This is a genomic window from Helicobacter rappini (assembly GCF_900198625.1).
GTDB classification, from domain to species: Bacteria; Campylobacterota; Campylobacteria; order Campylobacterales; family Helicobacteraceae; genus Helicobacter_A; species Helicobacter_A rappini.
Genome location: NZ_FZPK01000030.1, coordinates 1 through 45,846, shown reverse-complemented (window position 1 = coordinate 45,846; position 45,846 = coordinate 1). Strand labels below are relative to the sequence as shown.

The following is a 45,846-nucleotide window of genomic DNA, read 5'->3' as shown; positions in this document are numbered from 1 at the left end:
AAGTATCAAAGACGCTCACCAAAGGGCTTTAAATGCGCTTGATTATGCGAATGAAGCTGGTATGGCGGCTTTCCCTAATGTTATTTTTGGGCATTACAATGCAAAGGATCCGGATTTATTTGCCTTACTTGATTATGCAAAGGCTAAGGGTTATACCTCTTATCTCATTATGGCTATGCCTTTTGGCTCTTTAAAGGAGGATAGAATGACCGCAGAAGATTTTAAAATACTTGATGGAATACGCAAGAATTATGATGTGGTGTTTAATACTTGGGATATGTATGATAAGACAAAAACTAAAATTAGTGGTTGCTGGACTGTGAATAGGACATATATCACACCTCTTGGTGAAGTGCTTGTATGTCCGTATATCAATATATCTATTGGCAATGTGAAAGAGCAGAGTTTAAAGGAGATTCTAGATTATGGATTTTCTATTAAATATTTTGGTGAGTTTAGCCCTATTTGCATAAGTGCGCATAATTTTAAATTTAGAGAGAAGTTTCTGCCTGAAGATAGGACTATATTCACGCCATATAAAGCAAAGGAGATTTTTAGTAAAGGGGATTATATAAGTGATTGATTCAAAAAAAAAAAAAGTTGTTTAAGTAATGTTAAAAGATAAGAATATAGTCATAACCGGCTGCAACAAAGGCATAGGCAAAGCGACACTAGAGCTGTGTGCTAAAAATGGTGCAAATATTATTGCTATGAATAGAACACAAGATTCTAACTCTCAAAAAGAATTAGAGAATCTAGCTAGAAAATATAGCGTGAATCTTACTCTGTTTTATGCTGATTTTGCTAATGAAGTAGAAGTTATAAATGCAGCTAATGAGATATTAAAGCTTAAGGTAGCACTTGATGGTATTGTCAATAATGTGGGTATTGTGGGGGAGGCAAGACTTTTTTCTATGACAAAGATAGAAGAGATAAAAGAGGTGTTTCAGGTGAATTTTTTCTCCCCCTTACTTTTAACACAACGACTTTTGAAAAATATGATACGACACAAAAATGGCTCTATTGTGAATCTTAGCTCTGTTGCCGCTCTTGATGGAATCCCGGGTTCTCTTGAATATGTCTCAAGCAAAGCTAGTCTCATTGGTGCAACTAAAAAATTAGCAAGTGAATTAGCCCCATTTCATATAAGGGTAAATGCCCTAGCACCAAGCATTACAGATACAAATATGCCTATGCTAATGAGTGATTCACTCAAAGAAAAAACAATCCAAAATATCGCTCTAAAAAGAATGGCTACACCAAATGAAATAGCAGAAGTGATTGTATTTTTACTCTCAAGCAAAAGTAGTTTTGTCAATGGGGAAGTAATACGAGTAGATGGAGGTAAGGCGTGATGAAAGAAGATTTAAAAAGTAGAATCTTAAACAGCAAAAAACGCATTTTGCAAATTGCTTATGATTGTCAAAAGAGTGTGCATTTAGGCGGGGCGATGTCTATTATTGATGTTCTTAGTGTGCTTTATTTGAAACATTTGAAATATGATTTTAAAAATCCAACTTGGGAATTAAGAGATAGATTCATATTAAGCAAGGGGCATTGTGCGGTAGCGCTCTATGCTGTGCTTGTGGAATGTGGCATAGTAAAGCAGAGTGAAATGGATAGCTTTATGAGTAATGATAGTGCTTTTTGCGTGCATCCTGTAATGAATATGAATTTTGGCATAGAGGCTTCAACGGGGAGTTTGGGGCAGGGTGTGGGTTTAGCTGTTGGCATAGCAAAAGCAGCAAAGATAAAGCAGCAAGACTTTCATATCTATACACTTATTGGCGATGGCGAGAGTAATGAGGGGAGTGTGTGGGAAGTAGCGATGTTTGCAGCACATAATAAGCTAGATAATTTAACCATTATTTTAGATAAGAATAGTTGTCAAAGTGATGGTTTCTCGCATTCTGTGCTAGATATGGGGGATATAGCTAAAAAATGGGAGAGTTTTGGCTTTTATGTGGAGCAGATAAACGGACATAACATAGAGCAAATTGATAAGGCTTTAGCAAAGAAGAATCCACAAAATATGCCACGCATTATTATTTCAGAATCTATCAAAGGCAATGGCATTTCATTTATGGAGAATAAGCCAGAATGGCATCATAATAGACTTACAAAACAATTTTTTGAACTCGCCTTGCAAGAATTGGAGGTGCAAAAATGAGTGCATTTACAAGCAAAGAAGCAAAAATGCTAAGTAAAATCGGCACAAGGGCAGCCTATGGAATGCTTTTAATGGAGCTTATTGCTAAGAATGATAATGTGTTTGCTTTATCAGCGGATTTAGGAGGCTCATCAGGCTTGGGTAGAATGCGTGAGAGTATGCCACATCGCTTTATTAATACAGGTATAGCTGAACAAAGTCTTATTTCTGTATCTGCAGGATTAGCAAAAGAGGGATTAATCCCTTTTGCCTCTTCATTTGCACCATTTATAACAGGAAGATGTTTTGACTTTATCCGTATGAATCTAGGCTATATGAATCTTAATGTAAAGCTTGTTGGGCTTGGTTGTGGTGTGGGTATGGGTGAGCTTGGACACTCTCACTATGGGTGGGAAGATATAGCGTTGCTTAGAAGCATTCCAAATATGACTATTATCTGCCCTAGTGATTGTGGTATGATAAAAAAATGTCTTTATGCAGCAGCTTTAAGACAATCGCCTACATATATACGACTTACAAATACCCTTAATGTGCCAATTGTGTATGAAGAAGACTTTGATTTTGAGATAGGTAAGGCAATTACGCTAAAAAGTGGAGATGATGTTGCTCTTATTGCCACAGGTAGTATGGTGCATACTTCTCTTAAGGCAGCAGAAATATTAGAGCAAAATAGCATAAGCTGCTCTGTCATTGATTTACATACGATTAAACCACTAGATGAAGAGGCTGTGCTTAATGCGTGCAAGTCGCATAAACTTATAGCAACAATAGAAGAGCATAGCATAATAGGTGGGCTAGGAGGTGCAATAGCAGAATTTAAAGCAAGAATAGGCTGTGATACTAGGCAAATAATCATTGGTTTGCCAGATTCTTATGGGCATACCGCTGATTATTCTTATCAGCTAGAAAAATACGGACTTTGTGCTACACAAATAGCACAAACAATACAATCTCATTTTAATTAATTAAGGAGGCTTAAATGCAAACATACAAATCGTGCTTTATGGAAAGTTTAAATATAGGTGAAGATGAAGTAGAAGGGCTATCATATCAAGCTATTCCAGCGTGGGATAGCGTAGGACATATGGCTCTTATGGCGGCACTTGAAGAGGCTTTTAATATTGAGCTAGAAACTGATGATATTATTGATTTTAGCTCATTTGAAAAAGGCATAGAGATTCTTAAAAAATATGGTATCAATCTTAAGTAAGTCCTAAAATGTTTTTTGACTTTGCAAGATTTGGCGATAGGGTCGCTGTGCTTGATGATGTGGGCAATGCTGTTACTTATAATGAGTTAGCAGAGTTTGCTTTGAGCTTAAGCAATGTGCTAGATAGGATAGAATCTAGCAAAGCATTATGCGTGAATCTGTGTGAAAACTCTATGGGAGCTTTAGTCGGCTATGCTTGTATGATTGAATCTCATATTGTGCCTTTAATGGTAGATTGCAATTTAGATTCTAATACGCTAGATAAGCTTTTGCTTGATTATAGCCCAGAGTTTTTGTGGCTACCTGATAGGCTAAAGGATAGGTTTATACGCAGTGGTTTTAAAGAAGTGTTAGGACAATATTCCTACACACTTTTGCAATCCCCTACACTTTTACAATCTTTAGGGCAGATTCCACAAAATGTAGGCTTATATAGTGAATTAGCCCTACTACTTAGCACATCGGGTTCTACAGGTAGCTCTAAAATGGTGCGACAAAGCTATGAAAACTTACAAAGCAATACAGAATCTATTATTCAATATTTGCATATAGACAAAACACAAAGGGCGATTTTAATCCTGCCTTTGCATTATACATTTGGCTTATCAGTGATTAATACGCATTTGTATAGCGGGGCGATGGTTCTATTAAGCGATAAATCACTTATGCAAAAGCAGCTTTGGGAATTTATCGCAACACAAAGGGCTAGCTCAATCTCTGGTGTGCCATACACTTACGAAATGCTAAAAAAGCTAAAGTTTTTTAATATGTCTTTACCTTATCTAAAAACTATGACACAAGCAGGTGGGAAGCTCTCAATTGAGTTGCATAAAGAATTTGCTGCATTTGCTAAATCTAGCAATAAAGCATTTATTGTAATGTATGGACAAACAGAAGCTACTGCTAGAATGAGCTATCTTCCAAGTGAAAAGTCAATAGAAAAATGTGGTAGCATAGGTGTAGCTATCCCTAATGGCGAGTTTTATTTGCTAGATTCTAAAGGCAATCGTATAGAGCAAGACTATACGCAAGGAGAGCTTATCTATAAGGGGAAAAATGTAGCTTTAGGTTATAGTGAAAATCGTTTCAGTTTAGCTAAAAAAGATGAGTTTGGTGGTGTGCTACACACAGGCGATATAGCACAAAGAGATAGTGAAGGCTACTACTACATAGTGGGGAGAAAGAATCGCTTTATAAAAATGTTTGGCAGAAGGATAAACCTTGATGATATAGATTCTATTATAGAGAGTGAGTTTCAAGGGCTAGAGGCAAAATCTAGCGGAGTAGATGATATGCTGTATATTTTTATCACGCAAGACAAGCACAAAGAAGTTAAAAAGCTACTTTGTGATAGGCTAAAAATAGCCCCCACAGCACTAAAGGTTAAATACATAGAATCTTTGCCAAGAAGTAGTTCTGGCAAGATACTCTACTCTGTGCTAGATGACATTGTGAAAAAAGAGTGTGGCGATGGAAAATAGTGTTATTGATTATGAAAGCATTTTTAAGCTAGATCCTTATAGCCTTTGCAAAGAAGAGAAAGAGAGTTTATTAACACAAAATATAAGAGAGCTTTGCAAGTTTCACTACAAACATTGCAATGAGTATAAAAGAATATTAGACGCACTTGGTGTTGGGGGTATAAGTCTAGATTCTAATCCAAATAGGTGGGTGCGGGGCGTAGGGGTGCAAAATGATAAGGTGCTAGAATCTACAAACTCCAAAGCGCAAGAAGCAAACTCCCTTGAAAGTGCCAAAAAGACAACGCAGAATCTAGATTCTTATTATAATGCACCGTTTTTGCCCGTGCGACTATTCAAGTATTACACATTAAAAAGTATAGAGAAAAGTGAAATCATAAAAACAATGACTTCTTCTGGCACAAGTGGGCAGAGCGTATCACAAATATTTTTAGACAAGCAAACTTCACTTAATCAAACAAAAGCGCTATCAAAGATTATGCAAAGCTTTATAGGCAATAACCGAATGCCTATGATTATTATTGATAGCTCTCACTTGTTGCAAAATAGAGCTATGTTTTCTGCTAGGGGTGCTGGGGTGCTTGGATTTTCTATGTTTGCTAGGGAAAAAATCTATGCACTTGATAAGGATATGAATCTTAATGTTGCTTTGATAAGGGATTTTATAGAGAAACATAAGGGCAAAAAGATTCTATTATTTGGCTTTACATTTATTGTGTGGCAGCATTTTTATAATGAGCTAAAAAGGTTAAATCTCTTTTTAGATTTAAAAGATTCTATTCTTATTCACGGCGGTGGTTGGAAAAAGCTTATTTCTCAAGCAGTGTCAAAAGAGCGTTTTAAAAGTGAGCTAGAAAGTGTGTGCGGTGTGAGAAAGATACACAACTATTATGGTATGGTAGAGCAAACCGGCTCTATTTATATGGAATGTGAGTGCGGAGTTTTACACACGCCTATTTTTGCAGATATTATTGTAAGAAGAGCTAGAGATTTTAGCATAGCAGATATGGGCGAAGAGGGGATTTTAGAGCTTGTATCTCTTTTGCCGCATTCATATCCGGGGCATATTATTTTAAGCGAAGATGTGGGAGTAATACTTGGTGAAGATGACTGCCCTTGCGGCAGAAAGGGTAAATATTTTTCAATCAATGGGAGAATACAAAATGCTGAAATTAGAGGATGTAGCGACACCTATGAGCAAAAATAGCCTAGATTCTAACACTTCTTTGCAATGCTTGTTTCCCATCTTAGATGAGGCGGAATTTTATAAGCAATTAGATGAGCTAAAAAAGCTTCCTGTATTAACAATTTTTGATAAGAGAGTGTGCGAATTTTTACACAAACTCTCACTTCTTATAATGAGTGATAGTGAAGCAAAAAATTATGCTGATATCATCTCGTTTGGCTTTTTTATCCGCAAGGCAAATATAGAAAAACTTAAAAAAGATTATAAAGATTCTTTGCGTAATAGAGTGGGTAGGGGATTAAGCTTTCATATAGCACCATCAAATGTGCCTATAAACTTTGCATATTCTTTAGTAGCTGGGCTACTCTCTGGTAATGCAAGTGTGATACGGGTATCTAGCAAATTTTTCAAACAAACAGAGATTTTATGCAGACTTTTAGAGAATCTAAGAAGTCAATATGAGATGACACAATATATAAAAATCATACAATATTCACATTCAAAAGAAATAACAGATAAACTATCATCTTTAGCCGATGTAAGAGTGATTTGGGGCGGGGATACAACGATAAACAACATACGGCAAAGCCCCATAGCACCTCGTTGCGTAGAGTTATGTTTTGCAGATAGATATTCTATAAGTGTGATAGATTCTAAAGCATTGCTTAAGCTTAATGAGAGTGAGTTACAAACACTTACAGGGCATTTTTATAATGATACATATTTGTATGACCAAAATGCTTGCTCTTCCCCTAGACTTATCTTTTGGCTTAATAAGGATTATGCTAATGAAGCAAGGAATAGATTCTGGCATTATGTGTGGCTTAATATAAAAGATAGATATAAACTTGAGAGTATTTCAGCGGTGGATAAACTTATAACACAATGTGATGTCGCCCTAAATATAGATAATGTAAAAATAGAGCCTACACACGACAATCTTATCAGTAGAATCTATGTGCCATTGCTAGATGAAAGAGTGGAAAACTATACTTGTGCGTGCGGGAGTTTTATAGAATCTAGCGGAGATTACATAAAAGAAGTTTTGCGTATTGTTTCTAAGCGATTTCAAACTTTGACTTATTTTGGTGTAGATTCTCAAATGATACTTGAAGAGATTGCTACGCTTGGGATTTTGGGGATTGATAGAATTGTGCCTATTGGCAAAAGTAGTGATTTTTCACTGATATGGGACGGATATGATATTATCAACACGATGAGTAGGGTTATTGATGTGAGATAATGAGATCTTGGGTATTTGAAATTATTTGCAAGAAAAATATATTTTATAATGATACAAGATCGAAGCTATTATGTATCCCCCTCCGCATAGACAAGTTGACTAGTGACAATGTGTTTAATAGAACTAACGATGTGATAGCAATTTAAAAAAAAACAATAATACCAACTCATAACAATTTAATACAGGTTGGCAATGAGGTTTACTAGATGTTAGCAACAAATTAAACTTTTCAAATTTAGATTATGATTTTTGCGGTATAGTAGGAAACAATAAATGATGAGAGATAGACGATAGTGTATTATACACTAATATTAAATATTAAGAATAAAAACATCAAACACCAATAATCTAACACCAAACAATAATAAAGCCTAAGACTGGACAAGGTATTAAGTAGCAATGCAATCATTATGAAAAACACTAACTTTTAAAGTGAGCACCCATTTGTTAATTATTTTTTTGCATTTTAAGCGTATTTTCGAATATTTTTATGTGTTTGTTGATTATGTTTATAGATAGTTTTAATATTTAATTATATGTTTTTTATATTTTAGGTTTTTAGTATTTATAAAGTGAAAATGTAATATACAAACACCATACAAAAATCACACAAAAAGCTTATGTTTTAAGTTGTTACTTGAATATAATTGAAAGGGTGAAAATATTGGCAATATGTGTGCAACTTGGGAATAGGTTTAGGCATTCATTCATAAAGTTTCTTTTGCAGCTCTAGCAAATCTTCACTCTCATTTGCAAGGGCTTTTATGATAATCATATCGTTATGTAAGCTTAGGGCAGTGTAAGTTTTAGAATCTTCTATAATGCTTTGTAGTTTCTCTATATTTGCATTCTTATCATAGATTACAAAATGCAAGTAATGCGTAAAAGTATGAAAAGCACAAATACTTCTAAGATTTATAGAATCTGGTTTTAGGTTCATATTATCATAAAATATCAATGCGTTATTTTGATAGATAAAAAGCCTTTGATGAAAGTGCTTGAAAGCAAATATTTCATCTCTTGCTATGCGTCCCGCACAAAAAATCTCGCCATAATATAGCTTGGAATCTTCTTGTAAATGTATTGTCGTCGTGTTTTTAAAACTTGAGTTTGCAAAGGGAATGCAAGGAAGTGGCGTATATACGAGCAAAGCATCATTGGCAAGATTTAGCGTCGTATTACGCATAGCAAGGCTATCTTGCGTGTTGTGGATTTTCTCATAGCTTTGTGAGGTGATTTTCACTCTTGCTTGTGTGTCAATGTCAAAATTTATAGTTTGCATGTCTCCTGCCATAAGCCCTGCGGATACATTTAAAAGCATGATATTTGCTATATCATTTTCATAGAATGGGGCGATAATCTTTAAGGGCGGTGTGAAAAACATAGATTCTATAATTGTTTTTCCACTTGCCCCCTTTTTTACATGGCAGTAAAGTTTGCTTGTCTGTGCGTAGCTACTCACGCTAAATCCTCTAAAAGTGCGTATTTTTTAATCCACTTTATCACCTCATCTAATCCAACTTTAGCTTTAATATTTGTAAAGATAAAGGGCTTATCCCCTCGCATTTTTTTAGAATCTCTATCCATTACACTAAGATCTGCCCCAACATATTCTGCTAAATCAATCTTATTTATAATGAGTAAATCAGACCTTGTAATGCCCGGACCACCCTTTCTTGGTATTTTATCCCCACCTGATACATCAATCACAAAGATAGTAAAATCAGCAAGTTCTGGGCTAAAAGTAGCCGATAGATTATCCCCGCCACTCTCAATAAATAGAATCTCTAAATCCTTAAATCTAGATTCCATCTCATCTACTGCACAAAGATTCATAGACGCATCTTCTCTAATTGCAGTATGGGGACAACCGCCTGTCTCTACGCCGATTATTCTTTCTTCTGGCAGGACAGAGTTTTTACACATGAAGTTTGCGTCTTCTTTTGTGTAAATATCATTTGTTATAACCGCAAGTGAATAATCCTTACTCATAAGCCTTGTAAGACTCTCGATTAACGCGGTTTTACCACTGCCTACCGGACCACAGATTCCAATCTTTACCATATTTATCCTTTTTATAAATTACGACATATAAAGTCTTGAGTGCAAACTCTCATGCAGCATGCCCTGCATATCATTATGCACGAAAGCATTGCAAAACTCATCTTCACTTAATTCTAGAATCTTTTCATAAATAGTGTTAAAATCTGTGTGTAATCTTGCAAGTATCGCCTGTCCATCATATTGAGATAAGGGGATAAGCTTCACGCAATTTGTAAGGGTATTTGAGATTTGTGCGTAGGCGTAATGCTGTATTGACTTTTTGCAACTAATAGCCATTGCTTTACAAAATACCGCATAGGCACTTTGATGTGTAGGATATATGGAACCTTTTATATATGCTTTAAAAAACGGGGGTAAATCTAGCTTCATAGATTCTAAAGTTTTAATGAAAATTAAGCCAATTTTTTGCATACCTTCCCTTGTCTCTCTTGCTGGGATTGAGGCATTCATTAAAGATTCTATATTAAGAATAGATTCTAAAGTTTTGCTTTCATAGATTAGTCTTATAGCGAGTAAATCTGTATAAAGCATTTGTGTGTAAAGCAGAGTGTGTAAATAATTATAGGCTTCATCTTTATTGGTGATTAAGCCTTTTTGCACATAGGTTTCTAGCCCAAAAGACTGCGTATAACTACCGATAGGAAATGCCGAGTCATTAATCTGTAAAAGTAAAAAATCCATGTTTTAATATCCTTCTACCTTATTAGATTCTGTTTAGAATCTTTTATAAAATCTTATGCTTAATTTTGCTTAAAAGATTCTAAACAATAGCCTATTTACTATTCACTATCACTTTAAAATCATTTGCAATTTTAAGACTTGGCTCTGGGATTATAAGACTTGCTTGTAGTCTATCTTTAGAATCTAATATACCCTCTTCTTCCTTGTAGAATATGTTATATCTATCAAGCACTCTTTGCAATGGTAACTCAAAAGGTGTGCGAAAATGAAACGCATTCTCTCCAAGGAATAAAGGCAAATGATAGTTACCTATCTCATAGCAAAGCCTTGCTATATCTAGCTCTGTTTTTGCGTATATATTTAGGATATGCGTTGGCAGAATGGATATTGCGATTATGCTTCTTTCATCTCTAAATACAATATCGCCATGATTTAGCCCGATAGTTAGGGGCTTCTCAAACTTTAAGGCAATATCAATTCCACTTTGTGAAGTATATCTTGCGATTCTTTTTCTTGTGTTAAACCACTCAATATTTATAGAATCTATGTGTATATCAGTCTCTTTAATATCTCTTAGATTCCCTAAAATCTCTGTAATAATCACTACATACTCCAAATACCCATGAAAAATAGCCAAGCAGGTATCCACGCTGTAACAATGCCCTCAAAAATAGCAAGATAAGGCACAAACTTTAACTCAATCTTTAAAACACACTCAATAAAGCCAGTGAGCCATAAGACTCCCCATGCAAGCCAAATGGCAGTAAATGAGATATGCACGACATCATCTTTATAACTCAAATATGCCGCTGGAATGGAGTTTATCGCAACAAATAGGCTATACCAGCCAAACGCTCTTGTATCAAGATTAAAAAGATTATTAGCAGCGACAAATAAATAAGTAAAGCCAAATAATAAGCCGGTCGCTGCTGCATAAAAATCACTTTTATCATTATTAAAATCACCATGTATAATGGCTATAACATTAATAATAACAGAGAGTAAGCCTACAAAGATATTCATAATAGAAGCACTCTTGCTATCGATATTGCTAAGCCTACAGATTCCATTATTAATAAGCACAATGGCTACATAAAGCAATACAATTTCTAGCATTTACACACCTTTTACTAAAAGAGAGTGTAAAGCTGCCCTAAGGACACTTTACTAACGGGTTTTGAAGTGATTTTTACTCCATTTACCTTTACTTCATAGGTTTCAGAATCTACTTCTATTTTTTCTACCACATCATTATATTTCATATCTTTTTTTGTGATATTTCTACAATTTTTTACAGGCAAAATATTTCTTTCTATCCCATATTTTTCTTTGATATTAGAATCAAAAGCTACTTTTGATACAAAAGTAAAACCACAATCATACTTTGCACTTCCCACACTGCCAAACATATCAGCATAGACTATTGGTTGTGGTGTTGGGATTGAAGCGTTGCTATCACCTATTTTTGCTGCGACAATCATGCCATTTTTAAGAATCATTTCAGGTTTCACACCAAACATACTTGGTTTCCAAATCACTAAATCAGCGATTTTACCTATCTCGACAGAGCCAACATAATCTGCTATGCCATGAGCTATGGCTGGATTTATGGTATATTTTGCGATATAGCGTTTGATTCTAAAGTTATCATTATCGCCTTTTTCTTCTTTTAATGCACCAAACTCTCTTTTACACTTATCAGCTGTTTGCCAAGTCCTAATGATGACTTCGCCAACTCTACCCATAGCTTGTGAGTCAGAGCTTGTGATAGAAAAGATTCCCATGTCATGTAGGGTATCTTCCGCAGCGATTGTCTCAGGGCGGATTCTAGAATCTGCGAAAGCCACATCTTCTTTAATATTTTTATCTAAATGATGGCAAACCATAAGCATGTCTAAATGCTCATCAGCAGTATTTGTCGTAAAGGGAATCGTAGGATTTGTTGAAGCGGGTAATACATGGAGTTCCCCTGCTGCTTTGATAATATCAGGGGCATGTCCGCCACCAGCACCTTCTGTATGAAAAGTGTGTATCGTCCTACCATTAATTGCTTGCAAAGTGTCTTCCATGCAACCAGCCTCATTGAGTGTATCAGTATGGATAGCGATTTGGACATCATATTTATCTGCAATATTTAAAGCATGATTAATTGCTGCGGGTGTTGAACCCCAATCTTCATGCACCTTTAAGCCCAAAGCCCCAGATTCTATCTGCTTACTCAAAGCATTTTCATTCGAGCTATTACCCTTACCAAAAAAGCCAAAATTCATAGCATAATGCTGTGTCGCCCTAATCATCTCACGCATGTGCCAACTCCCCGGTGTGCAAGTCGTCGCACTAGTCCCAGCCGCAGGACCAGTCCCCCCACCAATCATAGTGGTAACGCCGCTATATAAAGCCGTTGGAATCTGTGTAGGCGAAATGTAGTGGATATGCGTATCAATGCCACCAGCAGTAACGATTAGTCCCTCACCAGCGATAACTTCTGTATTTGTGCCAACAATAAGTTTATCACATACACCATCTTGTGTGTCTTTATTCCCCGCTTTTCCAATGCCAAAAATCTTTCCATTTTTTATGCCTATATCTGCTTTATAGATTCCAGTGTAATCTATAATAACTGCATTTGTGATTACAGAATCTAGCTCATTTTCACTATCGCTTACGGATTGCGCCATACCATCTCTTATAGTCTTGCCACCGCCAAACTTAATCTCTTCTCCATATATCGCATAATCTTTTTCAATCTCTGCGAATAATTCTGTATCGCCTAGTCTTATCTTATCACCCGTTGTTGGTCCATACATAGAGACATATTCTTGTCTATTTATTTTTATCATGTTTTTCCTTTCTTATAATTTATTATTCAAAGCCCTTAAGCTTAAATTTTACTGAATCTTTTGGCTTTGTTTGTCATATTAACACGCTTGTGTCAAAACTCTTTTGTAAAATACAGATATTTTGTGTTTCACACTCAACATAAATGTTGTATTGGTTTGTCATGTTGAAGCACTTTAGTGCTGAAACATCTCTTTCTATAAGAAGAGTTTTTATCCTTAATGCAAAACAACAAAATACATATTCAATAACAAAATAAAGTCTTGCTACTTCACTTAATACAACAAAACCCTATTCTTATTTAAAAGAATAATCACCCTAACTCAATCTACAAAACCCTTATTTCTCGCATTATCTAAGGCTTGTTGCTTATTGGCTTCGCTTATTTGCCCATTGACTAAGTCATTAAATCCATATAGCCTCTCATTCCCACCAAAGCTAATGAGATTCACACTCTTAGTCTCACCGGGCTCAAATCTCACAGAAGTCCCAGACGCAATATCAAGCCTTTTGCCATAAGCCATCTCTCTATCAAATACCAAAAGCTTATTTGTCTCAAAAAAGTGAAAATGTGAGCCTACTTGTATCGGTCTATCGCCCTTATTTGTAACCTTAATGCTGATAGAATCTTTATTTGCATTCAACACAATCTCTTCATCTTTTAGGATAAATTCACCCGGTTTTAGTTTGCCGCTATCTTCAATAGGATTATGAATTGTAACAAGTTTTGTGCCATCAGGGAAACTCACCTCAACTTGCACATCATGTATCATATTTGCTACACCTTCCATCACATCATCTGCTTTTAAAAGCGTCCTGCCTAACTGCATGAGTTCAGCGACACTTTTTTTGCCCTCTCTTGCGTGCTCCATAATCTCCATAGAAATATAGGCAATAGATTCTACATAATTTAGCTTTATGCCTTTATCTTTGCGACTCTTTGCCAAAGTCCCAGCATAATGCAACATCATCTTATCTAACTCTCTTGGGGTTAATCTCATGAATATTCCTTTATGAAATGTAAAAATAAGTATTTACACTATAAGTATAAACAAAATAGTAACATACCTTATAGTTTGTTATTTTTGCGGTGAAATATCTCACTTGTAGATTTTTAACCACTATTTGTTTCACAATATTCTTATGAAAATAACAAAGCTTATCAAAAATTCATATTTTAACATTACTAAAAGTAAAAATTAATCTTATTATGCTATTATTGCAAATCATATAAAATTGAATATGGAGTTTATTTTGCAAGGTATTATGGAGTTTTTGAAAATCTATCTTGATCCGCTTGTATTTAGTATTTTGGGTTTTATGGCATTGCTTGTTGTATATTTTAGTATCGAAAGATTTATGTTTTTTACTCGTTTGCAGTTTGAGAAATACACCGATGTAAAAGAGTTAGAAGAAGATGTGAGTAAGAATCTCACACTTTTATATATCGTGTATTCTAATGCGCCTTATGTTGGGCTTTTAGGCACGGTGGTAGGCATTATGATTGTATTCTATGATATGGGTGGTAGTGGTAACATTGATGTAAAAAGCATAACACTTGGGCTATCTATGGCATTGAAAGCAACAGCACTTGGGCTTGTAGTCGCCATTCCTACTTTAATGATTTATAATGCGTTTTTGCGTGTGGCAGACACAAAGGTAAATCGCTTCAAGATTCTAAATAAGAAACACATAGACTAGGGGCATTACATGAAGATTAAACGCGGAGATGGATTAAATATTGTTCCTTTTATCGACATTATGCTTGTCCTACTCGCACTTGTATTATCAATCTCTACCTTTGTCTCACAGGGGAAAATAAAGGTAGAAGTTCCCAATGCAAGCAGCACAGAACAAGAGAAAAAAGATGATGAAAAACCCATTATAATTGTAGTTAATGCGGACAATAATATATATGTAGATGATAAGGAAATAAATATAGATGACTTTGAATCTTTTATAAGCACGATACCAAATGATTCTATGGTGCATTTTAAAGGTGATAAGAATTCTAGTCTTGAGCGATTAGTGTTTGTGATAGACCAGCTCACAAAAAAGGGGCATAATCATGATAAATTTAGAATCGATACGCAGCGTAATTAAGAATCCAAGCTTTTATGGTGTTGCATTCGCATTTATAGGTGCGGTGGGAATCTTTAGTTATAGCATATATAGCAATGTGAATGTATTTAAAGAAAAAGAAGATGGCGACCAGTTTATAACCATTCAGCTTTCAGCCTTTGCCCCTCCAAGCAAAGACCCCATAGCAGAGAGAGTAGAGCAGCCAAAAAAGGTGCATAAGCCACAAATACACAAACCAAAAAAAGAGATGATACAAGCCCCGCCAAAGCCAGAACCTACGCCATTACAAGCTATGGAAGAGCCACAAAAAGAGGTTGCAGAAAAGATTCCAGAATCTCCAAAAGAAGTAGCACAAGAGACAGAGGCGACAAAAGCCACTACGACAGCAAAGCCCAATAATGAAGCATTCGCACAAGAAAATATCAAGATTATGCGTTTCTCTGATGGCAATGAAAATGAGTTTCTACAAGCCATACATCGTGCGGTAGAGAAGCGACACATCTATCCGCCGCTTGCATTGCAAAGAGGGTATGAAGGAGAGGTGCTTGTAAAATTCTATATCGATATAAATGGAAAGGTTTCTCACTTTGAGATTGTAAGGCGTTCACCACATGCTTTGCTTGATAAAGCCGCGATTAAGACCTTAAAAAGAGCGTGTAAGCATTTCCCAAAACCAGATGAAAATGTATATGTTGAGATTCCAATTGTTTATAATTTACAGAGAGGATAGCGGAATATGTGATATTGTGTTGCATAAGTTTCCGGATATTTCGCCTTTATGTAAATAAACTAAAAAAGCCCTATAAATAAAATATAAATTTTTATATTTTTTACTCTTTATTGCATAACTTTGGGTTACAATATGCGTTTATGCTTAGTTTGAAAGGAGATATTATGCAATCCGTTGATAATAAAGAGATAATTGAGGCAAGTTTGTCCTTAGCAAAGACATTGCAGCACAAAATCAATAGTGATTTAAGTTGTAAAGAAAAAAGATTCCGTAAAAAGATGATGAAAATGCTTGAAAATCCAAGCAGTAAGGTCATGCTTATTGAGTTGCTTGATAGAAGTTTTCGCTCAAAAGATAATGAAATGGCACACGAACTCATCTCGCATACTTTGCAGAAATATGGGATTGCTGATTTTTTCTCTTCGTTTGAAAAGGTATTGTTGCAGCTATTTTTGGGTGTGGGTAAGAGTATGCCATGTGTGAGTGTGCCTTTTTTCATAAAGAATCTAAAAAAAGACACAAAAGCTATGGTGCTAGATGCCTCGCCCATTGCCCTGAAAAAACATGCAGATAAAAGGGCTAGTGAAAACATTGGCTTAAATGTGAATCTAATCGGTGAAGAGGTGCTTGGGAATCTAGAGTCAAACTATCGTTTGCAAAAGTATGAAGATGCACTAAACTCAAACTACATTAATTATATCTCTATCAAAATTACAACTATTTTTTCTCAAATCAATATCCTAGATTTTGAATACTCAAAGCGTGAGATAGTAGCAAGGCTTGATAAACTCTATGGCATTGCAGAAGAAAAGCAAAAGGCAGGGATTTCAAAGTTTATTAATCTTGATATGGAAGAGTTTAAGGACTTGGAACTCATGGTGGCAGCCTTTATGGAATCTCTTGCGAAGTTTGATATTAAAGCTGGGATTGTATTACAAGCGTATTTGCCAGATTCTTATGAATATCTAAAAACTTTAGTAGCCTTTTCTAAAGCGAGGGTAGAGAGTGGTAAGCCCCCGATTAAGATTCGCATTGTAAAAGGTGCGAATATGGAGGCTGAAGAGACTATTGCAAGTGTGAAAGGTTGGGAACTACCGACATTTAGACAAAAGGTTGATACAGATTCTAACTATAATAAAATGCTTGATTATATCCTGCAAGATTTCAATTTTAAATACATTGATATAGGTATCGCATCGCATAATATCTTTCAAATCGCTTATGCGATGACAAGGATAAATAGGGCAGGGGCGCAAGATAGCTTTACTTTTGAAATGCTTGAGGGTATGAACTTAAAAGCAAGTTTTGAAGTAGCTTCAAGAAATAAGCTTATTTTATACGCCCCGGTATGCGATGACGCACATTTTAATAATGCTATTGCATATCTTGTAAGGCGACTTGATGAAAATACAGGTAAAGATAACTTTATGCGTTATGCCTTTGATTTAGAGATTGATTCTATTGCATGGAAACAGCAGGAACAAATCTTTTTACAATCAATCGAGGGTATAAAAAGCGTGCAAGAGACAAGCTATAGGCAGCAAAATAGACTTAAAGCCCCATTTACACAAAAAGCAAATCTTGCTTCTTTCTTTAACGAGCCTGATACTGACTTTATATTGAAACCAAATAGAGAATGGGCGGAGGCGATTAAGACAAAGTGGCTAAATACAGAATCTATTGAGGTTACACCAATAATTGGCGATAAAACTCCAAAAGATAATAAAAGAGAGATTAAGCAAAAAGGCGGCGATAAAGTCATTGCTAATGTGTATTTAGCAAATAAAGATAGTTTAAAAGCGGCTATGGCGTATGTAAAACAAGCACAAAATATACTAAGTTATGAAAAGCTTGGCGAGATTTTGCTAAAAACCGCAGAGATTGTAGCACAAAGGCGTAATGATTTAATCGGTATAGCAGCCCTTGAAGTGGGTAAAACCTTTGCAGAAACAGACGCTGAGGTAAGTGAGGCGATAGATTTTCTTAGATTCTATCCGCATAGCATGTATAAATTGCTAGAAACACATAAAGATTTTATGCTAAAGCCAAAGGGTGTTGGCGTGGTGATTACGCCGTGGAATTTCCCCGTTGCTATTTCTGTTGGTGGCATTGCCGCTAGTCTTGCTAGTGGGAATAGAGTGATTTATAAGCCATCTAATATTTCTGCTGTTACAGGCAGTATATTAACGCAGTGTTTTTATGATGCGGGACTACCGAAAGATTATCTTGTATTCTTACCTGCAAGTGGCAAGGATGTAAATGAGATTCTATTAAAAGAAGCAGACTTTGCGATTTTAACAGGTGGGGAAGATACGGCTTATGAGATTTTAAAAGAGAATCCAACACTATTTTTAAGTGCTGAAACAGGCGGCAAAAATGCGACTATTGTAAGCAAAATGGCAGATAGAGACCAAGCAGTAAAAAACATTATCCATTCAGCTTTTTCTAACTCTGGGCAGAAATGCAGTGCTACTTCTTTACTCATACTTGAAGAGGAAGTGTATAAAGATGAGCAGTTTAAACGCACATTGATTGATGCGGCAAATAGCCTTCATGTTGGGAATCCATTTGACTTTAAGAATAAGTTAGGGTATCTAAGCAGCACTATTGATGAGAAAGTAAAGCAGGGCTTAGAGTTAGAGCAAGGTGAAGAGTGGGTATTAGCCCCAAGTTTTGAAGATGAGAATCCTTATGCTATGCGACCATGTATTAAATATGGCGTAAAAGAGGGTAGCTACTCACATAAGAGCGAATTTTTCACACCGATTTTATCAGTTATATGTGCGAAAAATTTAGAGCATGCCATAGATATTGCAAACTCTACTGGATATGGTTTAACAAGCGGTTTTGAATCTCTTGATGAAAGGGAATGGGATTATTATCTAAAGCACATTGAAGCAGGGAATCTTTATATTAATAAATCTACGACAGGGGCGATTGTCCTGCGACAGCCATTTGGTGGGATTAAAAAGTCAGCAGTTGGCTTTGGCAGAAAGGCTGGAAGTTATAACTATGTGGCACAATTTGTAGATATTATCCCCAATAGCACACAAGAAAACACAGATTTAAACACAAATTTACATATGGGGCATAGCTTTATTGATAGTATGCAATATCTTATTAATATTACGCAAGATGAGGGCATAAAAAATGAGTTAAAGGCGTTTTTACAAACTGCAAAAAGCTATGCGTATTTCCATGAAAATGAGTTTTTACAAAAAAGGGATTTCGTGCATATAAGGGGAGAAGACAATCTCTTTTACTATGTGCCGGTAAAATCAGTCATCTATCGTGTTAGAAAGGAAGATTCTCTAAGTGATATTTTAAGCATTATTGCTAGCACGCAAATGATTAATGCAAAGCTTACCATTAGCCTTAAAGCCACAGAAATGAGTGAATCTTTAGGTTTTGTGCTAGAACATATAAAAACATTGCAGCTAAAAAATATCACTATTGAGTATCAAAGCTTGGAGCAGTTTATTGAGAGTGCAGGGGAGTATGAGCTTATCCGCTATCTTGCTGCACCCAATACAAAGAATCTTGTATATAAAGAGCTAATAGGGCAGGGCAGGGCGAAAGGAAAGTTAATCGCATATCATAAGCCCTATGCAAATGGATATTTTGAGCTTTTATACTATCATACAGAGCGTGCCGCAAGCATTGCATTCCATAGATATGGGAATCTTGGTAGAAGAGCATTGCAAGGTAATAAATAGATTCTATATATAAGGGAAAAAAGATGAGTGAAAAAATGCAGTTAAAAGCAGGAGATACAGCCCCATTATTTAGCTTACCAAATGAAGATAATGTGGTGATTGCTTTAGAGGATTTGCTAGATTATACAATCATTTTATATTTTTATCCAAAGGATAATACGAGTGGCTGCACCACAGAGGCACAAGAGTTTAGTGCTTTGCAAGAATCTTTTGAAAAGCATAATGCTATTGTAATAGGCATTAGCCCTGATAAACCCGCAACACATAAAAAGTTTATACAAAGCAAGGATTTAAATGTCGTGCTTTTAAGCGATAGTGATAAAAGTGTAGCGATGAAATATCATGCCTATGGTAAGAAGATAATGTATGGTAAAGAAGTGCAGGGGATCTATCGCAGCACCTTTATCATACAAAAAGGAAAAATTATAGAATCTTTTTATAATGTCAAAGCAAAAGGACACGCACAAACAATCCTTACATACCTTACAAATTTAGATAAAAATAAATAGATTCTGTATTTGTTATCATATTTTTCTATCTTTTATGTGTAATGAACTTAAATTGAAAGAGAATATAAAGATATAAGATTTTAATATGCACTGAAGAGATAATATTCAAAGCCCTTTAAGCTTTTAAGTATATAGCAATTAAGGGCTTTATGCGACAAATATAAGCTGTATGCTATTTAAGGCGATATAAAGCTATCTTAGGTTTTGACAAAAAATAGCTTTATTTACTCTAGTGCTAATGTTTTTAATACACTAAGATTGCTGTTGTGCTTGTTGCTGACTTTGTTTTAGCATATTGAGTTCATTTATCACATTCATAATAGCAATGAGTGCTAGATGATAGCTTAGTGGTCCAAAGCCAGAGATAATGCCCACACTCACCGCACCAGTTACGCTTACTCTGCGTTCAGGCTCTCTTGCATGGATATTGCTTAAATGTGCTTCAATCACAGGCACACCAGACGCTACGATTGCATCGGCTACGCAAATAGAAGTGTGCGTTAAACCGCCCGGATTCATAATCACGCCATCATATTCACCACCAACGCATTCTTGCAATTTATCAATTATCTCTCCTTCAAAATTGCTTTGAAAAAACTCAAGTTCCAAAGATTCACCATTTGCACCCTTTTGTGTCGCAGCAAACGCACTCATATTATTATGGATTTGTTCTAGTGTCATAGTCCCATATAGTCTTGGGTCTCTGTGTCCTAACATGTTTAGATTTGGTCCTTGAATGACTAATATTTTCATGTATGCTCCTTATAAACAAAGTAAAGGCAAGATTCTATCAAAATTTAAAGGGCTTTTATTAAACAAAAAGATTTATCAAAAATATAATTTTCAAGGTTATAATGTAATCTTATTATGAATGAATACTGATTTTAAGGATAGCATAATGTCTGCGATAAGCTCTTTCACACAGGCAATACTAAATATTTTTTATCAATTAACGACAATTCCGCATGGTAGCTTTAATACAAACGAGATGGCAGCATTTTTAGAATCTTTTGCCAAATCAAATGACTACGCAATAAAAAAAGATTCTGTTGGCAATATACTTGCATATAAAGAAAACACAAAATCTAAAGTATGTTTTCAATGTCATTATGATATGGTGTGTGTTGGACTTGCAGCACAAAATCTAGCGTTAAAGCTTTTGCAGACAAAGAGAATATGTAATAATATCGAGCAAACTTGGCTAAAAGCTCAAGATTCTAGTCTTGGTGCTGATAATGGCATGGGTATGGCGATTATGATGTATTTCATGCAGCAGGGTATTCACGCAGAGTTTCTTTTCACAAATGATGAAGAGGTAGGCATGATAGGGGCAAAAGGGCTAGAGATTCCTATTCAATCTAAGATATTGCTTAATCTTGATTCTGAAGTCTTAGGTGAGATTACTATAAGCTGTGCGGGCGGCTTTGACCTAAATTATCAAAGTGAGTTTATCACACAAGAGATTCCGCTAAATTATCATTATTATGTCCTATCTTCAAGGAATTTTGCCGGTGGTCATAGTGGATTAGATATTAATAATCCTTTGCCAAACTATCAAAATGCAATCCTGCAAAGCACATATTTTTTAAATACAGCTTTAAATGAGAGTGAAAAGGATTCCTTATATGTGATTAACTGGAAAGGTGGAGAGAAACGCAACTCAATCCCTATGCACTCAAAGCTTATCATCGCAAGTAAGCAAAAACTAAGTATAGAATCAAATGAATTTTTTGTATTTGAAGAGCTAAAAGAAGAGCATAATGAAATGCTTGATAAAACAAATGAAGTCTTTTTGCAAACGCCAAATGGCATAGAGTTTAAGATTCTATACAATCTACTTTTAAGTTTAAATATAGGTGTGCTTGATAGTATAGAAAATGCGGTGCAAAACTCTCGTAGTCTCTCACACATCTCATTTGCAAATGGGAATCTATCTCTTGCTTTCATGGGTCGTGCTAATACAAATGATTTATTGCAAGATAACTTAACTCAACTAAAAAAGATTCTAGAAAAAGAGCAGCCAAAGCAAAAAAAAGAGAGTCTGCAAATAAAAATGAGTGAATATTATGCCCCATGGGAAAAGCAAGATAAAAGCATAGCATCTAGTAGCATAAATAAAGCTTTATGTGAAACAGAAGAGATGAAAGATTCATGCAGTCTAAAAGAGATTCTAAAAGCAATGTGTATGAGTATGCAAAAACACACAAAGCCATTCAATATAACGCCAAAAATAGTAGAGTTACACGCAGGGCTTGAGTGTGGAATCTTACTTAAAAGATTTAAAGATTTGGGGCTATCTGATATCATTGCCTTAAGCATTGGTCCTTCAATTAATGCACCACATTCTATCAATGAAGAAGTATGGATTGAGAGTGCTGGGGTTATAGTAGCGATCTTGCAAGACTTTATGGAAACGATATAAGTATATGGGAAAAACAATGCCAGACTTTACCACAATGCTAAGCGTGAGTTTATCACTGCTTGGTGCGCTTTTGTTGTGTATCTTGGTCCTACTTATCTTTAGTGCGTGTTCGCCGCTAACTTCTATGAATCATAGTGTCAAAACACATTATACCCCCCATTATAATAGCTTTAAAAGCCCTATTGCAGAGCCATACAAAGAAGAGTTAGAGCAAAAAAAAGATGGCGCATTAATCATTGCTGATGGCTCAAGTGCGCTTTTACATAGATTAGGTTTCGTGCAGATGGCTACAAAAACCATTGACATTCAAACCTATATCTATAAAAATGAACTCACTTCAAGGCTACTTGCAAGAGAGCTTTATGAGGCGGCAAATCGCGGTGTAAAGATTAGAATCTTAATTGATGATAATGGAATCTCATCAGACTTTTATGACTTAATGATGCTTGATAATCATGAAAATATTGAAGTGAGAATCTTTAATCCATACTTTTTTCGCTTTGGTCCCATGCATGCATTTGAGGCGATATTTAACTTCAGTCGCATTAATAAACGCATGCATAATAAGCTTTTTATCTTTGATGATACCGCGTTAATCATGGGTGGTAGAAACATTGCTGATGAATATTTTGAAAATGCAAGTGTGAATTTTACTGATACAGACTTATTATTTATCGGCAATATCGCAAAGGATGCGAAACTAAACTTTGAAGAATTTTGGAATTACAAAAGAAGTATCCCTGTAAATCTCTTCCCAAGCAAGAGAAAGTTAGAAAAATATCGCAAAAAAGCAAAAAGCCCAGAAGAACAAGCCAAACAATATAATGTAGGTAAAGCTGATTGGGAAGAATACCTAAGCGATATGGAAGTGTTTAAGGCAAAATATAAAAATAAAGAATTTAACATGACTTGGGGTGAGGGTACATTCCTAGCGGATTCACCAGAAAAGATTGATAAAGGCAATGGTCCCTTTACAACACCTATCCTTGAAACCCTATCTTATAATCTTAGCCATGCAAAAGAATCTATTGTCATCTCTTCATCATATCTTGTTCCGGGCGTTGCAGCTATGGATATATGGCGTGATTTTATACAAAATAGGGGGATTACCATTAAGATTCTTACAAACTCACTTGCCTCTGTTGATGTCATACCAGTATATTCACATTGGGAAAATTATCGCGATAAACTTGCTTTGATGGGCGTGCAAGTCTATGAGTATCCAAACTTAGAATCTAAAAAAGCAAGGCTAAAGGATAAGGTAAAATTCTATCATTCATCAAAAGGTAAAGTAAGCCTTCACTCAAAATACATGATTATAGATTCTCATACCATTGCTGTGGGTAGCTTTAACCTTGATTATAGATCAGCTATGCTAAATACTGAAAGCATTGTATTTTTTAAAAATAAAGAGTTAGCCGAGCAATTACACAAGATTACAGAATCTCAAATGCAAGATTCCTATAAAATCGTATGTGATACAAATACGCAAAAATGCCATTGGGAGCTAAAAGATGAAAATGGTGTGCAAAAATTCTCTGTTTCACCAAATACAAGCGTATGGCTTAGATTCTATAAAACATTGGCAAAGATTATGCCAGAAAAGCTTTTGTAATGGAATTGTAGGATCTAGAATCTATATATTTCCGCCATTCGTGCAAACTTTTTGATGAGAATAAAAAGATTCCAAAAGAAGTGTTTGATGAGATTTTAGAAGTGGGCAGATTATCGCCAAGCTCCTTTGGGCTAGAGCCTACAAGGCTACTTGTGTTGCGTAGCGATGAGGCAAAAGCGGCTTTGCGTCCATTATGCTGGAATCAGCCTCAAATCACAACAGCAAGTGAAGTTGTAATATTTAAAAGTTTGCAAAACGACTTAGTCCCACCGAGTGAATATACGAAGCAAAATACCTTTAGACGCAAAATGGATTTGGGTGCGTATCAGGCATTTTGTGAGCGTTTAGGTGGGTATTTGAAAGAGCGGGGACTAGATTCTGGCGAGTCGCTTTATCATTGGAGTAGCAAATAGGCTTATATTATGGCGACTTATATGGTAGCCTATGCGAGTTTTCTAGGGATTGATACTTGCTATATTGAGGGCTATGGGAAAAGGGCGGTAGAAAAACTCTATGGGCTTGATCCATTCAAAGAGCAAGTAAGCCTTATTGTGTGCTTTGGCTATCGCAGCAAGGAACAGCAACCAAGATATAGAATCTCGCTTGATGATTTGGTGGAATATAAATAAAGTTGAATCTGACTTATAAAAACATAAAGATTTAAAGGCTTGTAGGTCGATCTTTTGATGATATAGACCTAAAAAATTAAAACATATATAAAATAAGCATTTTAACTCAAAGTAAAGACAAGTTATTTTTGTTTAGAGATATTTATATTGAAGCATAAACAAGTCCTTGCGTGATAAGAATATATTGGATAATCTTGCAGATTCTAGTGATATCTATCCAATTATACTAGCAACATTTTTTAATCAAAAATATATACATTGCCACATATCTTTAGTGTCGCAAACATACATTTATGACTTTGTTATCGTTTCCATTATTGTATTTATTTTACATTTTTTGTAAAATAAATATTGACAAAATATTTTACAAAAGCTATAATTCCATAAGTTTATAAATATAAAACTTAGAATCTAAAAAGGATTATTATGGTAAAGCAAAAACATAAAACAAACACAGACCAAACAAGTCAGTCCCCACCCAAACTACAATCAATTTTACTAAGAGAGCGACTAAAAGAGATTGAGATTCGCCTTGTGGATTTAGCGGACTTTTTAGAGATTTCTCGCCCAACAGCATATAAATTCATACAAATGTATGAGACAGGCTATAAAGACAACATAGACGGAAAGCTACTAAAATTCTTTGATTTTGTAATGAGCGAAAAAGGGCTTACTAAAAGCAAGGCAATGAGCTATATTGTAGAAAATCTCGTGCAGCCAAAGGCAAAAAGCACACAGGATAGGGCTCAAATCATCGCAAATCTTTTAAAAAAGGAAAACAGCGTGAAAATAGAATTTATTGATATGGTAGCACAAACGCAGGTGCTAGACCCCATTTTAGAGTATTTGCTAGAGTGTCAAAAGATTCTAGCAAAAAGCAAAAAGGCATTAAACGAAGAGGAAGTGGCAAAAATTATGCCATTAAATGAGCTTTACAACAAGCTTGGATTACGACTTGACATTAAGATAAAGGAGCAAAAATGAATACGCGAAGCATAATATTTGAAAATTTTAGGAATCTAGGCATATCAGATTCTAAGCAAGAAAACCTTAGCAATAAATTGCAACTAGGATCTATCGATGGAGAGCATATCGGCGGATTATTAATTCTGCTTGGTGGCGGTAATGATGGGAAAAGTAATGTGCTAGATGGGTTAGTAAGCCTTGCAGATTCTAAGTTAAAAGATAGCGATAAGCCAGACTATCGCAGACACAATGGAGAGCCAAAGCTAACCCTAGAGTATAAAATCACAGATGCGAAAACATTAGAAGCGATCGCAGAATCTACAAAAGATACACAAGGGCAAGATGTAGATTCTAATTTTTCAGGTAAAACTTTTGGGATATTTTTTACTGAAGGTAGCCTAGAAAAAGGCGTGGAGCTTAATGAAAGTGATACGCAAGAGGAGTATTGTGAATTTATCCAAAATATGTTTGAAAGCTCTCAAGTACATGGAATCTATGGCTATGATGAAGCAGGAGATAGGAAAGAAATCCGCCTTATTTTGCGAGAGCATAATCGTATGTTACTTTGCAGTGTAGATCAAGGCGGCAAGGCATTGAAGTGTTTTAGTGCCGTGCAGAAAAAATACAATGAAATTAAAGACAAAGACAGAGCAATTAAACTTGCCTGTAAATTTGTGATTGGCGATACTAAAGCTCCCAAAAATTGCGATGACGCAAAAGAATTGCGAGAGTTTTTAAAGGGCGAGTTTGAAAAAGCAGAATCCAACCAAACAGAATCTCAATCAAGCATTAGTGCTTCACAAGTGGAACCATACATTTTTAGGACAATACTAACACCTAATGGATTAGAAACAAACTTGCCAAAAGAGTTGGAAACATACAAAGACTTTGATATTGAACAGGCAAAAGAGCATATAAGAAAATGTTTAAGTCAAGCAGTTGCAGTTTTAGAAAATCGTTATTATAGTAACGACACAAAAGAAATACAGAATCTTCAAACCTCTCTTCATCAGCATAAAGAACTAGAAAGTCTGCAGAGATTATATGAGAATTTAAAAGGTGTTGTTAAGAATAATTCCTCACTTAAAAGAGATGAGAAGTTACAAACCCTCTTGCAAACATCACTTGAAAATTTCCAAAAAGATATGCAAAGGCAAAAGGATAGAGATATTATTAAAGAGTATTTTGATATTGCATTTTTGCCCAATATCGTGCTGTATAAAGAAAATGCCATTGCTAAAAAGGACTTAAAAGTAAAGCCTAGAGAGATAGGCGAATCAGACTTTTTTCAAGCACTTTTTACAATCTTGGAGAGAGATATAGCGATGATACAAGAGCCTTATAAAGAGGATGATGCTCACTATCGCACTACCACAGAAAATGAGATGAACGAACTTTTTAAAAGCACGATCAATAAACGCTTTAATGATTTGTATTGTTTAGAGCAATCTGTATATAGCTTTCATATTAGATTAGATTCTGACTCTGTAGAACTAAGTATGAGTAGAAATGGCGATACGATCAATCTAGAGCGACAAAGCACAGGCTTTAGAAAATTTTTCAACCTCTTTTTTAATTTTCTCTACAAAGGCGAGATTGGCAGGGGCGTATTGTCCTCATTGATGAGCCAGAAAATAGCCTAGGCATACCCGCCCAAAGGGATTTGCGTAAGTTTCTTAAAGACTATGGCAGGAAAAGTGGGATTTTATTTATCATAGCCACACATTCGCCCTCTATGCTAGATATTACCCACCTTGATGAAGTGCGGATTGTAAAGGCATTAAATTCTTTAGAATCTAGCGAGATAGAAAATCCAAAAGGCTCACTTATTATCAATGACTTCTCAATGCTAGGCTATGGGGAAAGTGATACGCTTGATGGCATACGCAAAGCATTGGGGACAGATATTGAGTTTGATAAAACGAAGCTTATATTTGTAGAGGGCATTATGGACTATAATATCCTAAACGCGTATAGTCAATTTTATAATTACAAAGATTCTAATAAACTGATATTTCTGCCTCTTAGCGGACTTGGTGGCAAGGGAGATTTAGAAGCTAGTGATAATAATGAGTTAAGCTTTAGCCTTGAGCAAAAGCAAAAAGCACAAAATCTTATCACTTTTGCAAAAAGATTGAGTATCCACCCCATTTTGCTAGTAGATAATGATAGGGCTGGGAGAGCTATGAAGCAAGGCGTTGAAAAAGAATTTAAAAACAAGATTTCAGTCATTACCCTTAAAGATATTTTTGAAAACGCAAGCGGTGAGATAAAAAATAATGTCTATGCCATAGAATCTTTATTTAGCAAGGCAGATAGAGAAAAATTTGGCTTTGATACTTGCAAAGAAAACAAGCAATCAAATATTGTCTCAAGTGTGTTTAAAAACACAGAGAATCTAAAAGAAAAACTCTCACAAGAAAGCAAGAAAAACTTTAATGAACTATTTGCTTACCTTGTTGGACTTAAAGAGGCAGATGAGTAACATACAGCAAAGCATTGTAATAAGAAAATAAGTCTAGACTCTAGAATCTCTGCCGAATCTGGGTGGGTGCAGGGTTTAGGGTGCATTCTTATAGAATCTAGAATCCATATATTCAATATTATATGTTGATTGTAACCCTAGATTCTATAAATCATTAAAAACAAAGGAGACAACATGGACGCAATCACACTAAATTGGCATATTACGGAGCAGTGCAACTATAAATGTCATTATTGCTTTGCAAAATATACAAAATGCAACATGCAGGAAATACATAGGAATAAAGAAAACATAACAACGCTGCTTACAAAGCTCTACAACTCGATAGGCGCGATATACAATACAGATTCCTTGCGGCTAAATATTGCTGGTGGCGAACCGCTATTATCAAAAAATCTAGGCTTTATCGTAGAATCAGCATATAAACTAGGCTTTAAAATATCAATTATCACAAATGCTTCACTGCTTACAAAAGAGTTTATAGAAAGTTATATAGCACTTTTTACAATGTTTGGCATAAGCGTTGATTCTATAAATACAGAAACAAATAATCACATAGGACGATGCAGTAAAACACACAACAATAATACCGCTTATCTTAAAGATACAATAAACTTTTTAAAGGCAAAAAACAAAGATATGCAAATAAAGATTAATACAGTAGTCAATCGCTACAACTATAAAGAAAATATGAGTGAATTTATAGAATCTATAAAGCCAGATAAATGGAAAATTTTTCAAGCATTAAGCATTAATGCAGATAAAAACTATTGCAATAAAACACAATACAAGTATTTTTTAAGAACGCATAAACATTTAAAGAGCTGTATAACAGATGAAGATAAAGATCTAATGACAAACTCATATATTATGATAGACCCTTATGGGAGATTCTATCAAAACACAAAGGGTAATAATAAGGGCTATACATATAGCCCTATTTTACTAGACTTAGCTGATAAGGATATAGCAAATTACCTAAAAGTTGATATGATAAAATATAAAAAAAGATGCAATCTAGTGTAATATGTAATAAAATTATTAGAATCTAGCACAATAAGATCTATTTAGATTCTAATGGTTGGTTTTATTAAACCTAATTACTCACTTATTTTATTTGCATTATCAAATGAGATTCTAAATTTCTAATCTCAGCATATTTAAAAACACAGAAAATCTACAAGAAAAACTCTCACAAGAAAGTAAGAATAATGTTGATAGATTATTTAAAGAACTTCTTGATTTTAAAAAAGAGATAGATGAGTAATAATGGGTTAGGATATATGCCAACCGTAATGGCATTGCAAAGGATAAGTAAATAAGACTCGATTTTTAACCTTAATGAGCGGATGCAAGTGAAAAATTCTTAACATTTTTGCATCCTGCAAGCCTACACCCATCTAAATAAGATAAATTCTATAATCTTGTCATATTGAGAGTGTAAATAAGAAACATCTTTTTTAAATTCTATGTTAAATATTCTGCTACGCTCAATATGACAATTTGTTGTAGATTCGAAAAATAAGATTCTAATTATTAACTTATAAGCTAAAAGTAAATAGCCTATATATTATAGAATCTTAGTGTTTTTGTTAATAGCTTTAACTAAGCATTGATGTCTTCTCTTTGCTTTGCAAGGGCGCCTCGTTTTGGTCCGCTTTTACCATGGCAGTGTTTATATTTTTTACCACTACCACAAGGGCATATTTCATTTCTTGCTGGTTTTTTATCCCTTATCTCTTCTTCTAATCCGCTATGATTTAGCACAAGATTCTCATTTTCATGCTCTAGGTTTGATAGAATCTTTTCTTCTTCTTGCTGCACATCTTGCGTGTTAAATTGAATGATTTGTAATGTGCGATAGGCTTCAATTTTGATATTTTCTACAAGCTCTAAAAAGAGATTATAACTCTCTTTTTTATACTCTACAAGCGGGTCTTTTTGATTATATCCACGAAGGCTAATGCCTGTTTTTAAATGATCTATTGAGTATAAATGCTCTCGCCACGCATTATCTACCACTTGCAAATAAATGATTCTTTCAAGCTCATTACGCATTTCTGGTGTTGTATTTGCAAACTTTTTGTCATATTCATTTTGCAAGGCGGATATGAGAATCTCTTGTATTTCATGATAACTTTTTGCTTCTAAAGATTCACTTAATTCAAGCAAATATTCCTCTTTCAATACGGCTAAAAGTCCTGCAATATCATAGTTTTCTGGCACATCATGCGGTAATATTTGACTTCGCTCTAAAAGATTATGCACGCTTGTTTCGCGGTTTTCTTTTATTCGTTCTGCCATATTAAAATCTTTTTGTAATAGCTCATTTCTGAATCTATATATGACTTTTCGCTGTTCATTACTCACATCATCGTATTCAAGTAGGTGCTTTCTTGATTCAAAATGAAGAGATTCTACCTTTTTTTGTGCTTTTTCAATAGATTTTGTAATCATACTTGATTCTATGCTTTCGCCATCTTTCATACCAAGCTTACCCATAACGCCTTTCAACTTATCGCTTCCAAAGATTCTAAGCAGGGAATCTTCAAGGCTTAGATAAAATTGACTAACGCCCGGATCGCCCTGTCTGCCTGCACGACCTCTTAGCTGATTATCAATTCTTCTGCTTTCATGCCTTTCTGTGCCGATGATATAAAGTCCGCCTAGCTCTCGTATCTCATCATCGATTTTAATATCCACGCCTCTACCTGCCATGTTTGTAGCAATGGTTACTGCACCTTTTAGCCCTGCGTTTTTAATGATTTCTGCTTCTTTTTCGTGTTGTTTTGCGTTTAATACATTATGCGGGATTCTAGCCTTTTTTAGCCATTCATGCAAAACTTCGCTTTTTTCAATACTTGCTGTGCCAACAAGCACTGGCTGCCCTTTTTTATATAGTTCTGTGATTTTATCTAGCACTGCTTGGAATTTTTCTTGCTCACTTTTATAGATTAAGTCATTTAAATCTTTTCTCTGTATCGGTAAGTTAGTTGGTATTGATACAACTTCAAGTTTATATATCTCTAAAAACTCTGTGGCTTCAGTCTGGGCTGTCCCTGTCATACCGCCTAATTTATCATAGAGTCTAAAATAGTTTTGGAATGTAATATCTGCTAGTGTTTGACTTTCTTCCTTAATAGCTACGCCCTCTTTTGCTTCTAGGGCTTGATGCAGTCCTTCGCTAAATCTTCTGCCCTCACTTAGTCTACCTGTAAATTCATCTACAATGACGACTTCGCCATTTTGGACTACATAATCTTTATCTTTTACAAATAGATAATTTGCTTTTAGGGCTTGGTCTAGGTGGTGTGATAAAGAGGCATTTTCAATCGCATAAAGATTTTCTACATTAAAAAGAGATTCTGCTTTTTTGATTCCATCTTCTGTGGTTAGAATCACGCGATTTTTTTCATCAACGCTAAAGTCAGTAACTTTCTGCATTTTCTTTGCAACTGAATCTGCTAATTGATAATTCTCCATTTTACGATTAATAGGACCAGAGATTATAAGGGGCGTTCTAGCTTCATCAATAAGGATAGAATCTACTTCATCAACGATTGCAAAAAAGTGGCGTTTTTGCACTTTTTGATCTAGATTATACTTCATATTATCTCGCAAGTAATCAAATCCATATTCATTATTTGTGCCATAGACTATATCGCTTGAATAGATTTTTAAACGCTCTTCATCACTTTGTATCGCATTTGTAATAACGCCCACACTAAAGCCAAAAAAGTTATAAAGTGGTTGCATAGTCGCTGCATCTCTATTTGCTAGATAGTCATTCACGGTTACAACATGCACGCTTTTACCAGACAAGGCATTTAAGATAACAGGCAGGGTTGCTACAAGTGTTTTCCCTTCCCCTGTTTTCATCTCTGCAATCTTTCCCTCATGCAAAGCCATACCGCCGATAAGCTGCACATCAAAATGCCGCATATTAAGGATTCTCTTACTTGCTTCTCTTGTGATGGCAAAGACTTCTTCAAGTTTAGAATCTAAAAGCGAATTTACTACTTGAATGGAGAAATCACTACTATCTAAGCTACCAAGCTTGTGTGTAACTTCATCTTTTATCGCTTGAAATCTCTGCTGTAAAGCTTCATCGCTTAAGGATTCTAACTCTGCTTCTAATGCGTTTATCTTACGCACACGATTTTTGTAGCCTTTTAGAATCTTATCATTACGAGTGCCAAAAATTTTCCCAAATAAAGTTTTCATATATGTCCTTTTTTTAGAATCTATTCATTACTTTTTTGAATGCAAAACAAGCTCATAAGAGCTTTTTATAATCGTTAAATCGCCTGATACACTCTTTGTGCTTTGCTGTTTATGCAAATTATTCCGCAAATCATCATTTAAGCTATCAAGCTCATCCATTCTCTCTTTTAATCGCAGGATAATATCCACACCAGCAAGATTCACACCCAAATCTCTAGTAAGCTTTAAAATCGTCTTAATCTTATCCATATCTCGCTGTGAATAAAGTCGCATTTTCCCATCAGTGCGTGAAGGCTCAATAAGCCCCTCTTTCTCATACTGCCGCAAAGTCTGCGGGTGAATATCAAGTATCTTTGCTACTACGCTAATCAAAAAAACCGGTTCATCATAACTTGCATCCATGCTATTCCTTTCCTTATAGTTCTTTTTGCAACAACTCTTTTAACTCATCGCTTAGCGTATTAGAATCTGGTAATTTTGCATACACTTGCAGGATTAAATCCCCATATTGCCCCGTCTTTCTATCTTTAAAACCTTTGTTTTTAATCCGCATTTTCTTACCATTTTGCGTATTTGCTGGAATCTTAATAATCATTTCTTCCCTTGCTGTTTTAATGCTTGCCTTATCTCCAAAAAGCATTGCTTTGAGTGGCACTTCTACAACTTGAGTGAGGTTATAACCATCAATGCTATACCCTTCTTCTGGTGCTATCTCAATGGTGATTATCGCATCACCCACCATATTGCCAAGTTTTTTACCTTTACCTTTTGCACGAAGTTTTGAACCATTTGTAATGCCCTCTGGTATCTTTAACTCAAAGCTAGACCCATTTAAATGCAAGCGTAAAGTATCGCCCAACAACGCGCTTTTAAGCGATATACTCGCCCTTGCTTCAATGTCTAAGTCAATGCCCTCACCCATACCATTATCAAAACCAAAGTTAAATGAGCTAAACCCTGAATTACTACCATTAAAACCCCTGCCACGCGCACCAAAAATATTCTTTAAAATATCATTTAAATCAGCACTTTGATAAGAGCGGCTAAAATCACTGAAATTTTGCCCATTAAACATGCTGTCGCCATATTGATCGTATTCAGCCTTTTTTTGCGGATCGCTTAGAATCTCATACGCACCATTTATCTCTTTAAACTTTTCTTCAGCTTCTGCGGACTTATTCACATCGGGGTGATATTGTCTTGCAAGCTTTCTATATGCCTTTTTGATCTCATCAGCACTTGCATTTTCACTAATATTTAATGTTTGATATAAACTTTTTGCCATATATACCTCGTAAAACTTTTAGTGTTATTATAGCATACAATATGAGTTTATGTATATAAACTTTATTTAGTTTGTATGAAAATGTGTAGGTGTTATGAGCAACTTGTTATAAATGCTTTATTGAGAATTTTAGATATTTACTTTCAATAAAGACTAAATTTAGATTCTAATCTAATAGCAATAAAGCATAAAAAGTAGGGTATAATCTCAAGCTTTTAGTATCTTTGAAGCTTAGAGATAAAAAGATTTTAATATTTAAATGGGACAACATAATGTATAAATTATTATTTATATTTTCATGTGTATTAACTACGATCAACTTAGTGTCTGCAAAACAGATAAAAAAGTATGTTTTTATAGAATCTAGCGATACAGATTCCAATGACATAACTCTAAACAATACAAAAATTGCAAATAATGCAGAATCTTTAACCCCCCCCCCCCAACATTCCTAAAAGATTCTATAAATCAACAATTAGAAACTAAAGAATCTAACACCACACATACGCAAAGCACAACACAACAAAAAGATTCTAATAATCTCCCTAGCGACTTACATTTCATATATGGTTTTGACTTTACATTTTTTGCGGATAATTTAGAAGATTCCTTTCCATATTGGGATACACGCACACTGCTTCAAGCAAGTATATTTCCTGAAATAGGACTACATTTTTATGGGCAGAATCTTCGTGTCGGTGGATACTACATTATGAACATGGGTGAGAAAATCCCGCATTTTCCACAAAATGTAGGTTTGAGTTTATATTATGATACGCATTATAAAAATTTTAGCGGCTATTTTGGAATCTTTCCGCGAAAGCATTGGATCGGCGTATATCCTAATCTCTACTATCGTAAGGACTTTTTACTGCAAAATCCTATGACAAATGGCTTTGGTCTGCAATATCAAAATAAGGGCTTAAAAGCAGAATTTATATTTGACTGGTATGGTGGGAATCTGCAAAAACGAATTGATGAGTTTTTAGCACAAGGCTTCTTGCAGCAGAATTTGTGGCATGATAATATCTTTCTTGGGGCTTCATTCCTGCTTTATCATACAAAAAATGATGAGTTACTCAATCCTTTAAATACGATAAAAGATATATGGCTTCTTGATAGGCTGTATTATAATGCCTTTGTTGGCTTTGACTTACAAAAGAGATTTATGCCCTATATGGATTCTATCTATCTTAGTCTTGGTGTGCTTGGGTCTGTGGAGCGTAAAAGGCGGCATTCTAGTGGGCTTGATCCTTTTTCCAACTCTCTTGGATTAGACTTCATGCTAAAAGCACAATACAAGGGCTTTGGTGTGGAGAATAGCCTGTATTATGGGCAGGGGCAGATGAAGTATTTTAGCGAGTATGGGGAATCTTTATATTGGGGATTACCCTTTTATCAAGCAAGATTCTATGATAGAATGGAGATGTATTGGGAGTATAAAAATGCTTATAGTTCTACTCGTTTTAGCTTTATATTCCATTTTACAGACACAAAGATCGCAAATACACAAATGCTTACAATAGTCCTTGATACGCATGAGTTATTGAAGAAACTTGCAAAAAGGCAATAGATTTTATCGTGCTAAAAGTTATAAATTTTGATATAATTCTGCATGGATTTACTCCAAATTTACTTTAAAAGGTGTTGTATGAAGAAGTTTTTCTATGCTTTTTTGCTGATGATAGGAAGTGCAGTGATGTTACAAGCATTATCGATTGAGACGGCACAAGTCTCAAAAAAGCCAAATGTTGTTATCCTAGCGACTGGCGGGACTATTGCGGGATCGATTGATTCTAATATCAAAACGACTGGTTATACTGCGGGTGTTGTGGGTGTTGATGTATTGATTAATGCTGTGCCAGAGATTAAGAATCTTGCTAACATTAAAGGAGAGCAAATCGCAAATATCGATAGTGCGGATATGACTGATGAGATATGGCTCACTCTTGGAAAACGCGTAAATAGCCTTTTAGCAAGCCCTGATGTAGATGGTATCGTTATCACACATGGCACAGATACAATGGAAGAAACTGCGTTTTTCTTGCATTTAATAATTAAGAGTGATAAGCCTGTCGTGCTAGTAGGTGCTATGCGACCAAGCACAGCTATGAGTGCTGATGGTCCTAAGAATCTCTATAATGCAGTAGCCCTTGCTGCAAGTCCAAAGGCACGAAATAAAGGCGTTATGATCGCTATGAATGATAGGATTCAGAGTGCAAGAGGTGCTACAAAAACACATGCCCTAAATGTTGAAACTTTCAAGTCGCCAAATAGTGGCGATATGGGCTATATCCTTGATGGAAATGTGTTTTTTAACTATGCTCCATTGCAACCACACACAAGAAAAAGCATCTTTAATATAGATAGAATAGAATCTTTGCCAAAGGTTGATATATTGTATTCTTATGCAAATGATGGCTCTGGTGTTGCTGCTAAGGCTTTATTTAAAGCTGGCACAAAGGGCATAGTTGTAGCTGGAAGTGGTGCTGGTAGTATCCATAAATATCAAAAAGAAGTGCTAAAAAGTCTTATGCAGCAAGGCTTAGTAGTCGTGCAAAGCTCAAGAGTTGGCTCTGGCATTGTGCTTGCAAATAGTGATGATTCTAAACTTGGATTTATCGGCGCACATGATCTAAATCCACAAAAAGCACGAATTTTACTCATGCTTGCTTTGACAAAAACAAATAAAACAGATGCTATTGCAAAGATTTTTGAAACTTATTAAAATAGTGTTGTAAAATTTTTATAGTTCTCTCAATATAACCTTAATAATGTCATCATTTTGATATTATCACTCCCCTTTTTTCAAACAATATGGAATCTTCAATGTAGATTCTGTGTTGTGCTTGTTTTTACTACTCTATAAAAGATAAATTTATAATTATTAACATATATCAATTTTTATTTTGAATTGATCATCATATCAACATGTTGAAACTCAAAATAACATATCCCTGCAAAACATTGCAACCTTAATCTAAGATATATCTTGTATTATTTTGGGTAGAATAACAAGATGTGAAATAATTAGTTATAATTCTATGGAAAAAGGGGAATATATATGCAGCATATAAGCATAGATGAAAGAAGTAAGAATATAGAATCTGCTTTAGAATCATGGGATTTTGATAAGGCATATAGCTTATATAAAGAAAATATAACGCAAGATTCTAGTGAATTGAAGATGGATTTTTGTGTATTTCTACATGATATTGGGAAACTCGATGAACTATTGCAATTTATAAAAGCGGATTCTAAAAATAATAGCGACGCATTGCAATGTCCACAATTTTGGGATAACGCTAAATTAAATTGGGGTGGGGTGGAGGGTATTGCTCTAACACAAACACATATAGAAGCAGACACAGCAACACTATATGAAAACTTTCAATTAAAACAAAAGGTAAATCCTAATTTTTTACTTAATAGGTTTATTGCAGATGATGCTTTAACCGCCGATGTGGCATTTTACATTATGCAAAATTATATGAAGGATATAGACAACAAAATAATACAAAATTATTTTCTCAAAAATACATTGCAATACTTCTATGAAGCAGATACAGCAAAACAACAAGACTTTTTTACCCCAGCAATTCCATCATCTTTTATAATATTTTTAAAGCTAATCAATGAGGAAAAAAGTAATGGTGCAGCACAATGCTATAAAGAATGTATAGAGCATTACAGAAATATATTGCTTCAGCAATGTAAAGACCTATCACATCTCATTCCACAAATAACTGCTAAGTCGCACACAGAATACAAAAGATTTGCAATTTGTTTATACGGAATCTTAAGGGGTGATTATAAGGCTACGCTTGAAGATATTATTACAAACCTTGCTATACCCTTAAATGCTGATGTGTTTTTATTTACTTGGGATACATATCAAGTTTGGCCGGGGTTATGTGGATGGGGAAACTGGGTATTGCGTATGCTAGATCCTGCGTTATATGAGGTTGTGCCATTTGAAGTTTCATATCGTTCGCATTTTCCCAAGCTTTTCCCAAATGTATTTCAAAAGATTAATTCTGAATATAATGTAGCATTGGATATAAATGATATAAAAGATTTGCAAAGCAAATATCCTTGCCTCAAAACTTATGAAATTATCAATCAAGAACAAACGCAATATGAAGGTAAAGAATTAGGCGGTGGTTATCATCTTTACTATGGCATACATAGAGCAATCGAACTTATGAGGCAACATGAAATATCACATAATATTACCTATGACTTTATTTTTACACTACGAAGTGATGGTGACATACAATATAAAGAAGGCAATCGAGAACAAATTTTACAAGATCTTCAAACATGCAAATTTAATGAAATATTTGATGCTTTAACTGATGATGGTAATAATAATATTACGATATATGGACCAAGAGATGTAATGCTTGCTCTTGGATCTTTGTATAATTTTATCAAAGCATTGCAAGTTGAGACTTATAAGGATATACGATACAATAATCACAATATGTCTTTTTTATATCTCACTATGTGTGGTGTGGTTAAAAACAAAACTGCATTAATCGACCAGCAGTATGGGCTAGGCAATAAGAGTCAAAAAGGAATGTTGTTCCCAGATATACAGCAAGAACTATTGCTAGATATAGAGACTTTGCAGCAAACATATGCCGTCAATTCGATTAAATTACAATCTTTTATAGAAGCATTTGAGATTCTAAAAAAGGTATATCCAAATACTCATTTAAACAAAGATTTAATTACTCAAAAAATAAATCACATGGACCCTATTCGAGAGATAGGGTTACAAAAGGCAGGGTATAGTTGGTATGTTTCCGAAGAAGAATCTCGCTACATTCCCCCACAAGACTTAAAGCCTCTATTTAAGGTTATAAAATTCATGGGAAAATATTTTCCAAATGCAAAAGTGAGACGACAGGCTAGGCGTTTCACTGATTTTTTCAACTTTTTATACAAAAAAGTTTATGGAAAACATTTGTAATTGTGTAGTTTTGACATTATCTTGCCCCCTCCTTTTTTTCAAATAATATAGAATCTTGTGGCTTTTGCTCTAGATTGGCTTTATATAGATTCTATATTGTGCTTATTTTTATGACTTCTAAAAGATAATTTTATGATTATTAACATATATCAATTTTTATTTTAAAACTATTGTTTATTATTACATCACATTTTATTATAAAGGATTTTTGATGTTAGATAAACAAACAATAGAGATTGTAAAAAGCACAATACCGGTTTTAAGAACACATGGTGAAACAATCACAAAGGAATTTTATAGAATCTTATTTGATGAATATCCACAAGTTAGAACTATGTTTGATATGACAAAGCAACAAAATGGTAAGCAGCCAAAGGCACTTGCCATGGCAATACTACATGCTGCAATGAATATTGAGAATCTAGATACAATTCATTCGCAAATAGAATCCATTGGCAAAACACATGTTAGATTAAATGTAAAGAAAGAGCATTACCCAATCGTTGGAGCATGTTTGATAAAAGCGATTGAAAATGTGTTGCAAGAAAATGCAACTAAAGAGATATTGCAGGCATGGGAGAAGGCATATCAGGAAATTGCAAATTATTATATACAAGTAGAAGAGAAAATGTATACCTTAAAAACAGAGTAGCCATACTATGCAGGTCATTATTGATAAAATATGTTGCTACGCAATATATTTATTGTGGAGTAGAGTAATCATTTTTATCCAATAATCCAGTATAATACCCATTTGCATTGCGATAAAACTACAAAAGCAAAAGCATAAAGGCTATATCATGCAAACATACTGGCTACATAGAAATACAGATAGCAAGATTCTTATACTCTTTTTTGCGGGATTTGCAAGTCATTACACGCATTACACGCATTTAGATTCTAAAGCTAATGTGCTTTTATTGCATGATTATACTGACTTTACATTCGATATAAATTTAGAGTTAGAGAAATATGATTCAATCTATCTTGTAGCCTATTCTATGGGGGTTAGCATAGCTGCTAGATTGCCTTTATCTCACATACCTTTATCTCGCAAAATCGCCCTTAGTGGCACAGAATCTGGCATAGATAAACTAAAAGGCATTAATCCCGCTATATTTCGCCATACGATAAAAAACCTTAATATAGACGACTTTAAAAGGGCTATTTTTGGAGAGAATCTAGACATGGCTAAAGATTTTCATTTCGCTTCTATCTCGCATTTAAAGGCTGAGTTGCAATCTATTTATGATTTTTGTATGACTACACCACACACACCACTCACATGGGATAGAATCTATATTGCGAAAAATGACACACTTTTTTTACCGCAAACTTGCTATAAAGCCTTTGAAAATAGCAAAAGTGTAATATGCGAGTTAGCATCATGGCATTATCCATTTTTTGCCTTTGATACATGGGAGGGGCTATGTGCTATCAACTAGAGCGTTTCTTAAAAGCCCAGCAAAGCTATAAAGACAACACGCCCATTCAAGCCTATATGCGAGAATGCTTACTCAATATGCTTTTAGACACAAAAAGAAAAGATTTTTCATATATATTTGAGTTTGGTTGTGGGCAGTGTGAGCTTACCTATATGCTGACTGAAAGGCTAGACTATAAGCAATATATTTGCAATGATATAAACGAGTATAAAAACATAAGGCTGCCGCAAAATACACAGAATCTTTGCTTTGATATGCGTAATATTACACGCACAGAGATTTACTCACAAAAGTTTAATCTAATCGCTTCAAACGCATGTTTGCAATGGTTACCTTTCGCTGAGACTATACAGAATCTAAAACATATGTTGCTTTCACAAGGCTTTCTACTGATTGGTACATTTGGTATTGATAACTTTAGGGAGATAAAAGAGATTACAGGCATAGGACTGCCTTATATAGAATCTTGCGTTATGAAAAAGCATTTAGAGAGTGATTTTGAGCTATTATCATGGCATGAAGAGCGTATTTCTCTGTCGTTTGAAAGCCCACTTGAAGTCTTTCGCCATATCAAAAAAGGCGGTGTAAATGCCCTGCAAACACGCTTTATCAAAAAATCATGGCTGACACAATATACAGATTTTTATAACAACACACTAACTTATCATATCATCTGCTTCCTTGCTAAAAGATGCTAACTTTTAAAGATTCTAAAATGCTTTGGATTGTAATAATTCATAAGATAGATAGTAAAAATAGATATGATTCCCCCGATAATTGTGTGTGTTTGTGGCATCTCATCTAAAATCAGCCATGCAAATAAAAGTGCTGAAGGCGGTGTCAGCAGGGCATAAATCCCACCTTGTGTTACACCCAACACATATAAGCCGCGATAATAAATCGTTGTTGAAAAAGTCGTGCAAAAAAGTGCAGCAATAAGGGCTAGAATCCAAAAATTCATACCCACTTCCCCCAAAGGTGCAAGACCATAGTATAAAAAACTAGGCAGCAAAAAAAGTGCTGTGCAAAGACTAGAATAAAAGCTTAGTGATATAGCAGATACATATTCTGTTGCATAACGAGAACTAATAATTAGCATAGCCCATGCTAATGCTGCAAGTAGAAAAATGACATTAAAAGGCATAAATATTGCACGCCAGTTTTCAAAGAGATTAATGAGAAAAACACCCGCTAAGATTCCAAAAAATAACGCCCATTTCTCCCTTTTAAGCAATGTCGTTTGCTTCATAAAGCTATACAAAAACGCCGCAATAATGATTGGCAAAACCTCCGCGATAACCCCCGCACTCCCCGCATCACCATACAATAGCCCCATATACATAAGATAGCTATAAGCAGTGTTAAATATGCCTGTAAGTAGCACAGGTATAAGAGCTATTTTTGGAATCTTAAAGGGGATTTTATAGATATACATAATCGGTAAAAAGCTAAGGCTTACGATAATAAAGCGGATACATGAAGCTTGCTCGGGATTTAGCGTTTCACTCATAATCTTTGATAGGGGCCACACAAGTCCCCAACCCATCATAGCAAGTATCATAAGAATTTTCATAGAGATAACTCCAAAGCGTGACAGAAAGAGAATTTAGAATCTGTTTTAGTTCTTTTGTGGATTTTTCGCATTCGCTCAAAATGACAAGTTGAGATTCTGTGTTTTTAGATACTTCCCTTTCGCTACACTCAAGGTCAGTATGACAAGCCTTTTTGTCATTTTCTAAAGAAACTGCGTTTTGAGTTTGCATAGCAAACGAAAAATCTCTTTTTCCTACTTTTTTGAGTGTAGATTCTAGCTTTTTAAGCTCTTTTTCTAAATCTTTGCGTTTTTCTTTTATGGCTTCGTTGTAAGTATTGATTTCATTAAAGGCGGAGAGTGTAGGGGAGCTTCTGCGATAAAGTTTGCTTAGGCTGCCCTCTAGGGCAAGTTTAAGCAAACTCTTTTCAATTCTCTTTAGTGATAGCAAAATCATTTGCGAGTGTAACGAGCAAATCAAGTTTTTTGACAATTTCTTGCTGTTCCTTTAACGGCGGCAGGGGGATAAGAAAATGTCTTATACTCTCTTTTTTTACTCCGCCGATAATGCCGTTAATATTAGAGTTGAATTCTTTTGAAAATTCTCCACTTTGTAAAAAATAAAATACAAATTTAGAAAAAGCAAAAATATTTTCAAAACAACAAAGCTTATTACCAAAGCAAACATTTTCTTTTAAAAAACCGACTTTTCGCCCCGCACTACCGCCCTCTATACAAAGTAAGGTGGAATTTGCCTTTGCGATTTTAAAAGAAGGTAGAAATTCATCGGGGATTTTTATGCCATTTTCGTAAGTTATGCTTGTGTCGTTTGCTAAGTCTTTTGTGGCGATATAGTTTAGTCCGCTTGTTTGATGCGTGAAATTTTTTTCTTTTTCTGTGGCGTTAATGCTATCCCCTGTAAAAATCTCACAAATATCCCCAAGTTTTACCCACGCCCAAGAATTTGGGATTTCAAAGGGTGGGGTGTGTGGATTGTCATTTTCTAAAGAAACTGCGTTTTGAGTTTGCGTAGCAAACGAAAAATCTCTTTTAGATTCTGTATTAGATTTTTCGCATTCGCTCAAAATGACAAGTTGAGATTCTGTATTGTTAGATACTTCCCTTTCGCTACGCTCAAGGTCAGTATGACAAGTGGAGTCGGTATGACAAGCCTTTTTGTCATTTTGAGCGTTAGCGAAAAATCTAGATTCTTGACAAAATAACGGCGTGATTTCTTTGCATTTTGTAAGCTCTTTTTTTAGCATTTGAATTTGAGATTTAAAAAGGGCTTTTTTGTCCTTATCTTTTTCAAGCTTTAATTCTTCTTCACATTTTTTTAACTCTTTTTCTAAATTTTTGCGTTTTTCTTTTATGGCTTCGTTGTAAGTATTGATTTCATCAAAGGCGTTAAGCCCATTATTTTCACGGCGGAATCTAGCAGTAAGTTTGCCTTTAATGGCATAGTCTAGCAAGGACTTTTTTAAGGTATCTGTTTTCATCTCTCTCCTTGAAGTTAAATATATTTTCAATAATTAAGTATAGTTTAAGATAATCTCAATGTCTTTATGCTATAATTTTGGTTCTTTCTAGGCGGATCCTCTTCCGCCATCTCTTCAGTCATTACCATTTAAATTCTCAGCATAATATACTAAATCTATAGAAAACTCATCAACACATCGTTGAGAAAATCTATAATTTTGCTTGGCAGGATAGCTATATAAATGCCCTCGTTGCGCTTATTTATGATTTGTATATTCAATCTTGGATAGCCGTTGCCAACGAATTTATAGAGATTTTCAAAATGAAAGGCACGATTGCGGATAAGTCGCAAAAGCAGTAAAATCGCCTTTGCTTTGTGATAGTGCCTTAAGTTCATTGTCCTATTAAAGCGGTTTTTATTTTTTCTATAATACTTTTTAAAATCTAAAGTCTCTAAAAAACCTGTGTGGAAAATGGCGGCGTGGATATTGTGAAAATCTGCGGTTTTAACCCAAAATCCTAAACTTTGCCTAGAAATAATGGCATCTCTGGTGTGCTTTTGCAAGTCGTCTTTAAAGTCTGTGGCTTCAAGCCAATGGGGATTATGGCTTGTTAGCAGAGAATCTATTTTGTTTCTTATGATGATTTCTAGGATTCCTATTTTATGGGTGATTTGTGCGATGAGGTAGAGATTTTGCTCGTGCTCTTGTGTATCTGCGTAGCCTTGTAGGCGGTTTTTAGAGAAAAGCTCTTGCTGGATAGAATCTTGTAGTTTCATTTACGCACTTTTATCGTTGAAATTATGGCGTCTTTGTTGCGTTTGTCGATACTCACTTCTAGTAGCATAGTTTCTCCTTATTCGTTTTCTTTAATTATAGTAGAAATTTGCTTCATTATGGAATCTAGCGTGGCGTTTAGCTTATCTCGCTCAGTTTTGATTTGCTCCATAAGCTCTAAAGGAGCTAGAATCTCTTCTTCTTCGCTTACATAGCCACATAAGTCAAAGTTATAATTCCTGGCTTCTAGCTCTTCTTTGGTGTAGGATTTTGCTTTGAAATTCCCGCTTTCATCTTGTAGGGTTTGTTTGCCACTTTCCCACCACTGCAAAAATGGCTCAAAATGCTCTAGGCTCATTTGCTTGGTTTTGCCAAAGGATTTTATACCCTCTGGCATATCAAGGCGGTAGAAATGGGTGTGCTGTGTGCCTTGTGGGTCGGCATTGAAAAAAAGTAAATTTGTGGGGATAGAAGTGTAAGGGGCAAAAACTGATTTAGGCAAACGCAAGATAAGATAGAGATTAAAATCACTTAAAAGCTTTCTTTTGAGATTGATTTTTGCATTATCAGCACCAAATAAAAAGCCATCAGGTAGCACGACTGCGGCTTTGCCTTTGTATGAAAGTCTGTGCAAAATGAGAGCCATAAATAAATCTACCGTTTCACTGCTTTTGTATTCTTGGGGGAAGTTTTTAATATCATCACCACGCTCATTGCCACCATAAGGGGGATTCATTAAAATAATGTCAAATTTGGGGTATTTTGTAAGATTTATATCAAAGTCTTCAAAATTGCTAAAATCAAAGGCATTGCCGTGCTTTAGATTTGGATTTTCTATGCCATTAATGAGTAAATTTGTCGCACAAAGTAAAAAGGGCAAGGACTTTTTCTCTACACCATAAAAGCTTGTTTCAAAGACTTTTCGCTCACTTGTAAGATTTACTTGCTTTTCTAAAAAATGTGCCGCAGATATAAGAAAGCCCCCTGTCCCACAAGCTAAGTCCGCCACACTCTCACCTAGCTTTGGGCTAAGCATTTCTACCATAAATTCTGTAACGGCGCGCGGTGTGTAAAACTCGCCGGCATTTCCTGCACTTTGCAAGGTTTTTAAAAAGCTTTCATAGACTTTGCAAAGCTCTTTAAAATCTTGTCTATTGTGAATCTTAAGGCTAGATTCTATCTCGTTTATCACTTCGCGTAAAAGATAGCCATCTTTCATATAGTTGTTTAAATCTTCAAAAACTTTTCGCACGATGGATTGATTGAGCGGGGTGGATTCTGTGATATTTAGGGCTTTTAGCGTAGGGAAAAGCTCATTATTGATAAATGTGAGTAAGGGTTCGCCTGTGGGGGACTTTTCACCCACTGCCCAAGACTCCCAACGCAAATGCTCGGGGATTATAGAGTGATACTCCGTGCCATTCATTTCATTTAGGGCAGTCCATTCTTTTTCATAATAATCATAAAGCTTTAGGAATAAAATCCACGTGATTTGCTCCATTCTTTGTGCATCGCCATTAACTCCTGCGTCTTGACGCATAATGTTTTGAAGTTTTTTGATATTTAGCATTAGCTTACCTCCTTATAAAGTTCGTTTTTAAGATTTTGTAGTATTGCGTTAAGTCCGCCATATTCTTTAAAAATCTGTGCGATTGTGGTGAGATTATACCTTGAAGCAAAAGGCTCATTGACAAATACACTAGAATCCAGCTCGTTAATGCCCCCTTGTGCGTATTTCTCAAGCAAGAGTTCTAAAAGCTCTCTAGCCTTTGGCTGTAAAGATTCTAGGAATTTATTTGCCTTTTTTGCCCTTTGTGTGCGGCTTAGGGCTTGTGTGCCTTTAGCAAGAGAGAGTAAAATATCAAACTCATCGCAGTTTTTAAATTTATCCATTTGCCCTAACTCTTGGATAAAACTACCCTTACAGCCCCCCTTTTTTTTTTTTTTTCTCCCCTTTTTTTTGTTATTTATAAAACAACCAATTTTTTTTATTTTTTCTAACACCACAAAAACAACCAATAAAATAGGGTCGAGAGGTGTGTGGGTGTGGTGGCTTTTTTTTTTTTCTTTACACTATTTTTTTTTTTTTTTTCTTTTTTTT

42 protein-coding genes and 2 pseudogenes are annotated in these 45,846 nt (G+C 35.0%); 27 read left to right on the top strand and 17 right to left on the bottom strand.

Features of this window, described 5'->3' with window-relative positions; all coding sequences use genetic code 11:
* The 8 genes from C6H17_RS06740 to C6H17_RS06705 form a co-directional block, all read left to right on the top strand.
* A partial coding sequence (locus C6H17_RS06740; RefSeq protein ID WP_233714103.1) for an SPASM domain-containing protein occupies positions 1-583 on the top strand: 583 nt, incomplete at its 5' end.
* 28 nt (positions 584-611) lie between these two features.
* Positions 612-1,355 (top strand): SDR family NAD(P)-dependent oxidoreductase, encoded by a 744-nt coding sequence (locus C6H17_RS06735; RefSeq protein ID WP_005219114.1) that lies wholly within the window; start codon positions 612-614, stop codon positions 1,353-1,355.
* On the top strand, positions 1,355-2,170 hold the full coding sequence (locus C6H17_RS06730) for a transketolase (RefSeq protein WP_040462929.1): 816 nt from the start codon (positions 1,355-1,357) through the stop codon (positions 2,168-2,170). Before C6H17_RS06735 ends, C6H17_RS06730 begins: the two co-directional genes overlap by 1 nt.
* Positions 2,167-3,135, top strand: a complete 969-nt coding sequence (locus C6H17_RS06725) for a transketolase family protein (protein WP_005219115.1) — start codon at positions 2,167-2,169, stop codon at positions 3,133-3,135. The genes C6H17_RS06730 and C6H17_RS06725 overlap by 4 nt, the downstream gene beginning before the upstream one ends.
* 14 nt (positions 3,136-3,149) lie before the next feature.
* Entirely contained in the window at positions 3,150-3,380 is a 231-nt protein-coding gene (locus tag C6H17_RS06720; protein ID WP_004088070.1) for an acyl carrier protein, read from the top strand.
* 8 nt (positions 3,381-3,388) lie between these two features.
* Positions 3,389-4,861: an AMP-binding protein gene (locus tag C6H17_RS06715; protein WP_005219117.1), complete on the top strand. Its 1,473-nt coding sequence runs from the start codon at positions 3,389-3,391 to the stop codon at positions 4,859-4,861.
* A complete protein-coding gene (locus tag C6H17_RS06710; protein ID WP_005219119.1) occupies positions 4,851-6,068 on the top strand; it encodes an acyl-protein synthetase in 1,218 nt (405 codons plus the stop codon). Before C6H17_RS06715 ends, C6H17_RS06710 begins: the two co-directional genes overlap by 11 nt.
* The gene (locus C6H17_RS06705) at positions 6,025-7,290 is read left to right on the top strand and encodes an acyl-CoA reductase (RefSeq protein ID WP_020995642.1); all 1,266 of its coding nucleotides are present in this window, start codon (positions 6,025-6,027) and stop codon (positions 7,288-7,290) included. Before C6H17_RS06710 ends, C6H17_RS06705 begins: the two co-directional genes overlap by 44 nt.
* Before the next feature lie 703 nt (positions 7,291-7,993).
* Here the strand turns inward: C6H17_RS06705 and C6H17_RS06700 are convergent.
* The 7 genes from C6H17_RS06700 to ureA form a co-directional block, all read right to left on the bottom strand.
* The gene (locus C6H17_RS06700) at positions 7,994-8,752 is read right to left on the bottom strand and encodes an urease accessory protein UreD (RefSeq protein WP_005219124.1); all 759 of its coding nucleotides are present in this window, start codon (positions 8,750-8,752) and stop codon (positions 7,994-7,996) included.
* The gene (ureG, locus tag C6H17_RS06695; RefSeq protein WP_005219126.1) at positions 8,749-9,354 is read right to left on the bottom strand and encodes an urease accessory protein UreG; all 606 of its coding nucleotides are present in this window, start codon (positions 9,352-9,354) and stop codon (positions 8,749-8,751) included. The genes C6H17_RS06700 and ureG overlap by 4 nt, the downstream gene beginning before the upstream one ends.
* Before the next feature lie 18 nt (positions 9,355-9,372).
* Entirely contained in the window at positions 9,373-10,035 is a 663-nt protein-coding gene (locus C6H17_RS06690; RefSeq protein WP_005219128.1) for an urease accessory protein UreF, read from the bottom strand.
* Positions 10,036-10,126: 91 nt separating this feature from the next.
* Entirely contained in the window at positions 10,127-10,672 is a 546-nt protein-coding gene (locus C6H17_RS06685) for an urease accessory protein UreE (RefSeq protein ID WP_223808341.1), read from the bottom strand.
* Positions 10,639-11,151 (bottom strand): AmiS/UreI family transporter, encoded by a 513-nt coding sequence (locus tag C6H17_RS06680; protein WP_004088058.1) that lies wholly within the window; start codon positions 11,149-11,151, stop codon positions 10,639-10,641. Before C6H17_RS06680 ends, C6H17_RS06685 begins: the two co-directional genes overlap by 34 nt.
* Positions 11,152-11,165: 14 nt before the next feature.
* A complete protein-coding gene (gene ureB / locus C6H17_RS06675) occupies positions 11,166-12,875 on the bottom strand; it encodes an urease subunit beta (RefSeq protein WP_020995643.1) in 1,710 nt (569 codons plus the stop codon).
* 321 nt (positions 12,876-13,196) lie between these two features.
* The gene (ureA, locus tag C6H17_RS06670) at positions 13,197-13,874 is read right to left on the bottom strand and encodes an urease subunit alpha (RefSeq protein ID WP_005219133.1); all 678 of its coding nucleotides are present in this window, start codon (positions 13,872-13,874) and stop codon (positions 13,197-13,199) included.
* A 265-nt stretch (positions 13,875-14,139) separates the two neighbouring features.
* Between ureA and exbB the strand changes: the two genes are divergently transcribed.
* The 5 genes from exbB to C6H17_RS06645 all read left to right on the top strand — a co-directional run bounded on the left by exbB (position 14,140) and on the right by C6H17_RS06645 (position 19,910).
* Complete coding sequence (gene exbB, locus C6H17_RS06665; RefSeq protein ID WP_005219134.1) at positions 14,140-14,574, top strand: TonB-system energizer ExbB; 435 nt, start codon at positions 14,140-14,142, stop codon at positions 14,572-14,574.
* 9 nt (positions 14,575-14,583) lie between these two features.
* Complete coding sequence (gene exbD, locus C6H17_RS06660) at positions 14,584-14,976, top strand: TonB system transport protein ExbD (RefSeq protein ID WP_005219135.1); 393 nt, start codon at positions 14,584-14,586, stop codon at positions 14,974-14,976.
* A complete protein-coding gene (locus C6H17_RS06655; RefSeq protein ID WP_004088049.1) occupies positions 14,942-15,685 on the top strand; it encodes an energy transducer TonB in 744 nt (247 codons plus the stop codon). Before exbD ends, C6H17_RS06655 begins: the two co-directional genes overlap by 35 nt.
* A gap of 188 nt (positions 15,686-15,873) precedes the next feature.
* Positions 15,874-19,401 (top strand): bifunctional proline dehydrogenase/L-glutamate gamma-semialdehyde dehydrogenase, encoded by a 3,528-nt coding sequence (locus C6H17_RS06650; protein WP_233714104.1) that lies wholly within the window; start codon positions 15,874-15,876, stop codon positions 19,399-19,401.
* Between the two features lie 35 nt (positions 19,402-19,436).
* Positions 19,437-19,910, top strand: coding sequence for a peroxiredoxin (locus C6H17_RS06645; RefSeq protein WP_005219137.1), 474 nt, complete (start codon positions 19,437-19,439; stop codon positions 19,908-19,910).
* A 252-nt stretch (positions 19,911-20,162) separates the two neighbouring features.
* On the opposite strand, the gene aroQ is transcribed toward C6H17_RS06645, so the two are convergent.
* Positions 20,163-20,663: a type II 3-dehydroquinate dehydratase gene (gene aroQ / locus C6H17_RS06640; RefSeq protein ID WP_004088046.1), complete on the bottom strand. Its 501-nt coding sequence runs from the start codon at positions 20,661-20,663 to the stop codon at positions 20,163-20,165.
* Positions 20,664-20,808: 145 nt separating this feature from the next.
* On the opposite strand from aroQ, the gene C6H17_RS06635 reads away from it, so the two are divergent.
* The 7 genes and pseudogenes from C6H17_RS06635 to C6H17_RS06610 all read left to right on the top strand — a co-directional run bounded on the left by C6H17_RS06635 (position 20,809) and on the right by C6H17_RS06610 (position 29,053).
* A complete protein-coding gene (locus tag C6H17_RS06635; protein ID WP_005219139.1) occupies positions 20,809-22,332 on the top strand; it encodes a hypothetical protein in 1,524 nt (507 codons plus the stop codon).
* Positions 22,333-22,348: 16 nt separating this feature from the next.
* Positions 22,349-23,947, top strand: a complete 1,599-nt coding sequence (locus tag C6H17_RS06630) for a phospholipase D family protein (protein ID WP_020995646.1) — start codon at positions 22,349-22,351, stop codon at positions 23,945-23,947.
* Between the two features lie 23 nt (positions 23,948-23,970).
* Positions 23,971-24,576, top strand: a pseudogene (locus C6H17_RS13430) (NAD(P)H-dependent oxidoreductase).
* Positions 24,577-25,002: 426 nt separating this feature from the next.
* Positions 25,003-25,560 (top strand): hypothetical protein, encoded by a 558-nt coding sequence (locus C6H17_RS06620; RefSeq protein WP_005219146.1) that lies wholly within the window; start codon positions 25,003-25,005, stop codon positions 25,558-25,560.
* A complete protein-coding gene (locus tag C6H17_RS06615; protein WP_005219148.1) occupies positions 25,557-27,185 on the top strand; it encodes a hypothetical protein in 1,629 nt (542 codons plus the stop codon). The genes C6H17_RS06620 and C6H17_RS06615 overlap by 4 nt, the downstream gene beginning before the upstream one ends.
* Entirely contained in the window at positions 27,152-28,027 is an 876-nt protein-coding gene (locus C6H17_RS12920) for a hypothetical protein (RefSeq protein WP_223808344.1), read from the top strand. Before C6H17_RS06615 ends, C6H17_RS12920 begins: the two co-directional genes overlap by 34 nt.
* A gap of 174 nt (positions 28,028-28,201) precedes the next feature.
* A complete protein-coding gene (locus C6H17_RS06610; protein ID WP_005219151.1) occupies positions 28,202-29,053 on the top strand; it encodes a viperin family antiviral radical SAM protein in 852 nt (283 codons plus the stop codon).
* Between the two features lie 579 nt (positions 29,054-29,632).
* Here C6H17_RS06610 and secA read toward each other — a convergent pair.
* The 3 genes from secA to C6H17_RS06595 are packed head-to-tail and all read right to left on the bottom strand — an operon-like array spanning position 29,633 to position 33,536.
* Positions 29,633-32,251, bottom strand: coding sequence for a preprotein translocase subunit SecA (secA, locus tag C6H17_RS06605; protein WP_005219152.1), 2,619 nt, complete (start codon positions 32,249-32,251; stop codon positions 29,633-29,635).
* A gap of 27 nt (positions 32,252-32,278) precedes the next feature.
* Entirely contained in the window at positions 32,279-32,653 is a 375-nt protein-coding gene (locus tag C6H17_RS06600) for a heat shock protein transcriptional repressor HspR (RefSeq protein ID WP_004087982.1), read from the bottom strand.
* 13 nt (positions 32,654-32,666) lie between these two features.
* Positions 32,667-33,536: a DnaJ family protein gene (locus C6H17_RS06595; RefSeq protein ID WP_005219153.1), complete on the bottom strand. Its 870-nt coding sequence runs from the start codon at positions 33,534-33,536 to the stop codon at positions 32,667-32,669.
* Positions 33,537-33,808: 272 nt separating this feature from the next.
* Here C6H17_RS06595 and C6H17_RS06590 point away from each other — a divergent pair, with 272 nt between their 5' ends.
* The 7 genes from C6H17_RS06590 to C6H17_RS06560 all read left to right on the top strand — a co-directional run bounded on the left by C6H17_RS06590 (position 33,809) and on the right by C6H17_RS06560 (position 40,657).
* On the top strand, positions 33,809-33,991 hold the full coding sequence (locus tag C6H17_RS06590) for a hypothetical protein (protein ID WP_020995649.1): 183 nt from the start codon (positions 33,809-33,811) through the stop codon (positions 33,989-33,991).
* 263 nt (positions 33,992-34,254) lie between these two features.
* On the top strand, positions 34,255-35,109 hold the full coding sequence (locus C6H17_RS06585) for a hypothetical protein (protein ID WP_148374292.1): 855 nt from the start codon (positions 34,255-34,257) through the stop codon (positions 35,107-35,109).
* A 126-nt stretch (positions 35,110-35,235) separates the two neighbouring features.
* A complete protein-coding gene (locus C6H17_RS06580; protein ID WP_020995650.1) occupies positions 35,236-36,264 on the top strand; it encodes a type II asparaginase in 1,029 nt (342 codons plus the stop codon).
* A gap of 336 nt (positions 36,265-36,600) precedes the next feature.
* Complete coding sequence (locus C6H17_RS06575) at positions 36,601-38,514, top strand: hypothetical protein (protein ID WP_005219156.1); 1,914 nt, start codon at positions 36,601-36,603, stop codon at positions 38,512-38,514.
* A 211-nt stretch (positions 38,515-38,725) separates the two neighbouring features.
* Positions 38,726-39,166 carry a globin domain-containing protein gene (locus C6H17_RS06570; RefSeq protein WP_005219157.1) on the top strand — a complete coding sequence of 147 codons (441 nt, stop codon included), beginning with the start codon at positions 38,726-38,728 and terminating at the stop codon, positions 39,164-39,166.
* Positions 39,167-39,314: 148 nt separating this feature from the next.
* Entirely contained in the window at positions 39,315-39,959 is a 645-nt protein-coding gene (locus tag C6H17_RS06565) for a pimeloyl-ACP methyl esterase BioG family protein (protein ID WP_005219159.1), read from the top strand.
* The gene (locus tag C6H17_RS06560; RefSeq protein ID WP_005219161.1) at positions 39,944-40,657 is read left to right on the top strand and encodes a hypothetical protein; all 714 of its coding nucleotides are present in this window, start codon (positions 39,944-39,946) and stop codon (positions 40,655-40,657) included. Before C6H17_RS06565 ends, C6H17_RS06560 begins: the two co-directional genes overlap by 16 nt.
* Here C6H17_RS06560 and C6H17_RS06555 read toward each other — a convergent pair.
* The 6 genes and pseudogenes from C6H17_RS06555 to C6H17_RS06530 form a co-directional block, all read right to left on the bottom strand.
* On the bottom strand, positions 40,654-41,532 hold the full coding sequence (locus C6H17_RS06555) for a DMT family transporter (protein ID WP_040462931.1): 879 nt from the start codon (positions 41,530-41,532) through the stop codon (positions 40,654-40,656). The genes C6H17_RS06560 and C6H17_RS06555 overlap by 4 nt on opposite strands.
* Positions 41,462-41,941 carry a hypothetical protein gene (locus C6H17_RS06550; protein WP_158655010.1) on the bottom strand — a complete coding sequence of 160 codons (480 nt, stop codon included), beginning with the start codon at positions 41,939-41,941 and terminating at the stop codon, positions 41,462-41,464. The genes C6H17_RS06555 and C6H17_RS06550 overlap by 71 nt, the downstream gene beginning before the upstream one ends.
* Positions 41,919-42,989 (bottom strand): restriction endonuclease subunit S, encoded by a 1,071-nt coding sequence (locus C6H17_RS06545; RefSeq protein ID WP_005219166.1) that lies wholly within the window; start codon positions 42,987-42,989, stop codon positions 41,919-41,921. The genes C6H17_RS06550 and C6H17_RS06545 overlap by 23 nt, the downstream gene beginning before the upstream one ends.
* A 155-nt stretch (positions 42,990-43,144) precedes the next feature.
* Positions 43,145-43,747: a hypothetical protein gene (locus tag C6H17_RS06540; protein ID WP_005219168.1), complete on the bottom strand. Its 603-nt coding sequence runs from the start codon at positions 43,745-43,747 to the stop codon at positions 43,145-43,147.
* 77 nt (positions 43,748-43,824) lie between these two features.
* Positions 43,825-45,315, bottom strand: a complete 1,491-nt coding sequence (locus tag C6H17_RS06535; RefSeq protein WP_005219170.1) for an HsdM family class I SAM-dependent methyltransferase — start codon at positions 45,313-45,315, stop codon at positions 43,825-43,827.
* A pseudogene (locus C6H17_RS06530) lies at positions 45,315-45,668 on the bottom strand (type I restriction-modification enzyme R subunit C-terminal domain-containing protein); the annotation flags it as partial. The pseudogene C6H17_RS06530 and the gene C6H17_RS06535, both read right to left, overlap by 1 nt.
* Between the last annotated feature and the right edge of the window lie 178 nt (positions 45,669-45,846).

Bases quoted from the DNA above. Each gene is read 5' to 3' on its own strand.
- ureA (WP_005219133.1), bottom strand. From the start codon at position 13,874: ATGAGATTAACCCCAAGAGAGTTAGATAAGATGATGTTGCATTATGCT.
- C6H17_RS06655 (WP_004088049.1), top strand. From the start codon at position 14,942: ATGATAAATTTAGAATCGATACGCAGCGTAATTAAGAATCCAAGCTTT.
- C6H17_RS06595 (WP_005219153.1), bottom strand. From the start codon at position 33,536: ATGGCAAAAAGTTTATATCAAACATTAAATATTAGTGAAAATGCAAGT.
- C6H17_RS06585 (WP_148374292.1), top strand. From the start codon at position 34,255: ATGGGTGAGAAAATCCCGCATTTTCCACAAAATGTAGGTTTGAGTTTA.
- C6H17_RS06690 (WP_005219128.1), bottom strand. From the start codon at position 10,035: ATGGATTTTTTACTTTTACAGATTAATGACTCGGCATTTCCTATCGGT.
- C6H17_RS06560 (WP_005219161.1), top strand. From the start codon at position 39,944: ATGTGCTATCAACTAGAGCGTTTCTTAAAAGCCCAGCAAAGCTATAAA.
- C6H17_RS06545 (WP_005219166.1), bottom strand. From the start codon at position 42,989: ATGAAAACAGATACCTTAAAAAAGTCCTTGCTAGACTATGCCATTAAA.
- C6H17_RS06590 (WP_020995649.1), top strand. From the start codon at position 33,809: ATGTATAAATTATTATTTATATTTTCATGTGTATTAACTACGATCAAC.
- C6H17_RS06730 (WP_040462929.1), top strand. From the start codon at position 1,355: ATGAAAGAAGATTTAAAAAGTAGAATCTTAAACAGCAAAAAACGCATT.
- ureB (WP_020995643.1), bottom strand. From the start codon at position 12,875: ATGATAAAAATAAATAGACAAGAATATGTCTCTATGTATGGACCAACA.
- C6H17_RS06720 (WP_004088070.1), top strand. From the start codon at position 3,150: ATGCAAACATACAAATCGTGCTTTATGGAAAGTTTAAATATAGGTGAA.
- C6H17_RS06600 (WP_004087982.1), bottom strand. From the start codon at position 32,653: ATGGATGCAAGTTATGATGAACCGGTTTTTTTGATTAGCGTAGTAGCA.
- C6H17_RS06620 (WP_005219146.1), top strand. From the start codon at position 25,003: ATGGTAAAGCAAAAACATAAAACAAACACAGACCAAACAAGTCAGTCC.
- C6H17_RS06635 (WP_005219139.1), top strand. From the start codon at position 20,809: ATGTCTGCGATAAGCTCTTTCACACAGGCAATACTAAATATTTTTTAT.
- C6H17_RS06555 (WP_040462931.1), bottom strand. From the start codon at position 41,532: ATGAAAATTCTTATGATACTTGCTATGATGGGTTGGGGACTTGTGTGG.
- exbD (WP_005219135.1), top strand. From the start codon at position 14,584: ATGAAGATTAAACGCGGAGATGGATTAAATATTGTTCCTTTTATCGAC.
- ureG (WP_005219126.1), bottom strand. From the start codon at position 9,354: ATGGTAAAGATTGGAATCTGTGGTCCGGTAGGCAGTGGTAAAACCGCG.
- C6H17_RS06645 (WP_005219137.1), top strand. From the start codon at position 19,437: ATGCAGTTAAAAGCAGGAGATACAGCCCCATTATTTAGCTTACCAAAT.
- C6H17_RS06535 (WP_005219170.1), bottom strand. From the start codon at position 45,315: ATGCTAAATATCAAAAAACTTCAAAACATTATGCGTCAAGACGCAGGA.
- C6H17_RS06580 (WP_020995650.1), top strand. From the start codon at position 35,236: ATGTTACAAGCATTATCGATTGAGACGGCACAAGTCTCAAAAAAGCCA.
- C6H17_RS06575 (WP_005219156.1), top strand. From the start codon at position 36,601: ATGCAGCATATAAGCATAGATGAAAGAAGTAAGAATATAGAATCTGCT.
- C6H17_RS06715 (WP_005219117.1), top strand. From the start codon at position 3,389: ATGTTTTTTGACTTTGCAAGATTTGGCGATAGGGTCGCTGTGCTTGAT.
- C6H17_RS06710 (WP_005219119.1), top strand. From the start codon at position 4,851: ATGGAAAATAGTGTTATTGATTATGAAAGCATTTTTAAGCTAGATCCT.
- C6H17_RS06615 (WP_005219148.1), top strand. From the start codon at position 25,557: ATGAATACGCGAAGCATAATATTTGAAAATTTTAGGAATCTAGGCATA.
- C6H17_RS06735 (WP_005219114.1), top strand. From the start codon at position 612: ATGTTAAAAGATAAGAATATAGTCATAACCGGCTGCAACAAAGGCATA.
- aroQ (WP_004088046.1), bottom strand. From the start codon at position 20,663: ATGAAAATATTAGTCATTCAAGGACCAAATCTAAACATGTTAGGACAC.
- C6H17_RS06540 (WP_005219168.1), bottom strand. From the start codon at position 43,747: ATGAAACTACAAGATTCTATCCAGCAAGAGCTTTTCTCTAAAAACCGC.
- C6H17_RS06610 (WP_005219151.1), top strand. From the start codon at position 28,202: ATGGACGCAATCACACTAAATTGGCATATTACGGAGCAGTGCAACTAT.
- secA (WP_005219152.1), bottom strand. From the start codon at position 32,251: ATGAAAACTTTATTTGGGAAAATTTTTGGCACTCGTAATGATAAGATT.
- C6H17_RS06725 (WP_005219115.1), top strand. From the start codon at position 2,167: ATGAGTGCATTTACAAGCAAAGAAGCAAAAATGCTAAGTAAAATCGGC.
- exbB (WP_005219134.1), top strand. From the start codon at position 14,140: ATGGAGTTTTTGAAAATCTATCTTGATCCGCTTGTATTTAGTATTTTG.
- C6H17_RS06565 (WP_005219159.1), top strand. From the start codon at position 39,315: ATGCAAACATACTGGCTACATAGAAATACAGATAGCAAGATTCTTATA.
- C6H17_RS06630 (WP_020995646.1), top strand. From the start codon at position 22,349: ATGCCAGACTTTACCACAATGCTAAGCGTGAGTTTATCACTGCTTGGT.
- C6H17_RS06705 (WP_020995642.1), top strand. From the start codon at position 6,025: ATGCTGAAATTAGAGGATGTAGCGACACCTATGAGCAAAAATAGCCTA.
- C6H17_RS06570 (WP_005219157.1), top strand. From the start codon at position 38,726: ATGTTAGATAAACAAACAATAGAGATTGTAAAAAGCACAATACCGGTT.
- C6H17_RS06680 (WP_004088058.1), bottom strand. From the start codon at position 11,151: ATGCTAGAAATTGTATTGCTTTATGTAGCCATTGTGCTTATTAATAAT.